The organism is Microbacterium sp. LBN7 (assembly GCF_045690345.1).
GTDB lineage: Bacteria > Actinomycetota > Actinomycetes > Actinomycetales > Microbacteriaceae > Microbacterium.
Map to the genome: position 1 here is coordinate 3,663,347 of NZ_CP147856.1, position 56,605 is coordinate 3,719,951.

Sequence of the window (56,605 nt, forward strand, 5' to 3'; positions counted from 1 at the left end):
TGTGGCACATCGCGCAGTTCACGCGGAAGAGTTCGGCGCCGTTGGCGACGTCACCCTTGCCGTCGAGCGTGTGCTCGCTGGGGTAGGTGGGGCCGGGGGCGACCGACTGGATGTACGACGCCATCGCGAGGATCTGGTCCTCGGTGAACTGCGGCTCCTTCTGCGGCGCCTGCGGTCCCTGCATCTGCAGTGGCATGCGGCCGGTGGAGAGCTGGAACTCTGCCGCGAGCTCGCCGACGCCGTAGAGGCTCGGTCCGTTCGCGGTGCCCTGGAGGTCGAGTCCGTGGCAGGTGGCGCAGTTCGCCGTGAACAGCTTCTCGCCGTCCTCGACGGTCAGCTGCGTCGCCGCCGTCGGCGTATCGGTCGCCGCGAACGCGGCTGACGCGCCGGCGTACACGGCGCCGGTGATCATGAGGCCTGCTCCGATGAGCGCGGCCGCCGCCAAAGGGCTGCGACGACCGCCAGAACGGCGCTTCTTCTCTCGTGCCATCTCGGGGATCAGCTCCGCTCTTATTTCAGGAAGTAGATAACGAGGAACAGCACGATCCAGACGACGTCGACGAAGTGCCAGTAGTAGGACACCACGATCGAGGAGGTCGCCTCCTTGTGCCGGAAGTTCTTGACGGCGTACGCACGGCCGATCACGAGCAGGAACGCGACGAGTCCGCCGGTGACGTGCAGGGCGTGGAAGCCGGTCGTCAGGTAGAACGCGGAAGCGTACGAGTCGGCGTTGATCGGCATGCCTTCAGCGACGAGCTGCGCGTACTCCCACACCTGGCCCGAGACGAAGATCGCGCCGAGAGCGAAGGTGAGGAAGAACCACTCGACCATGCCCCAGCCGAACAGTCGACGACGACCGGCGCCGTTCTTCTGTCCCTTGTCGAGCTTGTAGGGCTGCAGGTCCTCGGCCGCGAACACACCCATCTGGCAGGTGAACGAGGAGAGCACGAGGATCGCGGTGTTCACTGCGGCGAAGGGGACGTTCAGCAGGTCGCTGCGCTCGGCCCAGAGCTCGGGGGAGGTGCTGCGGAGAGTGAAGTAGATCGCGAAGAGTCCCGCGAAGAACATCACCTCGCTGCCGAGCCACACAATGGTGCCGACAGCTACCGGGTTGGGCCGCTTGATCGTTCTCGCCGCCGGGGCATACGTCGCTGAGGTCGTCACCCTTCCATTATGGCCGATCCTCGGGGGTGATTCTCGCACCGGAGGGCCTCGTTTTGCCCTTCAGGGACTTAGGGGACCCTAAGAAAACACTGCGAATACCCGGTGAATACGCGGGAAACGGCGGATACCCACGCGATGGGTGCGCGCCCGGAACCGTCTGCACGTTTTCTCGGCGCCGATAGGATCGCACACATGGCTGATTCCCTGACCTGGTCCGATGTGCTCACCTCTCTGTTGGAGCGCCGCGACCTCACGGTCTGGGAGTCCACGTGGGCGATGCGGCAGATCATGCAGGGGAGCGTGACGGAGGCTCAGCTCGCCGGGTTCCTCATCGCGCTGCGCGCGAAGGGCGAGACGATCGATGAGATCGTCGGCTTCCGCGATGCGATCCTCGAGGCCGCGGTTCCGCTCCCCGTCTCACCGAACGTGCTCGACATCGTCGGCACGGGCGGCGACCGCGTCGGCACCGTGAACGTGTCGACGACGGCCGCGATCGTCATCGGCGCCACGGGTGTCCCCGTCGTCAAGCATGGCAATCGGGCCGCGAGCTCGGCATCCGGTTCCTCCGACGTCCTCGGGGCGCTCGGGCTGGAGCTCTCGCTCGACCCTGCGGCCGTGGCATCCATCCTCGACCGCACCGGCATCACGTTCGCGTGGGCGGGAGCGTTCCACCCCGGCTTCAAGCACGCGGGTCCGGTGCGCGCCGAACTCGGCGTGCCGACCGTGTTCAACATGCTCGGCCCGCTCTGCAACCCCGCGCGCGCCGAGGCGAACGCGGTCGGCGTCGCGCAGATCGAACGCGTCCCCCTGATCACCGGCGTCTTCCGTACCCGTGGCGCGACCGCGCTCGTGTTCCGGGGCGACGACGGGCTCGACGAGCTCACCACCACCGGGCACAGCCGGATCTGGGAGGTCACGCGCGGAGATATCCACGAGCACGACCTCGATCCCCGTGATCTCGGCATCCCGCTGGCCGATCTCGCAGATCTGATCGGCGGGTCGCCGCAGCACAATGCCGAGGTGCTCCGCCGCACGCTCGCGGGCGAGACCGGGGCGGTGCGGGACATCGTCCTGCTCAACGCGGCGGCCGGCATCGTGGCGTTCGAGCTCTCGCAGGACGCGACGCAGGTGCAGCGCCCGATCCTCGAGCGGCTCCGCGAAGGGTACGAGCGGGCGACCGCGGCCGTGGACGATGGCCGCGCCCTGGCGAAGCTCGATCAGTGGATCGGCGTGAGCCGCGAACTGGCTGCCGCCGAGAGCTGACATGGATCCCGTCGACGCACTGCTCGAGATCGCCTCTCTGCTGGAGCGCGAGCGGGCGTCGCGGTATCGGGCCAAGGCGTTCCGCCAGGCGGCGCAGACCCTGCAGGACCTGCCGGACGACGTCCAGGCGGATCCGACCCGGCTCCGAGCAGCTCGCGGTATCGGCGAATCCACCTTCGCGGTCATCCGACAGGCGCAGTCGGGCCAGGTGCCGGACTATCTCGTGGAGCTGCGCGGCGATGTCGAGCCGGAGATCGTCTCCGAGCTGCGCGCGAAGCTGCGAGGAGATCTGCACGCCCACACGGACTGGTCCGACGGCACGACCTCGATCCCGGTGATGGCGGCGGCCGCGCGGGCGCAGGGGCACGAGTATCAGGCGATCACCGATCATTCGCCGCGGTTGCGCGTGGCGCGTGGGCTGTCTGCCGAGCGACTTCGTGAGCAGATGCCGCTGGTGAGAGCGGAGTCCGGAGACGGCTTCACGCTGCTCGCCGGGATCGAGGTCGACATCCTCGAGGACGGTGGGCTGGACCAGGAGGACTCGCTTCTCGCGGAGCTCGACATCGTCGTGGCCTCGGTGCATTCCAAACTGCGCATGGATCGGCGGCCGATGACGGCGCGGATGATCGCGGCGGTGTCGCACCCGAGGGTCAACGTGCTCGGGCACTGCACGGGCCGCCTGGTGCAGGGCGACCGGGGGACGCGTCCGCAGTCGGAGTTCGACGCCGCCGCGGTGTTCGCCGCCTGTGCGGAGAACGGCGTCGCGGTGGAGATCAACTCCCGGCCCGAGCGGCAGGATCCGCCGGACGAGCTGATCGCGATCGCACTGGAAGCCGGATGCCTGTTCTCGATCGACTCCGATGCCCACGCGCCGGGGCAGCTGTCGCTTCTCGATCACGGTGCCGAGAGGGCCGAGCGCGCCGGGGTCCCCGCGTCGCGCATCGTCACGACGTGGGGCCTCGAGAGACTGCTGTCCTGGGCCGAGTGACGCGAGCCGATGATCAGCCGGCCGCGAGGGCCGCGTTCGAGACGGCTGCCACGGCGCGAGTCATCGACCCACCGAGGTTCCACTTGTCGGCGAGGGCTGTCGCAGCGTCGGCCTCGGCGGGATCCAGCGCGTGCAGCGGGATGCTCGGATCGTTGATGGGCAGAGATCTGGCGACGGCGACGACGGTCGGCGCGACGTCGAGGTAGGCGGTCGAGGCGAGGATCTTCGCCCGCACGCCGGCGCTCATCCCTTCGCCGGCTTCGGCGGCGGCTCGGATGCCTTCGAGGTCGGCATGATTCTGCAGCAGGGTGGCGGCGGTCTTGTCGCCGACGCCGGCGACGCCGGGCAGTCCGTCGGAGGCATCGCCGCGCATCGTGGCGAAGTCCGCGTACTGCGAGGGCAGCACGCCGTACTTCGCCACGACGGTCGCGTCGGTGACGATCTCGAGATTGCTCATGCCCTTGGCCGTATAGATGACCCGCACGTCGCGCGCGTCGTCGACCAGCTGGAAGAGGTCGCGGTCACCGGTGACGATGTCGACCGGGATGGCGGAGTTCGAGGCGAGTGTTCCGATGACGTCATCGGCTTCGTGTTCTGCGACGCCGATGATCGGGATGCCGATGGCTCCGAGCGTCTCGCGGATGAGCGGGATCTGCGCCTCGAGCGGATCGGGGACCTCTTCGACGTCGGGGCCGGCCGGCACGACCTCGACGACGCGGTGCGCCTTATAGCTCGGGATCAGGTCGACGCGCCACTGCGGACGCCAGTCGTCGTCCCAGCAGGCGATCACGTGCGTGGGCTCGTACAGGGTGACGAGCTTCGCGACGATGTCGAGCAGACCGCGGGCCGCGTTGATGGGGGAGCCGTCGGGTGCCTTCACCTTGTCGGGGACGCCGTAGAAGGCGCGGAAGTAGAGGCTGGCGGTGTCGAGCAGCATGAGGCGGTCGGCGCGGGGCATGGACTCAGAGTAACGACGACCGTCGACGTTCAGCACCCGGGTGCTGCGGGTTGCTCGGCGCAGGTGGGGGTAACGGGGTCGTCGGACCGGTGTCTGTGCCACCATGAGGCGTGGAAGAGCTGAAGAAGACGCTGCAATCGTCTTTCCGGTGGATCGGTGATCGTACCGACCCTGACTATCGTGCGGATGTCACGGGTTGGTGGCGAAGCGCCGAGGTCGTGAGTCGCATCGGGGCGGGTCTCGCTGACTTGTTCGACGTGGAGTCGCCGAGCGTGGTGATGGGCACTCAGTCTCGTGGAAGTCTCCTCGGTGTGCTGACGGCCCACAGCCTCGGCGTCGGTTTCGCCGAGGTGAGGAAGGACCCTGGCCGCGCGGCAGACAGCGATGCGTGGTGGGAAGCCTCTACGGCTCCCGACTACCGGAACAAGCAGCTCAGGTTGGGACTTCGCCGGTCGCTCCTTCGCGCGGGAGATCGTGTGCTCTTCGTGGACGATTGGATCGCGACCGGAGCGCAGGCGGAAGCCTGCAGGCGATTGGTGGAGCTCAGCGGTGCCCAGTGGATCGCCGCGGCCGTCATGGTCGACGGACTGACGCGAGCGGATCTTCGTCGCTCTCTCGGGGTGCGCTCGTTGCTGCACATTCGGGAACTGGGCTGACGCCTCCGGATTCGCCGAACGTTCAGCACCCGGGTGCTGCCGGTTGCTCGGCGCAGGTGCGGGCGACGAGGGCGGTGTGCGCCTCGAAGATGCGGATCTGCTGCGTCGGGCCGTCTATCGTGAGCTGGCCCGCGACGGGGAACCATCCGACACCCAGATCGACCTCGGCCGTGTAGCGGACCGTGACACCGGCCTCGTAGGTGCCACGCTCGCGGTAAGTGTGGCTGGTCGCAGTCGGGGTGAACGACGCCTGACCCAGCGCCGCCCAGGTCTGACCGCCGGTGGCTGAGGAGGCGGCGTCGCCGTCTCCGTACCGGAAGTCGAAGCCGACCGGCGTGAAGCGCACGGTCAGCGGGAGCCCGAAGAGCGCGCCGGTCCGCGTGTGGACGGATGCCGCGGCCACGAAGTTCGTCGGCATTCCGGCGACGCCGAGGTTGTCGGGCTCGCCCACCGTCACGACGGGTTCCGGTGCGAACTGTGCGAGATCCGTGAGCGTGATCGAGGGGGTGCCGACGGACGACGCCTGTGGCGATGGTCGACAGAGCTGAAGGTGTTGAGCAGCTACGTCGCACCTGCCCAACGGGTCTGCGAGACCACGGCGGTCGTGGTCGAAGGCGTCGTCTGCGAAATCGACGGGCGAGGTGCCGGTGAGGACGCGCGAGTCGGTGAAGACGATTTCCGTCCCTGTGTTTGTGACGCCACAACCTCCTGCGAGCAATGCGGAGTCCGAGCACGAAACGTTTGTGGCCTCTGCCCCCGGCGTGACCAAAATAAGTGTCGCCAGTGCGAAAGCCGTCAGCATGGCACATCCGTCGCGACCTTCAGTGAGGCAATCAGTAGGCGATCTGACGTTCCGGTGAGAGACATATCCACTGCATAGATGTCGCTGCGGCCTTCTGCTGTTACGTCTTGACCCGAAGCGTCGATCGCGCGGGCCATCGAAATGTCCAAGCACGCTCGCACCACCAGAGCGGCGACGGGCGCTTCGAACTCGCCCGTGACTTTGACGACATTCAGGACCCTGCTCACGCCCTCGATCCGCACGCCGGCAGCCTCAAGATCGCGCATGGACGCGATCTCAGCCTCTAGGGCTTCACCAGTGAGGAATTCGAGGGACGAAGCCGACTCTTGTCTGCTTCTATCTGTGTTTGATGCGTCTATGTATGCCCGATACGTCTCCTCCGCCGCGGCGAAGGCCTCCTCCTCCGTCGCGAACGCGGCGGTCGGGGTCGGCGTGGGCGTAGGCGAGGGGGAGCAACCCGCGACCAGCGCCGACAGCAGAGCGAGCGCGATGACCGGGGTGAGAACATGGCGGTGGTGATTCACCCGCACACGGTAGCCCGAGGGGGCAGAACGCCGCTCGAGTTTTCCACAGGCCACGAGGGCGAAACCGAATCCCACCGGCATCCGGACTTCTGATAACCTGAGATGTCACTCGTGGCGTGCCTACGCATGCCCTCGTGTCATGCACACCAAAATCCAACCGCTGGGAAGCATGCAGTCGGCCGTGCGCGGCCTTTGCCTCTCAGCCTGAGTCTCCATCCAACAAGGACAACCCACTACATGACTACCGCAACGACCGCCCCGGCCACCAAGCAGGTCGCCATCAACGACATCGGATCTGCTGAGGACTTCCTGGCCGCGGTCGAGAAGACCCTGAAGTTCTTCAACGACGGCGACATCATCGAAGGCACGATCGTCAAGATCGACCGCGATGAGGTTCTGCTCGACGTCGGATACAAGACCGAGGGCGTCATCCCCTCGCGCGAGCTCTCCATCAAGCACGACGTCGACCCCAACGAGGTCGTCAAGGTCGGCGACGAGGTCGAGGCACTCGTTCTCCAGAAGGAGGACAAGGAAGGCCGCCTGATCCTCTCCAAGAAGCGCGCTCAGTACGAGCGTGCCTGGGGAGACGTCGAGAAGATCAAGGAGAACGACGGCGTCGTCACCGGTACGGTCATCGAGGTCGTCAAGGGTGGACTCATCGTCGACATCGGCCTCCGCGGCTTCCTGCCGGCTTCGCTCATCGAGCTGCGCCGCGTCCGCGACCTCACGCCGTACCTCGGCCAGGAGATCGAGGCCAAGATCCTCGAGCTCGACAAGAACCGCAACAACGTCGTCCTCAGCCGCCGTGCGCTGCTCGAGCAGACGCAGTCGGAGTCGCGCACCACGTTCCTGAACAACCTGCACAAGGGTCAGGTCCGCAAGGGTGTCGTCTCGTCGATCGTCAACTTCGGTGCGTTCGTCGACCTGGGTGGCGTGGACGGCCTCGTGCACGTCTCCGAGCTGTCCTGGAAGCACATCGAGCACGCCTCCGAGGTCGTCGAGGTGGGCCAGGAGGTCACCGTCGAGATCCTCGAGGTCGACCTCGACCGCGAGCGCGTCTCCCTGTCGCTGAAGGCGACGCAGGAGGACCCGTGGCAGGTCTTCGCCCGCACCCACGCGATCGGTCAGGTCACGCCGGGTAAGGTCACCAAGCTCGTTCCGTTCGGTGCGTTCGTGCGCGTCGCAGACGGCATCGAGGGCCTCGTCCACATCTCCGAGCTCTCCAGCAAGCACGTCGAGCTGGCCGAGCAGGTCGTGTCGGTCGGCGAAGAGGTCTTCGTCAAGGTCATCGACATCGACCTCGAGCGTCGCCGCATCTCGCTGTCGCTGAAGCAGGCCAACGAGTCGGTCGACCCCAACGGCACCGAGTTCGACCCGGCCCTGTACGGCATGCTCGCCGAGTACGACGAGAACGGCGAGTACAAGTACCCGGAGGGCTTCGACGCCGAGACCGGTGCGTGGAAGGAAGGCTTCGACACGCAGCGCGAGGCATGGGAGCAGGAGTACGCAGCGGCTCAGGCTCGCTGGGAGGCTCACAAGGCTCAGGTCACCAAGGCGGCCGAGGCAGAGGCCGGCGCCGACTTCGGCGGCCAGGTCTTCTCCAGCGAGGCGACCGGTGCAGGCACCCTCGCCGACGACGAGGCACTCGCGGCTCTCCGCGAGAAGCTGTCGGGCGGCAACGCGTAAGCATCACGCTCTGAGACGGGCCGTCACCTCTCCTTCGGGAGGGCGTGGCGGCCCGTTTCGCATGCCCGGGGCCCGGGATTCCCTGCGTGACGGAACATTACGACGGCATTCGTAACAATCGCCGGGCTCGGCCAGCATGGGGATCATGACTGCCCTCCTGCCTGCGTCGCGCGCTGCCGACGCCCCGCGATCGGCGGGGCTGGCACAGGCCGTGCGGCTCGATGGCATCGAGCGCGCGTTCCCGCTTCCGCAGGGACGGCGCGAGGTCCTCCGCGGGGTCGACCTCGATGTCGCCCCGGGTGAGATCGTCGCGGTCGTCGGCCCGTCCGGATGCGGCAAGTCGACGCTCCTCCGTCTGGTCGGCGGACTGGACACCCCCACGCGCGGGAGCATCCGCCTCGACGGCACCGGCGTCGCCGACGTCGACGAGCGCACCGCGATCGCCTTCCAGGAGCCGCGCCTGCTGCCGTGGCGCACGCTCGCGCAGAACGTCGAACTCGGTCTTCCCCGCGGCACCGCTCGCCGCCCAGGGCGCGAGCGTGTGCGTGAGCTGCTGCACCTCGTCGGGCTCGAGCACGCGGCCGATCAGCGTCCGCGCGAGGTCTCCGGCGGCATGGCGCAGCGCGCCTCCCTCGCCAGGGCCCTGGCGCGCAACCCCGGTGTGCTCCTCCTCGACGAGCCGTTCGGTGCTCTCGACGCGCTCACCCGTCTGCGCATGCACGACCTGCTGTTGAAGATCCACGCGGCGGAGCCCACCACCATCCTCCTCGTCACGCATGACGTCGAAGAGGCCCTCTACCTCGCCGATCGCGTGCTCCTGCTGCGCACGCTGACCGGAGACACCGGCGATGCCGAGCCGTCGATCGCCCGAACGGTCGCCGTGCCCGGCATCCGCCCCCGAGACCGCGCGGATCGCGGCCTCGCCGACCTGCGCGCCGAGCTCCTCGAAGGACTCGGCGTCGACACCCATCACCGCATCACCGAGGAGACCCGATGAGCACCATCACCCGCCGAATCATCCCCGCGATCGCGATCGCCGGGACGATGATGCTCGTCGCGACCGGCTGCGTCGCCGGCGAGAACGCCACGGCCGATGCTCCCGAGAGCGAGAGCACCGCGGAAGCAGGCGAGTGGTCGGCGGACACGCTGTCCATCGACTTCGCCACCTACAACCCGCTCAGCCTCGTCATCAAGGACCAGGGCATCCTCGAGGAGATCCTCGGCGACGACGTCGCGGTCGAGTGGATCCAGTCCGCCGGCTCCAACAAGGCGAACGAGCTGCTGCGCTCCGGCTCAGTCGATGTCGGTTCCACCGCCGGCTCCGCCGCGCTGCTCGCCCGGGCCAACGGCTCGCCGATCCAGGTGATCGACATCTTCTCGCAGCCCGAGTGGTCGGCCATCGTCGTCGGACCCGACAGCGACATCACCTCCGTCGAAGACCTCAAGGGCAAGTCGGTCGCCGCGACGAAGGGCACCGACCCGTACTTCTTCCTGCTCCAGGCGCTCGAGGAGGGCGGCCTCTCCCTCTCCGACGTCGAGGTGCAGAACCTGCAGCACGCCGACGGCCGGGCCGCGCTCGACGGCGGATCCGTCGCCGCGTGGGCGGGACTCGACCCGATCATGGCCGCGGCCGAGTCGGAGTCGGGCGACAAGCTCATCTACCGCAACGTCGACTTCAACACCTACGGCTTCCTCAACGCCACCGAGGACTTCATCACGAACCACCCCGACCTGGCGCAGGCCGTCGTCGACGCCTACGAGAAGGCACGCGAGTGGGCTCTCGAGAACCCGGAGGAGACCGCGGCGCTGCTCGCCGAGGTCGCCGGCATCGACATCGCCGTCGCGACGACCGTCATCGAGGAGCGCTCGAACCTCGACGTGAGCGGCGTCCCGGGTGACGACCAGATCGCGGTGCTCGAGAAGATCGCCCCGGTGCTCGTCGAGTCCGGCGACGTCCAGGGCGGCAAGGACTCCGTCGACAAGGCGCTCTCGTCCATCGTGAACGCGACCTTCGCCGAGAAGGCGGTCGGCGGCGAGTGACCGTTCCCGACCAGCAGGTCAACGTCCCGGCGGATTCGAGAGAGGCTCTCGATTTCGCGAAGGGGGTGCGGCGGCGCCCGGATGCCGGTGCGCGTCGCGCATGGGATCGACCGGTCGTGCGGATTCTCGCGGGGCTCATCCTGCCCGCCGTCATCCTGATCGCCTGGCAGGCCGTCACATCGGCGGGCCTCATCGAGCCGTACCGCCTTCCCGCACCGGCATCCGTCTTCCTCGCCGGGGTCGAGCTCGCGGAGACCGGTCAGCTCTGGACCCACATCGCGATCTCGGTGCAGCGCGTCGTGCTCGGTTTCGCGATCGGATCCGTGATCGGCCTCGCCGTCGCGGGCCTGGTGGGGCTGTCCCGGGTCGGCGACGTGCTCCTCAGCCCGACGCTCGCCGCCGTGCGTGCCGTGCCCTCCCTCGCCTGGGTGCCGCTGCTGATCCTGTGGATGCAGATCGGTGAGGAGTCGAAGGTCACGCTCATCGCGATCGGCGCGTTCTTCCCGGTGTACACGACGGTCGCGTCGGCGCTGCGCCACGTCGACCCGCACCTCGTCGAAGCAGGACGCTCGTTCAGCCTGCACGGCTGGTCGTTGTTCCGCACCGTGCAGCTGCCCGCCGTGGTGCCCTCGGTCGTCTCCGGGCTGCGTCTCGCTCTCGCCCAGGCGTGGCTGTTCCTCGTCGCGGCGGAGCTCATCGCGTCGTCGATGGGTCTGGGCTTCCTGCTGACCGACTCCCAGAGCACCGGCCGCGTCGACCGCATCCTGCTCTCCATCGTGCTGCTGGCTCTGCTCGGCACCATCACCAACGGCATCCTCGCGCTGCTGGAGAAGTACCTGCTCAGAAGATGGACGTGACTGTGACCGAGGCCCGACTCCAGGAGTCGCGCGTCTTCGCGCCGCCGGCCGGCTTCGCCGATCAGGCGAACATCGGCGCCGAGGCGTACGAGCGCGCGGCATCCGATCCGACCGCCTTCTGGGAGGATGCCGCGCGCCGCCTCGACTGGTTCGAGCCCTGGTACACGGCGCACGAGTGGGAGCCGCCCACCGACGGCGCGATCCCCGTGGCGCGATGGTTCCTCGGCGGCACGCTCAACGTGGCGTACAACTGCGTCGACCGGCACGTGGCCGCCGGCCGCGGTGACAAGGTCGCCCTGCACTTCGAGGGCGAGCCAGGGGATCGTGTGTCGGTCACCTACGCGGATCTGCAGCGTCGGGTGTCCCAGGCGGCGAATGCGCTCGTCGCTCTCGGCATCCGTCCCGGTGATCGCGTGGTGATCTACCTTCCCGTGCTCGTCGAGACCGTGGTGATCACGCTCGCCTGCGCCCGGATCGGCGCCGTGCACTCGCTCGTGTTCGGCGGATTCTCGGCCGAGGCTGTGCGGTTCCGCCTGGAGGACACGGGCGCGAAGCTGCTCGTCACGAGCGACGGACAGTTCCGCAGGGGCACGGCCACCGAGGTCAAGTCCACCGCCGACATCGCCGCCGCCGACCTGCCGGAGCTCGAGCACGTCCTCGTGCTGCGCCGCACCGGCCAGGACGTGCCGTGGACCGAGGACCGCGACGTCTGGTGGCACGATGTCGTCGACACGGCCGCCACCGTGCACGAGGCCCAGCCGTTCGACGCGGAGCATCCGCTCTTCATCATCTACACCTCCGGCACGACCGGGAAGCCCAAGGGACTCGTCCACACCTCCGGCGGGTACCTGACGCACGCGAGCTGGGCGCACTGGGCGCACTTCGACGCGAAGCCCGACGACGTGCACTGGTGCACGGCCGACCTCGCCTGGGTGACCGCACACACGTACGAGATCTACGGTCCGCTCTCGAACGGGCTCACCCAGGTCATCTACGAGGGAACGCCCGACGCCCCGCACCGTGAGCGCCACCTCGAGATCATCGAGCGCTACGGCGTCACGGTGTACTACACCGCGCCGACGCTGATCCGCACGTTCATGACCTGGTTCGGCGCCGACCTGCCGACCGGACACGATCTCTCCACGCTCCGCCTGCTCGGGACCGTCGGCGAGGCCATCAACCCCGAGGCGTGGGTGTGGTTCCGCCGGAACTTCGGTCGCGACGAGCTGCCGATCGTCGACACATGGTGGCAGTCCGAGACAGGAGCGGCGATGATCGCGCCGCTGCCCGGCGTCACGAGCCTCAAGCCCGGGTCGGCCACCGTCCCGCTGCCCGGCATCGATGTCGCCGTCGTCGACGAACAGGGGCGGGAGGTCGCTCCCGGGCGATCGGGCACGCTGGTCGTGCGGCGACCCTGGCCGGGCATGGCGCGCACCGTCTGGGGAGACCCGCAGCGGTACCGCGACGCCTACTGGTCGGCATACGCCGGACATGGCGAGGCCGGCGGCTACTACGTCGCAGGCGACGGAGCCACCCGCGACGTCGACGGGTACATCTGGATCCTCGGGCGCCTCGACGACGTGGTCAACGTCTCCGGACACCGGCTCTCGACCATCGAGATCGAATCCGCCCTCGTCGCTCACGACACCGTCGGCGAGGCAGGCTCCGCCGGCGTGGCCGATCCGGTCACCGGTCAGGCCGTCGTCGCCTTCGTGACGCCGTCGGGTCGAGCCGAGGTGACGCCCGCGGATCTCCGCGCCCAGGTCGCACTCGCCATCGGCCCCGTCGCCAAGCCGAAGCACGTCGTGATCGTTCCCGACCTCCCCAAGACACGTTCGGGCAAGATCATGCGCCGACTGCTGGCACAGTTGTGGGAGGCCGAGCAGGATCGCCGTGCCGGACGCGAACCGCACCCGCTCGGCGACACCACCTCGCTGCAGAACCCCTGGGCCGTCGACGACATCGCCGACGTGCTCGCTGCCGCCGAACTCACACCACGGTCTCACTGACCACTCCGAACGGAGGACAGCATGACGGAAGAACACCGCTTCGGATTCCGAACCAGGGCCCTGCACGCGGGCGGGACCCCCGACGCGTCGACCGGCGCCCGCGCCGTGCCGATCTACCAGACGACCTCGTTCGTCTTCGACGACGCCGCGGATGCCGGGAACCTGTTCGCCCTGCAGAAGTACGGCAACATCTACTCCCGCATCGGCAACCCGACGGTCGCCGCGCTCGAGGAGCGCCTGGCCTCTCTCGAGGGCGGTATCGGCGCCGTGGCCACGGCATCCGGGATGAGCGCCGAGTTCATCACGTTCGCAGCCCTCGTCGGAGCCGGAGACCACGTGGTCGCGGCTGCGCAGCTCTACGGCGGCACGGTGACGCAGCTCGACGTGACGCTCCGGCGCTTCGGCGTCGAGACCACGTTCGTCGCATCGACCGACCCCGCCGACTACGCCGCCGCGATCCGCCCGGAGACCAAGGTCGTGTACGTGGAGATGATCGGCAACCCCTCGGGCGAGATCGCCGACATCGAGGGGCTGGCCGCCGTCGCGCACGAGGCCGGGGTGCCTCTCGTCGTCGATGCGACGCTGGCGACGCCCTACCTCGCCCGCCCGCTCGAGCACGGTGCCGACATCGTCATCCATTCGGTCACGAAGTTCCTCGGCGGCCACGGCACGACGCTCGGAGGCGTCGTGATCGAGAAGGGCACGTTCGACTGGGGCAACGGCAAGTTCCCGCAGATGACCGAGCCCGTCGAGTCCTACGGCGGCATCAAGTGGTGGGACAACTTCGGCGAGTACGGCTTCCTGACCAAGCTGCGCTCCGAGCAGCTGCGCGACATCGGTCCGGCGCTCAGCCCGCAGTCCGCCTTCAACCTGCTGCAGGGCATCGAGACCCTGCCGCAGCGGATCGACGCGCACCTCGCGAACGCACGGATCGTGGCCGACTGGCTCGCGTCCGATCCGCGGGTCGCCTACGTCACGTGGGCGGGGCTCGACGGGCACCCGCACCGCGAGCGCGCCGCCAAGTACCTCCCGCTCGGGCCGGGCTCGGTCTTCGCGTTCGGCGTCGCGGCCGACGACGGGCGTGCGGCGGGGGAGACGCTGATCGAGAACCTGCAGCTCGCCTCGCACCTCGCGAACATCGGCGATGCGCGGACCCTGGTGATCCATCCCGCATCCACGACCCACCGTCAGCTCACCGACGAGCAGCTCGTGGCCGCGGGCGTGCGATCGGATCTGATCCGTATCTCCGTCGGTCTCGAAGACGCCGACGACATCATCTGGGACCTCGATCAGGCCCTGACCACGGCGACGGGAGCGAACCGATGAGCGCGACGAATCCAGCGACGGCGGACGCCTGCGCCGTCCCGGCTGTGGCGGACGCCGTGGCATGCGCGCTTCCCGGCGTCGCCCCGGCCGTATCGGGACGGACATGGGTCGGCCCGAATCAGCAGGAGCGGTTCGCGCTGCTCCGCCGGGCGAAGTCCGTGGCGATCGTCGGCGCGTCGAACAACCCGGCGCGCGCGTCGTTCTTCGTCGCGACGTACCTGTTGTCGAGCACCCCCTACGACGTGTACCTGGTGAACCCGCGCGAGACGGAGATCCTCGGCCAGCCCGTGTACGCCTCCCTCGCCGACCTCCCCGTGGTGCCCGACGTCGTCGACGTGTTCCGTCGCCACGACGATCTCCCCGGTGTCGCGCAGGAGGCGATCGACGTCGGTGCCAAGGCGCTCTGGCTGCAGCTCGGCTCGTGGAACGAGGAGGCCGCCGCCCTTGCAGAAGAGGCAGGGCTCTCGGTCGTCATGGATCGCTGCATCAAGATCGAGCATGCGCGATTCCACGGCGGACTCCATCTGGCGGGCTTCGACACCGGGGTGATCAGCTCCCGTCGCCAGCTCCTGTCGCGGTGAGGCCGACGGTCTCCGAACTCTAGACTGGCCGCATGCCCCTCATCGCACTCACCGGCGGTATCGCGTCCGGGAAGTCGACCATCGCGCGACGCCTGGCGGAGCGCGGAGCGATCATCGTCGACGCCGATCAGATCGTGCGCGACGTGCAGTCGCCCGGTTCGCCCGTACTGGCGCGGATCGCGGAGACCTTCGGCGCCGAGGTCGTCGCATCCGACGGCACCCTCGACCGGGCGGCGCTCGGCGGCAAGGTGTTCGGTGACGCCGAGCTGCTGACGCAGCTGAACGCCATCGTCCATCCGGCCGTGCGGGCGGAGTCGCAGCGCCGGTTCGAGGAGGCCTTCGCCGCCGATCCCCGGGCCGTCGTCGTGTACGACGTTCCCCTTCTCGTCGAAGCCAGGGTCGACGACCCCTGGGACATGATCGTCGTCGCGCACGCCCCGGCATCCGTGCGCCTGCGTCGTCTTGTCGAGCTGCGGGGAATGGACGAGACGGCCGCGCAGGAGCGGATCGCCGCGCAGGTGTCCGATGAGAAGCGCCTGGCGATCGCCGACGTCGTGATCGACACGGCCGGCGACATCGCGGAGACGCACGCGCAGACCGACGCCCTCTGGGAGCGGATCCGCGGGCAGTGACCTTCTCCGGCCACGCGCCAGGTTCCCGCGAGTACCGGCGCCTGATCATCGGTCTGTTCTTCGCCGGGATCGCGACCTTCGCGCAGCTGTACTCCGCGCAGGCCGTTCTGCCGCAGATCTCGGTGGACCTCGCGGTCAGCCCGGCGACGGCGGCGCTCAGCGTGTCGGCCGCGACGCTCGGGCTGGCCCTCGCCGTCATCCCGTGGTCGACGGTCGCTGATCGCATCGGTCGGGTGCCGGCCATGGCGACGGGCGTGCTCACCGCCACTCTCTTCGGCCTCGTCGCCCCGCTCAGCGGCGACATCGTCATGCTCCTCGCCCTGCGGTTCGCGGAGGGAGTCGCGCTGGGGGCGGTCCCGGCCGTCGCCCTCGCCTACCTCAGCGAGGAGGTCGAGGGGCGCCACGCCGCCACGGCCGCAGGGAGCTACATCGCCGGCACCACGGTGGGCGGACTGCTCGGACGCATCGTCTCCGGGATCGTGGGAGAGTTCGGCGGGTGGCAGGCCGGGGTCCTGAGCGTCGCGGTGCTCTGCGCGGCGGCCGCCGTGCTGTTCCTCTGGCTCACGCCGCGCGCGAGGGGCTTCGTGCCCGGCCGTCTGCGAGCGGTCCGTGGGCCCGGCATCCTGGAACGTCTGCGCGCGCCGCTGCGCTCCGCCCTGCAGTGGGCGCTCTACGCGCAGGGCTTCCTGCTGATGGGCGCCTTCGTGGCGGTCTACAACTACCTGGGGTTCCACCTCTCCGCACCGCCGTTCGACCTTCCGTCGTGGCTGGTGACCCTGCTCTTCCTCGCCTATCTCGCCGGCACCGTGTCGTCGCCGTGGGCGGGCGCCCTCGCCTCCCGCGTCGGACGCTTCCCGGTGCTCCTCGGGTCGATCGGCATCATGGCCACCGGAGCGGGTCTGCTGCTCGTCCCCGCCGCCACCGTCGTGCTCGTGGGCCTGCTCCTGTTCACGGCCGGCTTCTTCGGCGCGCACGCCGTCGCCTCGGGGTGGACGCCGGTCGCCGCAGGCCCGGCGAGCAGAGCGCAGGCCTCGTCCCTCTACTACTTCGCGTATTACGCGGGCTCCAGTCTCTTCGGCTGGCTGCTCGGCCTCGTCTTCGGTGCGGCGAGCTGGAGCTGGTTCGTGGCGGCCGTCGTGGCGATGTGCGCGGCCGCCGCCCTCGCCGCCTGGTCGGCTCTGCGCGCAGTGCCGACCGGTCGAGGATGAGCTTCCCGCTCTGAGAGGATCGTCACATGCGGCAGGAGTATCTCGAGGCCTACGACAGTCAGCTGCGCACCGGCGCGGAGATCGCGAACGCCGTGGAGGTGACGGAGCACGGTCCGCTGCGTCTCGCGACGATGCCGGGCGGTCAGGGCTTCATCACATACGCAGATCTCGGGGGAGCGGATGCCGACGGCATCGCCGCTCTCGTCGACGCGGCCGCCGAGCATTTCCGCGGGCTCGGCGGCATCTCCTCGGTGGAGTGGAAGACCCGTGGTCACGACCGTGCCCCTGGGCTGCACGACAGCCTCGTCCGCCGCGGCTTCGTGCCGGAGGAGCCGGAATCGATCATGATCGGCGAGGCCCGGCTGCTCGCGCAGACGATCGAGATCCCCGCGGGTGTGGACATCCGGCGCGCGCGGACCGATGCGGAGGTGCTCGCCGCCGGCGAGATGCAGGGCGAGGTGTTCGCCGACGCGGAGTGGCGCTCGCGCGCAGAAGCACTCGTCGCACGTCTGCGCGCGGATGACGCCGTCGAACTGTGGATCGCGGTGGCGGAGGGCGCCGTGGTGAGCGCCGGCCGGTTGGAGCCCGTCGCGCGGACGGATTTCGCCGGGCTCTGGGGCGGGGCCACCCGGCCGGAGTGGCGTGGTCGCGGCATCTACCGGGCGCTCACCGCCGAGCGCGCGCGGTCCGCCCTGAGCCGTGGCCTGCGCTACCTGCAGTCCGATTCGACCGAGTTCTCCCGTCCGATCCTCGAGCGATCGGGGCTCATCAGGGTCTCGACGACGACGCCCTACGTCTGGACGCCGCCCTCGCGCTGACGGGCGGCTCTCTCCCTGCGTCGTCGCGCCGCGCGGCGCAGCACTACGATCGCCGTCACGACGAGCCCGATGAGCAGGATGCCGGCCACGACCGGCACGATGATCGCGGCGGCTGCGAGGGCGAAAGACGTGCCGTCCTCGACCGTGCTCAGCACGGGGGCGGCGAGACCTCCGGTCGTGGCGTTCGCGGCGAGGCGCGCCGTCGCCTTGAGCACGTGCACGGCGAGAGCGATCACGATCCCCGCCGCGACGGGCACCCAGGTGTTGTCCGCGAAGAACGACGCCGGATCGTCGACGGCGATCGTCTGCGCGCCGGCACCCGCCCCGAAAGCGATGCCGCCGGCCGCCGGTCGGATGATGCTCTGCACGACGTCGTTGATCGAATCGAGAGCCGGGATCTTGTCGGCCACGATCTCGAGCACGAGGAGCGCTCCGATCACCCAGAGCGCCACGTCGCCGGACAGCCACGACCAGCCCGCGGGGAGGGCCATCGCGGGGAGCAGTCGATCCGCGAGCCCGAGCAGGAACAGCGGCATCCACGCGTTCAGCCCCGCAGCGGCGGCGAGGCTGGAGCCGATGATGAACTCGATCACGCGCCCCACTCTACGGCCGGGGCGCCGCGCTCCCATCCAGCTCGGAGGGTTGCATCGATATTCTGATATGAGGCGTGGGGACGCCCAGGGGAGCGTCTGCTGGGGACGATTCTTCTGCGCCGGAAAGCAGAACATGACTGACGACAAGCCGGGGATCTCTCGTCGCACGATGGTCAAGGGCGCAGCGTGGTCGCTGCCGGTGATCGCGGTCGCCACCGCGGTGCCGCTCGCGGCGGCGAGCACGGGCGGCACGATCAACAGCGAGGCGAACTACTACTGGGATGCCGAGGCGCAGGGCGACTTCACGACGCTGGTCGCGGCCCAGGACGGCCTGCGGGCGACCTTCAGCACCCAGATCAGCTATCGCGCCGACCCCTGGGTGAACCCGCCGGCGGATGCATCGCTCGTCGTCGTGGTGGTCTTCGACTCGCCGGTCACCATCGACGCCGGTTCATCGATCGGCGGCTGGAGCGCCACGCCGGGTCTCGGCAGCACGGCGAGCTCGTTCACGTTCGTCTCCACACCCTCCGGGTTCGGCAGGGCGCTCACGTTCAACGTGATCGGATCCGCGCCAGGACCGCTCACATCGACGGCGACGATGAGCCTCCTCAACGGCGGGACGACGACCTGGGCGCAGGAATCCTCTGCGGAGACGGCCACCCTCAACGCCTGACGGCCTCGATGTCGGAGGGGCGGCATACGCTGGAGACATGCAAACCACGCGCAGCGTCCGCCCCTTCGAGGTCATCAGCGAGTACGCGCCCGCCGGTGACCAGCCGCAGGCCATCGCCGAGCTCGCTGGACGCATCAACGCGGGCGAGACCGACGTCGTGCTGCTGGGCGCCACCGGTACCGGAAAATCCGCGACGACGGCGTGGCTGGTCGAGCAGGTGCAGCGCCCCACGCTGGTGCTCGCGCACAACAAGACCCTCGCGGCACAGCTCGCGAATGAGTTCCGCGAGCTCATGCCGAACAATGCGGTCGAGTACTTCGTCTCGTACTACGACTACTACCAGCCTGAGGCCTACGTTCCCCAGACAGACACCTTCATCGAGAAGGACTCGTCGATCAACGCCGAGGTCGAGCGGCTGCGGCACTCCACGACGAATTCGCTGCTCAGCCGGCGCGACGTCGTCGTGGTGTCGACCGTCTCGTGCATCTACGGTCTCGGTGCGCCGGAGGAGTATCTGCGCGCCATGGTCGCTCTGCAGGTGGGGGAGCGGTACGACCGCGACGCCCTCATCCGCCAGTTCATCGCCATGCAGTACAACCGCAACGACGTCGACTTCTCGCGCGGCAACTTCCGCGTGCGCGGCGACACGATCGAGATCATCCCGGTCTACGAGGAGCACGCGATCCGCATCGAGCTGTTCGGCGACGAGATCGAGGGGCTGTACTCGCTGCATCCGCTGACCGGCGAGGTCATCGAGAAGCTCGACTCGGTGCCGATCTTCCCGGCATCGCACTATGTCGCCGGCACCGACGTCATCCAGCGCTCGATCGGCACCATCGAGCACGAGCTCGAAGAGCGGCTGGCCGAGTTCGAGCGCCAGGGCAAGCTGCTCGAGGCGCAGCGTCTGCGCATGCGCACGACGTTCGACCTCGAGATGCTGCAGCAGCTCGGCTTCTGCTCGGGCATCGAGAACTACTCGCGGCACATGGACGGGCGCATGCCCGGCGAGCCGCCGCACACGCTGCTCGACTTCTTCCCCGACGACTTCCTCCTGGTCATCGACGAGTCGCACGTGACCGTGCCGCAGATCGGCGCGATGTACGAAGGAGACGCGTCGCGCAAGCGCACTCTCGTGGACCACGGGTTCCGTCTGCCGAGCGCGATGGACAACCGACCGCTGCGGTGGGACGAGTTCAAGAACCGCATCGGTCAGACCGTCTATCTGTCGGCGACCCCCGGCAAGTACGAGATGGGCATCGCCGACGGCATCGTGGAGCAGATCATCCGTCCGACGGGTCTGGTCGACCCGCACATCGTCGTGAAGCCGTCGAAGGGCCAGATCGACGATCTGCTCGAGGAGATCCGCCTGCGGGTCGAGCGTGACGAGCGTGTTCTCGTCACGACCCTCACCAAGAAGATGTCGGAAGAGCTCACCGACTTCCTCGGCGAGCACGGCGTCCGCGTGCGCTACCTGCACTCCGACGTCGACACGCTCCGACGGGTCGAACTGCTCAGCGAGCTGCGGGCGGGCGTCTACGACGTGCTGGTCGGCATCAACCTGCTGCGAGAAGGGCTCGATCTCCCCGAGGTCTCACTCGTCGCGATCCTCGACGCCGACAAGGAAGGCTTCCTGCGATCGGGAACCTCGCTGATCCAGACGATCGGCCGTGCCGCCCGAAACGTCTCCGGTGAGGTCCACATGTACGCCGACAAGATCACCGACTCGATGGCGAAGGCGATCGAGGAGACCGATCGCCGTCGCGAGAAGCAGGTCGCCTACAACCTCGAACACGGCATCGACCCGACACCGCTGCGCAAGCGCATCGCCGACATCACCGAGGTGCTGGCGCGCGAGGGCGCCGACACAGCCGACATGCTCTCCGGCCGCGGACGTCAGTCCGGGAAGGGCAAGTCGCCGACACCGAACCTCCGACGCACCGGCATCGCCGCCGAGGGCGCTCAGCAGCTCGAGGCGACGATTCAGGACCTGTCGAACCAGATGCTGGCCGCCGCTGCAGAGCTCAAGTTCGAGCTCGCCGGACGCTTGCGTGACGAGGTGCAGGACCTCAAGAAAGAGCTCCGCGCCATGGAGCGCGCCGGGCACGCGTGAGCAGTGGCTGACCGGTGGATGCCGCAGCGGAAGAGCTCGCCGACCGCGTGAGAGCGCTGCTCCACGTCGGCGGCGACGTCGAGGAGAAGCGGATGTTCGGCACCCGGGCCTTCCTGCTCGACGGTCGCATCCTCGTGGGAGCGCGGAAGAACGGCGTCCTTCTGGTGCGGGTGGACGAGGAGAGCGGAGCAGCGCTCGTCACACAGTCCGGCGTCGCCGTCGCCGTGATGGGCGCGAAGACGATGGGGAACAGCTGGCTCGATGTGTCACCGGGTGTGCTGGGCGACGACGACGCCCTCATGTTCTGGCTCGACGCCGCTCGCGAGGCGAACGAGGCCTCACGACGGGAGTGATCAGAGCTCCGCGCCGCGAGTCGAGGCGACGCGTGGGTCTAGGGGCAGTGCACCAGGGTCTTCGGACCGCTGCGGTCGATCTCGTGCTCGGTCATCGGCGCGCCGCACAAGGGGCAGGCGCGCTCGGCGCGCTCCGCGGCACTGGGCGGAGGAGTCTTCTCGTACGGGCCGACCGAGGCGGGTCCGGCGAACCGGATCAGGTTGCTGTTCACCCAGGCGTAGAGCCCACCGGCTTCGCGGATGCGGGTGCGAAGGGGAGTGCGGTCCGGGTCGTGTGCCATGTTCATTAGTGTACTAACGATTAGGGTCGATGTATAGTCGCGGTGTGACGGCATCCGACGACCTTCTCCGACTCGAGAACCAGCTCTGCTTCGCGCTGGTGACCGCGGCGCGCAACGTCGTCGCGATCTACCGACCGATCCTCGAACCGCTCGGGCTCACGCATCCGCAGTACCTGGTGATGCTCGCTCTCTGGGAGCGCGCGCCGCGCACGCTCAACGATCTCGCCACCGACCTCGCGCTCGAACCGGCCACCGCCTCGCCCCTCGTGAAGCGCCTCGAAGCCGAGGGCCTGGTCATCCGGCAGCGCAGCAGCGAGGACGAACGACGCCTGGAGATCACGCTGACCGCCGCCGGCGCAGCGCTGCGGGATCGGGCGATCGACGTCCCTCGCCAGGTCATGGCCGCGGTCGGCATGGACGTGTCCGAGGTCTCGGCGCTGCGCGACGGTCTCGGCCCCTTCGCCGGGCGCCGTCCTGACCTCGGCTGAGCGTACTCACAGGGTGCGCGGAGCCGATGTCCGTGGCCCCTCGTAGACTTGACCGGTGCCTATCGTCCCCGTTGCCACCCCAGGAAAACTCAGCGTTCGCGGCGCCCGAGTCCACAATCTCAAGAACGTCGACATCGACATCCCGCGCGACTCGCTCGTCGTGTTCACAGGTCTGTCCGGTTCCGGGAAATCCAGCCTCGCGTTCGACACGATCTTCGCCGAGGGGCAGCGTCGCTACGTCGAATCGCTGAGCGCCTACGCGCGCCAGTTCCTCGGTCAGGTCGACCGTCCCGACGTCGATTTCATCGAGGGTCTGAGCCCTGCCGTCTCGATCGATCAGAAGTCCACGAACCGCAACCCGCGGTCGACCGTCGGCACGATCACCGAGATCTACGACTACATGCGTCTGCTGTGGGCGCGCATCGGTGTTCCGCACTGCCCCGAGTGCGGGGAGAAGATCCAGCGCCAGACCGTGCAGCAGATCGCCGATCAGCTCATGGAGCTGCCCGAGCGCACGCGGTACCAGATCGTCGCTCCGATCGTCTCGCAGAAGAAGGGCGAGTTCGTCGACCTCTTCCGGGAGCTCGGCGCGAAGGGCTATTCGCGCGCGATCGTCGACGGAGACCTCATCCAGCTCGCCGAGCCGCCGACGCTCAAGAAGAGCTACAAGCACGACATCGCCGTGGTCGTCGACCGGCTCGTGGCGTCCGACGAGATCCTCAGCCGGGTCACCGACTCGGTCGAGACCGCGCTGGGCCTCGCCGGCGGCGTCGTGCAGGTCAACTACGTCGACGGCGAGGGCGACGACGCCTGGCAGACCTTCTCCGAGAAGCTGGCCTGCCCGAACGGGCATGCGCTGACCCTCACCGAGATCGAGCCGCGCACGTTCTCGTTCAACGCGCCGTTCGGTGCGTGCCCCGCGTGCTCCGGCCTCGGCACGCGCATGTCGGTCGACGTCGATCTGATGCTCGGCGACACCGACCTCTCGATCCGCGAGGGCGTCATCATCCCCTGGACCACGCAGGGCAAGGGGCTGTTCCAGTACTACGAGCGCCTGCTCGAAGGCCTCTCCCGCGACCTCGACTTCTCCCTCGACACGCCCTGGCACAAGCTCCACTCCGATGTGCAGGACGCGGTCCTCCGTGGCGAGAACTACAAGGTGACCGTCAAGTGGAAGAACCGGTACGGGCGCGAGATGAGGTACGCGTCGGGCTTCGAGGGCGTCGTCCCCTACATCGAGCGGCAGTACCTGCAGGCCGAGTCGGACACGCAGCGCAGCCGCTGGGGCGAGTACCTCCGCGAGGTGCCGTGCCCCGTCTGCGACGGCAACCGCCTCAAGCCGGAGGTGCTGGCGGTGCAGGTGCACGGCCACTCGATCGCCGAGGTCTCGCACCTCAGCCTCGCGGATGCGCGCGCCTTCATGGAGACCCTCACGCTGACCGACCGCGAGGCGAAGATCGCCGCCCAGGTCCTCCGCGAGATCCGTCTCCGCCTCGACTTCCTGCTGCAGGTCGGGCTCTCGTACCTCAACCTCAGCCGCTCGGCAGGTTCGCTCTCGGGTGGCGAGGCGCAGCGCATCCGTCTCGCGACGCAGATCGGCTCCGGGCTCACCGGTGTCCTCTACGTTCTCGACGAGCCGTCCATCGGGCTGCACCAGCGTGACAACCGCCGCCTCATCAACACGCTCATCAAGCTCCGCGACCTCGGCAACACGCTCATCGTCGTCGAGCACGACGAGGAGACCATCGAGGCGGCCGACTGGGTCGTCGACATCGGTCCGGGAGCCGGCGTCAACGGCGGCGCGGTCGTGCATTCCGGACCGTACTCGGCCCTGCTCGACGACAGCGAGTCGATGACCGGGCAGTACCTCTCGGGCCGCCGCGAGATCCCGATGCCGAAGAAGCGCCGGAAGATCGACAAGAAGCGCATGCTCAGCGTCGTCGGCGCCCGGGCCAACAACCTGCGCAACGTCACGGCCGACTTCCCGCTCGGCGTCCTGACCGCCGTCACGGGCGTCAGCGGCTCGGGCAAGTCGTCGCTCGTGAACGACATCCTCTACCAGGTGCTCGCGTCGCGCCTGAACGGTGCGCGCACGGTTCCGGGCAAGCACACCCGCGTGACGGGGCTCGACAACCTCGACAAGGTCGTCCACGTCGACCAGGCGCCGATCGGTCGCACGCCGCGATCGAACCCGGCCACCTACACGGGTGTCTTCGACCGCATCCGCACCCTCTTCAGCGAGACGCCCGAAGCGAAGGTCCGCGGCTACCTTCCCGGACGCTTCAGCTTCAACGTCAAGGGCGGGCGCTGCGAGGCGTGCTCGGGTGACGGCACGATCAAGATCGAGATGAACTTCCTGCCCGACGTCTACGTGGACTGCGAGGTGTGCCACGGCAAGCGATACAACCGCGACACGCTCTCGGTGCACTACAAGGGCAAGAACATCGCCGAGGTGCTCGAGATGCCGATCGAGGAGGCCGCGGACTTCTTCGAGCCGATCCAGGCCATCCACCGGTACATGAAGACGCTGGTGGACGTGGGGCTGGGCTACGTCCGGCTCGGCCAGTCCGCGACGACGCTCTCCGGCGGCGAGGCGCAGCGCGTCAAGCTGGCGACCGAGCTCCAGCGGCGCAGCAACGGGCGCAGCATCTACGTGCTCGACGAGCCGACGACGGGACTGCACTTCGAAGACGTCCGCAAGCTGCTCGAGGTGCTGAACGGCCTCGTCGACAAGGGCAACACGGTCATCGTCATCGAGCACAACCTCGACGTGATCAAGTCGGCCGACTGGGTGATCGACCTGGGACCCGAGGGTGGTTCGGGCGGTGGGCAGATCATCGCCACCGGCACCCCGGAGCAGATCGCGCGCGTGGAGGAGAGCCACACCGGGCTGTTCCTCGGCGAGATCCTGGGTGAGGGGCGCGCAGCGCGGAAGGCCAGCTGATGGCAGACGTCCTGCCGTACAAGCCGCGGACAGGCGAGATCCCGACGGACCCGGGCGTGTACCGGTTCCGTGACGCCGACGGACGCGTTCTGTACGTGGGCAAGGCGAAGAACCTCCGGCAGCGGCTGTCGAACTACTTCGCTCCGCTGCGAACGCTGCACGAGCGCACCCGCCGCATGGTCACCACGGCGTCCTCGGTGGAGTGGACGGTCGTGCCGACCGACGTCGACTCCCTGCAGCTGGAGTACATGTGGATCAAGGAGTTCGATCCGCCCTTCAACGTGCGGTACAAGGACGACAAGTCCTACCCGTTCATGGCGGTGACGCTGGGCGACGAGGCGCCGCGGGTGATCGTCACGCGCAACCGCAAGATCCCCGGCGCGCGGTACTTCGGTCCGTTCCCCAAGGTCTGGGCCGTGCACGAGACCATCGACCTCATGATCAAGGCCTTCCCGATCCGCACCTGCAGCGACGCGAGCTACAAGCGCGCCATGCAGACCGGGAGGCCGTGCTTCCCCGGGCAGATCGGCAAGTGCGGCGGTCCGTGTTCGATGACCGTGACGATCGAGGAGCACCGCGCCATGGTCGACGATTTCGTCGCCTTCATGGCCGGCGGAGACGAGCGGTTCACGAAAGAGCTCACCACGCGGATGCTGGCCGCCTCTGCGGCGATGGACTACGAGGCGGCGGCGAAGTACCGCGACAAGCTCGGGGCGATCGAAGCCGTGCTCGGCAAGAGCGCTCTCGTTCTCCAGCCCGATGAGGATGCCGATCTCTTCGGCATCGCCGAGGACGAGCTGGCGGCGGCGGTGCAGCACTTCGTGATCCGCGGCGGCCGCGTGCGCGGTGTCCGGGCGATGACGATCGAGAAGGAGATCGACATCACGACCGCGGAACTCGTCGACCAGGTCCTGCAACGCGCCTACGGCGACGCGCAGGACGTGCCGCGGCGCATCCTCGTGCCGACCCTTCCGGACGACGCCGCGGAGCTCGAGGTGTGGCTGCGCGAGCGTCGGGGGAAGAAGACCGAGATCGCCGTGGCGCAGCGGGGTCAGCGTGCCGATCTGATGCGCACCGCGACCCTGAACGCGCAGCAGGCGCTCATCCGCTACAAGACGCGGCGCACCAGTGACTACGTCGCACGCACCCAGGCGCTGACCGACCTGCAGAGCGCGCTCGGCATGAGCGAAGCCCCTCTGCGCATCGAGTGCTTCGACATCTCGCACCTCGGCGGAACGAACGTCGTCGCATCGATGGTGGTGTTCGAGGACGGGCTTCCCCGCAAGGATCAGTACCGATCGTTCGGCATCCCCGAGACCACCGACGACACCGACTCGATGTACCAGGTGCTGCGCCGTCGTCTGGCCTATCTCGACCGTCCGGAGGAACCGGAGGAGGAGGCCGGGGAAGAGGGCGTCGTCCGTCGCAAGCCGCGGTTCGCCTACCCGCCGCAGCTCCTGCTCGTGGACGGCGGCCAGCCGCAGGTCGAGGCGGCAGCGCGTGCCCTTCGAGACGCCGGACACACCGAGATCGCGGTCTGCGGCATCGCGAAGCGTCTCGAGGAGGTGTGGCTGCCCGGCGACGACTTCCCCGTGATCCTGCCCCGCACGAGCGAGGCCCTCTACCTGCTGCAGCGCCTGCGTGACGAGGCGCACCGTTTCGCGATCACCCACCAGCGCAAGAAGCGCCGAGGCGACATCACGACGGTGCTGGCCGAAGTGCCGGGCCTCGGCGCCTCCCGGATCAAAGTGCTGCTCAAGCACTTCGGGTCCGTCACGGCGTTGCGTGCGGCTCAGCCGGGGGAGATCCAGGAAGTCCAGGGAATCGGTCCGGTGCTCGCACAGAATATCCACACGCACCTCTCCACTCGCTAGGCTGGAACGCACGGGGGAGAGGGAGCGCAGAGCAATGACTGGGGACAAGGGCGAGTTTCTCATCGTCACGGGGATGTCGGGCGCCGGCCGGACCACGGTGGCGAACGCCCTCGAGGATCTCGGCTGGTACGTGGTCGACAACCTGCCCCCGCAGATCCTCCGCCCGCTGCTCGACCTCACCGACATGGGCGGCAATGCGCTGCCCAAGGTGGCGGCGGTGGTCGACGTGCGCGGTCGAAACCTCTTCGACGACTTCCCGGGCGTCGCGCGCGCGCTCCGCTCCCGTGGCTCGGTACGGGTCCTCTTCCTCGACGCCTCCGACGACGTGCTGGTCCGGCGGTTCGAATCGGTGCGGCGACCGCACCCGCTGCAGGGCGACGGAACCCTGCTCGACGGCATCCGCATCGAGCGCACGCGGCTGGCGCCGATCCGCGAGGCCGCCGATCTCGTGATCGACACCTCCGCGCTCAACATCCACCAGCTGGCGACGCAGGTGTCCGACATCTTCTCCGAAGAGGGCGAGGCCCGGCACCGCGTCACGCTCCTCAGCTTCGGATTCAAGTACGGGCTCCCGACCGACGTCGACATCGTCGCCGACATGCGGTTCCTCCCCAACCCGTTCTGGAACGAGGAGCTGCGCGGCCTCACGGGTCAAGACGAGACGGTCCGCGAGTACGTCCTCTCCCGCGAGGGCGCCACGGAGTTCCTCGAGTCCTACTCCGCGGCCCTGGTTCCCGTGTTGGAGGGCTATCAACGCGAGAACAAGAGCCACTCCACGATCGCGATCGGCTGCACCGGCGGCAAGCACCGCTCCGTCGCGATGTCGGAGGAGCTCGCGCGCAGGCTCGCCGCCGTCCCCGGTGTGGCCGTCAATGTCCGTCATCGGGACCTCGGCAGAGAGTAGCGGGTCGCCCGGCCGAGTAGGCTGGACGTTTGCGTCGCGATCCGGCGCGTGAACGTGAAGGAGTGTCGTGGCACTAACCACCGACGTCAAGGCTGAGCTGGTCAGCATCCGCAACGCACCTCCGACGGTGCGCGTCGCCGAGGTGACCGCGATCCTCCGGTTCGCCGGTGGACTGCATTCGATCGCCGGCCGTGTGGCTGTGGAAGCCGAAGTCGATGCCGAGACGCTCGCGCGTCGCGTCGCCAGGGACCTCGCCGAGATCTACGGCGTCCGTCCCGAGATCGCCCAGGTGCAGTCGAGCACGGCAAACGACGGTGCCCGGTGGGCCGTGCGCGTGATCACGCAGGGGGAGACGCTCGCCCGCCAGACGGGTCTGCTCGACCAGCGTCGTCGTCCCGTGCGCGGGCTTCCCAACCGCCTGACCACCGGCTCTCGGGCCGAGGTCGCCGGTCTCTGGCGTGGTGCCTTCCTGGCCGCGGGGACGCTCAGCGAGCCGGGACGCTCCGCGATGCTCGAGGTGGTGTGCCCCTCGAGCGAGGCGGCCATGGCTCTCGTCGGCGCCGCCCACCGTCTCGGCGTGGCCGCGAAGGCCCGTGAGGTGCGCGGCATGCCGCGCGTCGTCGTGCGCGAGGGCGAGGCGATCCGGACGATCCTCAACGAGATGGGTGCGCAGAAGACCGCCATCACGTGGGAGGAGCTGCGTCAGCGCCGCGAAGTCCGCGCGGGCGTCAACCGCCTGGTGAACTTCGACGACGCGAACCTGCGTCGCTCCGCACAGGCGGCCGTCGCCGCGTGCGCGCGCGTGGAGCGGGCTCTCGAGATCCTCGCGGACGAAGTGCCCGATCACCTCAAGGTCGCCGGAGAGCTGCGTCTCGCGCATCGTGATGCGAGCCTCGACGAGCTCGGTCACCACGCGGATCCGCCCCTGACGAAGGATGCTGTCGCCGGGCGCATCCGTCGCCTGCTCGCCATGGCCGACAAGCGCGCCCAGCAGGAGGGCATCCCCGGCACCGAGGCTGCGGTGCCCGTCGGACTCGACGTCTGACCCTGACACGAGAAGACCCGCCCCCGGTGCTGCCGGAGGCGGGTCTTTCGTCATATGGCGGAAGGAACTGGTCCCGGCTCGTGTTGTCGTCAGTAGGATGAGTTACGTCCGCTCTACGCCGCACATCGGTGGCGCGGAGGATCGGCAAGCGCCGCGGCGCGGCGCGGATTGGATGAATGCGATATGGCGATTTACACGCTCCCCGACCTTCCCTACGACTTCGCAGCCCTCGAGCCGCACATCAGCGGCAAGATCATGGAACTCCACCATGACAAGCACCACGCGACCTACGTCGCAGGAGCGAACACCGCACTCGAGCAGCTCGCCGAGGCCCGTGAGAGCGGCAATCTCGCGAACGTCAACAAGCTCGAGAAGGACCTCGCCTTCAACCTGGGCGGTCACGTCAACCACTCGATCTTCTGGACCAACCTGTCGCCGAACGGCGGAGGACAGCCCGAGGGCGAGCTGAAGGCCGCGATCGACGAGTACTTCGGCTCGTTCGAGAAGTTCCAGGCCCACTTCACGGCTGCGGCCACCGGCATCCAGGGCTCCGGCTGGGCCGTGCTCAGCTGGGACTCGATCGGCTCGCGCCTGATCATCCAGCAGCTCTTCGACCAGCAGTCGAACACGGCGCAGGGCACCATCCCGCTGTTCCAGCTGGACATGTGGGAGCACGCCTTCTACCTGGACTACCTCAACGTCAAGGCGGATTACGTCAAGGCGGCGTGGAACATCGCCAACTGGGAGAACGTCGCCCAGCGTCTCGAGGTCGCCCGCAAGCAGACGAACGGCCTGCTGGTACTGTCGTAATCAAGACGGGTGTCCCGACGGACATCTCGCCCGTCGGGACGCCGTTGTCCATGCTTGTCTAGTTGAAACCGCGCGTATGCGCACGAGAAATCAGGAGACCTTAGTGTCTGTCAAGATCGGTATCAACGGCTTCGGCCGCATCGGACGCAACTACTTCCGCGCGGCTCTCGCGCAGGGAGCAGACCTCGAGATCGTCGCGGTCAACGACCTCACCGACAACAAGACCCTCGCGCACCTGCTGAAGTACGACTCGGTCGGCGGCGTCCTCGATGCCGAGATCAGCTACGACGACGACAGCATCACCGTCAACGGCAAGGCGATCAAGGCGTTCGCCGAGCGCGACCCCGCCAACCTCCCGTGGGGCGAGCTGGGCGTCGACATCGTCATCGAGTCGACCGGCTTCTTCACCAAGGCCGAGGCCGCCAAGAAGCACATCGACGCCGGCGCGAAGAAGGTCCTCATCTCGGCTCCTGGCACGGGCGTCGACGGCACGTTCGTGATGGGCGTGAACGAGGACACGTACAACCCGGAGACGGACCACATCATCTCCAACGCCTCGTGCACCACCAACTGCCTCGCGCCGCTCGCGCAGGTCTTCAACGACGCGTTCGGCATCGACCGCGGCTTCATGATGACCGCGCACGCGTACACGGCCGACCAGAACCTGCAGGACGGCCCGCACAGCGACCTCCGTCGTGCACGTGCCGCCGCGATCAACATCACCCCGGCCTCGACCGGCGCCGCCAAGGCCATCGGCGAGGTGCTCCCCGAGCTCCAGGGCAAGCTCAGCGGCTCGTCCTACCGCGTGCCGGTTCCCACCGGCTCGATCGTCGACCTCACGCTGATCACCGACCGCGAGGACCTGACGGTCGACGAGGTCAACGAGGCCTACAAGAAGGCAGCCGCAGACGGTCGTCTCGCCGGCTACCTCCAGTACAACGCCGACCAGATCGTGTCGAGCGACATCGTGCACAACCCGCACTCGTCGATCTTCGACTCGACCCTCACCAACGTGAGTGGCAACCTCGTCAAGGTCTCGAGCTGGTACGACAACGAGTGGGGCTACTCCAACCGTCTCGTCGACCTGACCGAGTACGTCGCCGAGCGTCTCTGAGCTCTGACACATGACTCTGCGCACCCTGGACACACTGGGTTCGCTCGAGGGCAAGCGCGTCATCGTCCGTTGTGATCTGAACGTCCCCCTGCGGGACGGGGTCATAACGGACGATGGCCGTGTACGCGCCTCGCTGCCGACTCTCAACGCACTGATCAACGCGGGAGCCCGCGTCGTCGTGTGCTCCCACCTCGGACGCCCCGACGGCGCGCCCGACCCCCAGTACAGCCTCGAGCCGGTGGCTCAGCGGCTGTCGGAGCTGCTCGGCGCCCCGGTCGCGTTCGCGCGCGACACCGTGGGCGAGTCCGCTCAGGATGCCGTGGCCTCGCTCGAGGACGGCGGGGTCGTCGTCATCGAGAACCTGCGCTTCAACGCGGGGGAGACGGCGAAGGACGACGCGACGCGCGCTGCTTTCGCCGCCGAGCTCGCGAAGCTCGGCGATGTGCTCGTGTCCGACGGCTTCGGCGTCGTGCACCGCAAGCAGGCGAGCGTGTACGAGCTCGCCGAGCTGCTGCCCTCGGCCGCCGGTCTGCTGATCGAGACCGAGCTCGACGTGCTCGACCGTCTCACCGAGAACCCCGAGCGCCCGTACGCGGTCGTGCTCGGCGGCTCGAAGGTCAGCGACAAGCTCGGGGTCATCTCGCACCTGCTGCCGCGCGTCGACCGCATCCTGGTCGGCGGCGGCATGCTGTTCACGTTCCTCAAGGCGCAGGGTCACGACGTGGCCTCCAGCCTTCTGGAAGAGGACCAGCTCGAGACGGTCCGCGGCTACATCGCGGAGGCCGCGGAGCGGGGCGTGGAGTTCGTGCTCCCGACCGACGTCGTGGTCGCCGCCTCGTTCAGCGCGGATGCCGCGCACGAGACCGTCTCCGCCGACGCGATCGAGTCGACGGCGTTCGGCACGTCCGGCATCGGCCTCGACATCGGTCCGGAGACGGCTGCCCGGTTCGCAGAGGTCATCCGCGGGTCGAAGACGGTGTTCTGGAACGGCCCGATGGGCGTGTTCGAGTTCCCGGCGTTCGCCGCCGGAACCAAGACCGTCGCGCAGGCTCTGACCGAAGTCGACGGCCTCAGCGTCGTCGGCGGCGGAGACTCCGCGGCTGCCGTGCGTCAGCTCGGCTTCACCGACGACCGGTTCGGGCACATCTCGACCGGCGGCGGCGCAAGCCTCGAGTTCCTCGAGGGAAAGAAACTACCCGGCCTGGAGGTGCTCGGATGGGCATAGCGACCCGTACCCCGCTGATCGCGGGCAACTGGAAGATGAACCTGGACCACCTGCAGGCGGTCGCGTTCGTGCAGAAGCTGCACTGGACGCTCAAGGACGCGAAGCACGAGGACGGATCCGTCGAGGTGGCGGTCTTCCCGCCTTTCACCGATATCCGCAGTGTGCAGACGCTGATCGACGCGGACAAGATCCCGTTCGCCCTCGGCGCGCAGGATGTCTCGGCGCACGACTCCGGTGCCTACACCGGCGAGGTCTCGGGCGCCTTCCTGGCGAAGCTCGACGCGAAGTACGTCATCATCGGCCACTCGGAGCGTCGTGAGTACCACGCCGAGTCCGACGAGGTCGTCTCCGCCAAGGTGCAGGCATCGCTCAAGCACGGACTGGTTCCGGTCATCTGCGTCGGCGAGACCGCGGAGGACCTGGAGAAGTTCGGCGCCAGTGCGGTCCCCGCCGGTCAGCTCGAGGCAGCGCTCCAGGGCGTCTCGCCGAAGGCTGACATCGTGGTCGCGTACGAGCCCGTCTGGGCCATCGGCTCCGGTCAGGCCGCGACGCCGCAGCAGGCGCAGGACGTCTGCGCGGCGCTCCGCACCGTGATCGCGAAGGTCCTCGGGGATGACGCGGCCGCGCGCACGCGCATCCTCTACGGCGGCTCGGTGAAGTCGGCGAACATCGCCAGCTTCATGCGGGAGCCCGATGTGGACGGCGCTCTGGTCGGCGGCGCGAGCCTCGTCGTCGACGAGTTCGCCGCGATCATCCGCTTCGAGAAGCACGTCGGCGTGTGAGTGCGGCGGGGCTCCGGCCCCGCTGCACCGTATACTTGACCGTTACGGGGGCGCACCTGCCCCAGCGAAAGGCTCTTTCTCGTGGCAATTCTCGAGTTCGTTCTGCAGGTCGTGCTGGGTATCACCAGCGTCCTGCTGACCCTCCTCATCCTCTTGCACAAGGGTCGCGGTGGCGGCCTTTCCGACATGTTCGGCGGAGGCATGACCTCGGCGGTCGGCTCTTCCGGTCTCGCGGAGCGGAACCTGAACCGCTTCACCGTCGTCCTCGCGCTGACCTGGTTCGTCGCCATCGTCGCGCTCGGACTCATCACGAAGTTCGAGGTGATCTGATGGCTACCGGTGGAAACGCGATCCGCGGCACCCGCGTCGGCTCCGGCCCGATGGGGGAGCAGGACCACGGCTACCATGCCGACCGCATCGCGGTGTCGTACTGGGACGGACTCGGCAACGAGACGGTCCGCTACTTCGCCGCGGGTCTCCCCGAAGAGGAGATCCCGGAGACGATCGATCACCCGCAGTCGGGCCTGCCGGCCGGACGCGACAAGGAGAATCCTCCTGCCCTCGCGAAGGCCGAGCCGTACAAGACGCACCTCGCCTACGTGAAGGAGCGCCGCACCGACGAGGAAGCGGTCCAGCTCCTCGAGGATGCGCTCACGCAGCTGCGCGAGCGTCGGGGCCAGTGATCTCCTGATCTGACGATGAAGAAGCCGCCGCGAGTGATCGCGGCGGCTTCTTCCGTCTCAGCGGCGGCCGTTCAGCGGCACCCCGCTGCGGCATCGATGTAGCTCTGCGGCGGGTAGCCGTAGGCCCACACTCCGTTGGCGTCGTCGGTGTAGCCCATGCTGATGGCCCAGGCGGTCGCCCACTTCTCGATGCTGTCCTGTGTCGACGAGTCGTACATGTCCTCGCACTTGACGCTGATCGCGTGACCGACCTCGTGCGCGACGAGCGCCCTGCTGCGATCCGCCGGCCACTGCTCGGCGACGGAGTCGGACAGCTGGATGACGGATCGGCCGGGCTCGTCCCACCACCAGGTGGTGTATCCGCCCATGCTGCCGTTGAATCCTGCGCCGTTGACGATCGGGGCCCAGTCGAACTCGAGCAGCACGCCGGGGGCGAGCGCGCGGGCGAACGCCTCGATCTCGAGCCGGGCGTCCATCAGCGGGCCGGACTTCTCGGCCAGCTCCTCGTTCTCGGTCGCGACGACCTGCGCCGCGGCACTCTGGAGGCTCGCGTACGCGTTCACGGCCGCGTCGTCGATCGTGGTCGTGGCGATCGCCGCGGCTGCGGCGTCCCGCAGCTCGATCACCGCATCATTCCGGGCGGAGATGTGGGCGGCCTCGAAGGCGACGGCCGCTTCGCCCGCAGAGGTCAGGAGCGCGACGCCGCTCTCGGTGACCGCATCGGAGGCGGTGAGCACGTCGGCAGCTTCGGCGAGGAGCTCGTCGGCGAGATCTGCGGCCTCGTCGCGCTTCTCCTCGAGCGTCGTGGTGGCGCCGAACAGCGCCCAGAACCACACGGGCTTCTCTCCCGCGACGGGGACCTCGGTGGCGATCAGCTGGTCGGCCTCCGCTGCGGCGCTCTCGGCTTCGGCGACCGCACCGGCGAGGGCCGCTTCGGTCTCCGCCGGGGCGACGATGGCCTCGTTCTCGCCGGCGACGATCAGTCCCGCGGAATCCGCGAGGGCCTGGAGGTCGGCGGTCTCGGCACGGAGCTGCGTCTTCTCGCTGTTCGCCGAGGCCACGGCATCCGCATGGCTCTCCGCGGCGGTGTCGTAGCCCATGCTGGCCGAGACCTGGGTGATCGCGATCGCGGCGATCACGGCTGCACCGCCGATCAGGCCGAGGACGAGGCCCGTGCGCTTGCGCTTCGGCTTCCGCGGGGGAGCGGTCGAGGCGCCGCCCGTGAAGCGTGCGGACAGCTCGTGCCCGCCCAGGGGCGCGGATGCCGGCGCATCCGCGCCATACGGGGGGAGAGCGGTCACGTCGTCCTCATTCGATCAGCCTCACGTTCGGAGCTGCATGCAGCGGCACTGCCAGGGTATGCGAGAAGGCCCCCACCGTGCGGTGGGGGCCTTCTGGAAGCGAGGGGCTGACGGGAATCGAACCCGCATCATTAGTTTGGAAGACTAAGGCTTTACCACTAAGCTACAGCCCCGAATCCCGGTGCACTTCGACAGGCTCAGTGACCCGGGGATCGGACCGGAATCGCAACTCCGGCGTGATCGATCATACCGGACCGTGAGGGGTGCTCCCGTCCGTTAGACTCGATGGGGCTGAATCTGCGCGCGGATTCCCCGGGGCGTAGCTCAGCTTGGTAGAGCGCCCGCTTTGGGAGCGGGAGGTCGCAGGTTCAACTCCTGTCGCCCCGACACGGCATCTTCAGCCTGACAGCCGCGTTCACTCGCGGAGACAACAAGGAGAACACACCAGCATGGCGAACAGCACCGTCGAGAAGCTGACCCCGACCCGGGTCAAGCTCAGCATCACGGTCACCCCGGACGACCTCAAGCCGAGCATCGCTCACGCCTACGAGCACATCGCTCAGGACGTCCAGATCCCCGGCTTCCGCAAGGGCAAGGTGCCCGCCCCGATCATCGACCAGCGCATCGGTCGCGGCGCGGTCATCGAGCACGCCGTCAACGAGGGCCTCGACAAGTTCTTCCGCGAGGCGAGCGCCGAGCACAAGCTGCGCGTCGTCGGACGCCCGGCGGCGGACATCACGCAGTGGCCGAACGAGAAGGACTTCTCCGGCGACCTGCTCGTCGACGTCGAGGTGGACGTCCGTCCCGACATCGAGATCCCCTCCTACGAGGGCATCACCGTGACCGTCGACGCCGTCGAGGCCGATGAGGCCGCGCTCGACGCCGAGCTCGAGAACATGCGCGCCCGGTTCGGCACGCTCGTCCCTGTCGACCGTCCGGCCGCGAAGGGCGACTTCGTCGACCTCGACCTCGTCGCCACGATCGACGGCGCCGAGATCGACCGCGCCGAGGGCGTGTCGTACGAGATCGGCTCCGGCGAGCTGCTCGAGGGCATCGACGACGCGATCGAGTCGCTCACGGCAGGCGAGGACACCACGTTCCGCTCCGCTCTCGTCGGCGGCGACCACGCCGGTTCCGAGGCCGAGGTCTCCGTGACGGTCAAGGCCGTCAAGGAGCGCGAGCTCCCCGAGGCCGACGACGACTTCGCGCAGATCGCGAGCGAGTTCGACACGATCGCCGAGCTCCGTGCGAGCCTCGCCGAGCGCGTCGCTCAGCAGGGCGTCTTCACGCAGGGCTCCGCCGCACGCGACAAGCTCGTCGAGACGCTGCTCGAGCAGATCGACATCCCCGTGCCGCCGCAGCTCATCGAGGACGAGGTGCACAACCACCTCGAGGGCGAGAACCGCCTCGAGGACGACGTGCACCGGGCCGAGGTCACCGAGGCGAGCGAGAAGCAGTTCCGCACGCAGGTGCTGCTCGACACGATCGCCGAGCAGGCCGACGTGCAGGTCTCGCAGGAGGAGCTGAGCCAGTACCTCATCCAGTCCGCTTCGCAGTACGGCATGGCGCCGCAGGAGTTCGTCGAGGCGCTGCAGTCGTCGAACCAGCTGCCCGCGCTCGTCGGTGAGGTCGCCCGCAACAAGGCCCTCGCGATCGCGCTCGGCAAGGTGAAGGTCGTCGACACCAACGGCAAGCCCGTCGACCTGTCCGACTTCATCGTCACCGACGACGAGGCTGAAGCGGCTGACGAGGCTCCGGCGGAGGAGAAGCCCGCGAAGAAGGCTCCTGCGAAGAAGCCTGCTGCCAAGAAGGCTCCGGCGAAGAAGGCCGAAGACGCCGAGGCTGCGGAGAAGCCCGCCGCGAAGAAGCCTGCCGCCAAGAAGGCTCCGGCCAAGAAGGCGGCCGACAAGGCCGAGTGATCGGACACGATCCACAGAAGAGGGCGGATGCTGCGGCATCCGCCCTCTTTCGCATCACAGGGAGAGGCGAGCATGAAGAGCTGGAACGAGCGGATCGACGACGTCTGGGCGGATGCCAGCGGCGAAGAGGTCGGCGACGACACGATCGCGCGGATCGACGCCCTCGCGGCGGAGCGCGGAGCGGATGACGCGCGTGCGGAGTTCGAGCGGGCCGGAGCTCGGGATTCGGCGGGCCGCCCGGCCGACGCCGTCGTCCTGTACCGACGCGCCCTCGAGCTCGGCCTCGACGAGGAGCACCGTCCGCAGTGCGTGATCCAGCTCGCCAGCTCGTTGCGGAACCTGGGTGCGTTCGACGACGCCCTCGCCGTGATACGCGCAGAGGAGGAGCTGTCGGCCGACGGTCCGTACCGCGACGCGGTCGCTGCGGTTCACGCCCTCATCCTCGCCAGCGCCGGCCGGCCCGCGCAGGGACTCTCGGTCGCGCTTCTCGCGCTGGTGCCGCACCTCCCGCGCTACCACCGCTCGATGACCGCCTACGCGCGGGAGATCGCGGAATCCGACACCTGATATGCCGACGGCGAACACGGCCTGGGTGCCGCGCCGACGCCGGTAGATTCGAAGCACGAACACGGAAACAGGAGCTGAAATGGCTGCAGAACCCCTTGTCGCGACGAGCGTCTTCGACAGGCTGCTGAAGGATCGCATCATCTGGCTTGGTTCAGAGGTGCGTGACCAGAACGCCAACGAGATCTGCGCGAAGATCCTTCTTCTCGCCGCGGAAGACTCAGAGAAGGACATCTACCTCTACATCAACTCGCCCGGTGGCTCGATCACCGCGGGCATGGCGATCTACGACACCATGCAGTTCGTGCCGAACGACATCGTCACCGTCGGCATCGGCATGGCCGCGTCGATGGGTCAGCTCCTGCTGACGAGCGGCACCAAGGGCAAGCGCTACATCACCCCCAACGCGCGGGTCCTGCTGCACCAGCCCCACGGCGGGTTCGGCGGCACGTCGAGTGACATCCAGACCCAGGCCCAGCTCATCCTCTCGATGAAGAAGCGCCTCGCGGAGATCACGGCGGGACAGACCGGCAAGTCGGTCGAGCAGATCAACGCCGACGGTGACCGCGACCGCTGGTTCACCGCCGAGGAGGCCCTCGAGTACGGCTTCGTCGACCACATCCGCGAGCACGCCAGCGATGTGACCGGCGGCGGCGGCACCGCGGACGACGCAGAGTAATCCGGATTCGAGAGGACACCATGTACACCCCCACTTTCCAATCCGCAGGCAACCTGCCGTCCAGCCGCTACGTGCTCCCGCAGTTCGAGGAGCGCACGGCCTACGGCTTCAAGCGCCAGGACCCGTACAACAAGCTCTTCGAAGATCGCGTGATCTTCCTGGGTGTGCAGGTCGACGACGCGTCCGCCGACGATGTGATGGCGCAGCTGCTCGTCCTGGAGAGCCAGGATGCCGAGCGCGACATCACGATGTACATCAACTCGCCCGGAGGCTCCTTCACGGCCATGACGGCGATCTACGACACGATGCAGTACGTCGCGCCGCAGATCCAGACCGTCGTGCTCGGACAGGCGGCTTCCGCCGCGGCCGTGCTGCTCGCCGCCGGCGCGCCGGGCAAGCGCCTCGCGCTCCCGAACGCCCGTGTGCTGATCCACCAGCCCGCGATGGGCGAGGCCGGTCAGGGCCAGGCATCCGACATCGAGATCCAGGCGGCGGAGATCCTCCGCATGCGCACCTGGCTCGAGGAGACCATGGCCGCGCACACGGGCAAGCCCGTCGAGCAGGTGAACCGCGACATCGATCGCGACAACATCCTCTCGGCGACGCAGGCCCTCGAGTACGGCATCGTCGACCAGGTCCTCACCACGCGCAAGCGCGCCTGAGCACCTCGACTCCGAAGGGGCGTCCGTCACCACGACGGGCGCCCCTTCGTCGTCTCCGGCGGATGTGCAGGCTGTGGGTGGGCAGCTGCGCATATGAGCACGCGGATGCGCGAACGCAGATCAGGGCTTACTCTGGAAGAGGAAGGAGGATGCCGTGGAAGAAGATCTGCTCATGGTCCGCGTCGCCGAGCTGTACTACGACGAGGACAAGACACAGGACGAGATCGGCGGACTCCTCAAGGTCTCCCGCTGGAAGGTCGGCCGGCTCCTGACGCAGGCCCGCGAGCGCGGCATCGTCCGCATCGAGATCGTGCACCCGCGCGCACGACGCCTGGGCCTCGAGCGCCTGCTCGTCGAGCGCTTCGGTCTGGCCGACGCGGTCGTCGTGCCCGCGCCCGACGGCGACGACGGCACACTGGAACGTGTCGCGCAGGCCGCTGCCGACTTCCTCTCCGCGCTCCGGCCGGCTCCGCGCACGCTGGGCGTGAGCTGGGGCCGCACGCTCCGGGCTGTCGCCGAGGCGCTCCCGGACGGATGGGCCAACGGCGTCACCGTCGTGCAGCTCAACGGCGGGGTGAGTCTGAACAGGCGCTCCGGCGGTGCCGCCGGCCTCGCCGTGACGATCGCGCAGCGCGCCTCCGGTCAGGTGTCGCTGCTGCCGAGCCCCGCGATCCTCGAGCGCGTCGAGACCAAGCAGGCCATCGAGTCCGACCGCACCGTCGCTGCCGTCCTCGAGGAGGCCGCAGAGGCGCAGGCATTCCTCTTCACCGCCGGTCCCTGTGACGCGACGTCCGCCCATGTCGAGAACGGCTACCTCACCGCTGAGGACGTCGAAGAGCTCGCGCGAAGGGGCGCGGTCGGCGATGTCCTGGGCCGCTACGTCGATGCCGAGGGCAACATCGTCGACTCGCAGCTCGACGCCCGCACGGTCGGCGTCTCGCTCGACCGTCTGCGCGGCGCCAAGCGGGCGATCTTCGTCACGGCGGGCCCCGCCAAGCACGACATCGCGCGTACAGTCGTGACCAGCGGCCTGTGCGGCGTTCTGGTGACCGATGAGACCACAGCACGAGCATTGTTGGAGGAACAGTGACGACCAAAGAACTCAGCCGCAGAGCGGCGGTGGACGTTCTCGGCGGTGAGCCGGACGACGCCACTCTCCGACGCTTCCTGCACGGCCTTCCGGGCGTCGACGCGGTGGGACTCGAGCAGCGTGCTGCCGGGCTCGGCACCCGCTCGATCAAGACCACGTCGAAGGCGTGGGCGCTCGACACCATCATCAAGCTGATCGACCTCACGACCCTCGAGGGCGCAGACACCCCGGGCAAGGTCCGCTCGCTCGTCGCGAAGGCGAAGAACCCGGATGCCGCCGACCCGACGACTCCGCGGGTCGCGGCCGTCTGCGTGTACGGCGACATGGTCGGTGACGCGGTCACCGCACTCGGCAGCCTGCACGGCGACCCCGACGACGGACTGATCTCGGTGGCCGCCGTCGCCACGGCGTTCCCGAGCGGGCGCTCGTCGCTCGCGATCAAGCTCGCCGACACCGCTGAAGCCGTCGCCGCCGGAGCCGACGAGATCGACATGGTCATCGACCGCGGCGCGTTCCTCTCGGGACGCTACGGTCTGGTGTTCGACCAGATCGCCCAGGTGAAGGAGGCCTGCCGTCGCGAGGACGGGACCTACGCCTCGCTCAAAGTGATCCTCGAGACCGGCGAGCTCAACACCTACGACAACATCAAGCGCGCCTCGTGGCTCGGCATCCTGGCAGGCGGCGACTTCATCAAGACGTCGACCGGTAAGGTGCAGCCCGCGGCCACGCTGCCGACTACGCTCCTGATGCTCGAGACCGTGCGCGACTGGTATCGAGGCACGGGCGAGAAGATCGGCGTGAAGCCCGCCGGCGGCATCCGTGCGTCGAAGGACGCCGTGAAGTACCTCGTCACGGTCGCCGAGACGGTGGGGGAGGAGTGGCTCCAGCCGCACCTGTTCCGCTTCGGCGCGTCGAGCCTGCTCAACGATGTGCTCCTGCAGCGTCAGAAGCTCAGCTCCGGCCACTACTCCGGCCCCGACTACGTCACGATCGACTAGGGATTCTCATGTCATTTCTGGAATACGCTCCGGCACCGGAGTCGAAGGCGATCCTGAATCTGAAGGACAGCTACGGACTGTTCATCGACGGCGAGTTCGTCGACGGATCAGGAAAGAGCTTCAGCACCATCTCGCCCTCCGACGAGACGCGCATCGCCGAGATCGCCACGGCGGATGACGGCGACATCGACCGGGCCGTCGCCGCCGCTCGACGCGCCTACGAGAAGACCTGGTCGCGGATGAGCGGGCGCGACCGCGGGAAGTACCTCTTCCGCATCGCCCGTCTCGTGCAGGAGCGGGCTCGCGAGCTCGCCGTCGCCGAGAGCCTCGACAACGGCAAGCCGATCAAGGAGAGCCGCGACGTCGACGTCCCGCTCGTCGCCTCCTGGTTCTTCTATTACGCCGGCTGGGCCGACAAGCTCGACCATGCGGGTCTCGGTGCGAACCCGCGAGCGCTCGGCGTCGCTGCCCAGGTGATCCCGTGGAACTTCCCGCTGCTGATGCTCGCGTGGAAGCTCGCGCCCGCTCTGGCCGCGGGCAACACGGTCGTGCTGAAGCCGGCCGAGACCACGCCGCTCACGGCGCTGATCTTCGCCGAGATCCTCCAGCAGGCGGATCTGCCTGCGGGTGTCGTGAACATCGTGACCGGCGCCGGCGCGACCGGCGCGACACTCGTGCGGCACCCCGATGTCGACAAGGTGGCCTTCACCGGATCCACCGGCGTGGGCCGCGACATCGCCAAGGCCGTCGCCGGCACGAAGAAGAAGCTGACGCTCGAGCTCGGCGGCAAGGCGGCCAACATCGTCTTCGACGACGCGCCCATCGACCAGGCCGTCGAGGGCATCGTGAACGGCATCTTCTTCAACCAGGGGCATGTCTGCTGCGCAGGCAGCAGGCTGCTGGTGCAGGAGTCGATCCACGACGAGGTCATCGATCGGCTCAAGAACCGCTTGTCGACGTTGCGCCTCGGCGACCCGCTCGACAAGAACACCGACATCGGTGCGATCAACTCGGCGGCCCAGCTCGCGCGCATCCGGGAGCTCAGCGACATCGGCGAGGCCGAGGGCGCGGAGCGCTGGACCGCGGACTGTGTCATTCCGGAGAAGGGGTTCTGGTTCGCGCCGACGATCTTCACCGGTGTCGAGGCGTCGCATCGCATCGCCAGGGACGAGGTGTTCGGCCCGGTTCTCTCGGTGCTGACCTTCCGCACCCCGGCCGAGGCGATCGCCAAGGCGAACAACACGCCGTACGGTCTCTCCGCCGGCATCTGGTCGGACAAGGGATCCCGCATCCTCGCGGTCGCCGACCGTCTGCGCGCCGGAGTCATCTGGGCGAACACGTTCAACCGTTTCGATCCGTCGAGCCCGTTCGGCGGCTACAAGGAGTCCGGATACGGCCGCGAGGGCGGACGTCAGGGTCTCACCGCCTACCTCAAGGGAGCCGCAGCATGAGCAAGCGACTGACCGTGCCGAAGACGTACAAGCTCGCCATCGGCGGGGCGTTCCCGCGGAGCGAGTCGGGCCGGACCTACGAGGTGCTGTCGCCGAAGGGCGCGTTCCTGGCCAACGCCGCGCAGGGCTCCCGCAAGGACGCCCGTGACGCCGTGGTCGCCGCGCGCGCCGCGGTCAAGGGCTGGTCGGGCGCGACCGCGTACAACCGCGGCCAGGTTCTCTACCGTGTCGCCGAGGTGCTCGAGGGTCGCCGTGCCCAGTTCATCGACGAGATCGTCGCCCAGGAGGGCGGGTCCGCGTCAGCGGCCGCCGCACAGGTCGACGAGGCGATCGACCTCTGGGTCTGGTACGCAGGCTGGTGCGACAAGTACGCGCAGGTCGCCGGCAACGCGAACCCCGTGTCTGGTCCGTACTTCAACATCTCCGTGCCGGAGCCGACCGGTGTCGTCGCGATCGTCGCGCCGCAGGACTCCGCGCTGCTCGGCCTCGTCTCGGTCGTCGCCCCGGCTCTCGTCGCGGGCAACACCGTGGTGGTGATCGCGAGCGAGCGGCATCCGCTCTCCGCCATCAGCCTCGCCGAGGTCCTCGCCACCAGCGATGTGCCCGGAGGAGTCGTCAACGTGCTCACCGGCTCGCCGGCGGAGATCGCGCCGTGGCTCGCCTCGCACCAGGACGTCAACGCGCTCGATCTCGCCGGTGCGGGCGACCTGGACTGGGTCGACATGCAGATCGCCGCGGCCGAGACCCTGAAGCGCGTCCTCGCGCCGGGAGAGGTCGTGGCCTCGCCCGAGCGCATCGGCGCCTTCACCGAGGTCAAGACGGTGTGGCACACGAAGAGCATGGTCTGATCCGAGACGCCTCGGAGGCCGGGCCCGCAGGCGACTGCGGGCCCGGCCTCTCTGCGTCGCGGTCGTGTCGGAACCGGTACGCGCCAATGCGGCCCTGTGTCGCACGCAGAGGTTAGGCTCGAAGGACGATCTCTGGATCCCCCATAGGAGGACGCGCATGGCCCGTATCGGTGAAAGCGCTGACCTGTTCAAGTGCTCGTTCTGCGGAAAGAGCCAGAAGCAGGTGCAGCAGCTCATCGCTGGCCCCGGTGTGTACATCTGCGACGAGTGCGTCGAGCTGTGCAACGAGATCATCGAGGAGCGGATGGCGGAGTCCTCCGCTGACGGCGTCGCGGAGTTCGATCTGCCGAAGCCGCGCGAGATCTTCTCCTTCCTCGAGGAATACGTGGTCGGTCAGGAGCCCGCGAAGCGCGCACTGGCGGTCGCCGTGTACAACCACTACAAGCGCGTGCGTGCCCACGGGACCCTCCAGACGGCCGAGCAGAAGGCCGAAGAGGTCGAGATCGCGAAGAGCAACATCCTCCTGATCGGACCGACCGGCTGCGGCAAGACCTATCTCGCCCAGACACTCGCCAAGCGTCTCAACGTGCCGTTCGCCGTGGCGGACGCCACCGCTCTGACCGAGGCGGGCTATGTCGGCGAGGATGTCGAGAACATCCTCCTCAAGCTCATCCAGGCCGCGGACTACGACGTGAAGCGCGCCGAGCAGGGCATCATCTACATCGACGAGGTCGACAAGATCGCCCGCAAGGCCGAGAACCCGTCGATCACGCGCGATGTGTCCGGCGAGGGCGTGCAGCAGGCGCTGCTCAAGATCATCGAGGGCACGGTCGCCTCGGTTCCGCCGCAGGGCGGCCGCAAGCATCCGCACCAGGAGTTCCTGCAGATCGACACGACGAACGTCCTCTTCATCGTCGCCGGCGCGTTCGCGGGCCTCGAGGACATCGTGTCGGCGCGCGTCGGCAAGCACGGCATCGGCTTCGGTGCTCCGCTGCACGACAAGACCAAGGACCTCGATCTCTTCAGCGAAGTGCTGCCGGAAGACCTCCACAAGTTCGGTCTCATCCCGGAGTTCATCGGGCGCCTGCCCGTGGTGACGAACGTCTCACCGCTCGATCAGGACGCGCTGATGGAGATCCTCACCGGTCCCCGCAACGCACTGGTCAAGCAGTACCAGCGCATGTTCGAGCTCGACGGCGTCCAGCTGGAGTTCGACGAAGAGGCGCTGCGGTCGATCGCCGACCTGGCGGTCGAGCGCAAGACGGGAGCCCGCGGTCTCCGCGCCATCCTCGAAGACGTGCTCGGCCCGATCATGTTCGAGATCCCCTCGGCCGAAGACGTCGCCAAGGTCATCGTGACCCGCGCCGCCGTCGACGAGGGTGCGCCTCCCACCATCGTGATGGAGCGCAAGCGCAAGAGCGCGTGAGTCCGTCCCGCGGAGAGTGATTCCGGGATGTCGGTGGTCGCGCGTAGCGTCGCGCCATGCGCAGCTTCCAGATAGCGATCCCGGATGACGTCATCGACGACCTTCGTGCGCGGCTCTCGCGAACGCGACTGCTGCCGGATTCGCCGCGTCGCCCAGAGGTCGGCATGTCCGCCGAGTACCTCCGTGTGCTCGTCGACAGCTGGGCGGACTTCGACTGGCGGGCTCGCGAGCGATCGCTGAACGAGAGTCCGCAGTACCTCGCCGACGTCGGCGGCACCGAGATCCACTTCGTCCACCTGCCGTCCGATCGTCCCGATGCGCCCGCACTGCTCGTCATGCACGGCTGGCCGCACACGTTCGCCCTCCAGCTCGCGCTCGCCCGGATGCTGCCGGACTTCCACGTCGTGGTTCCGAGCCTGCCGGGTTTCGCCTTCTCCGCGCCGTTCGACGGAACGCTGACCGAGAGCGTCATGGCCGACCTGATGCACGCGCTCATGACGGACGTGCTGGGGTATCCGCACTACCTGACCTACGGCGAAGACGTCTCCGCGAACGTGAGCGACCTCATCGCCGCGCGCCACCCCGAGGCGGTGCAGGGGATCCTCGCGACCCATGCGCACTTCGGCACCGCGGAGGAGCGCGACGCTCTGGACGACCCGGAGGCGCGAGCGTTCTTCGACGCACTCGCCGCCCGTGGCGGGCCGGACGGCGCCTACGCGCACATCCAGGCGACACGGCCCGACACCCTGGCCGTCGGTCTCAACGACTCTCCGGCCGGGCTGCTCGCCTGGCTCACCGAGAAGCTCGTCGAGTGGAGCGACACGCCCACCGCGCAGCCGGAGCTGGTCGAGCGGCGGATCTCGCGCGATCGGATCCTCACCGAGGCGACGATCTACTGGGCGACCCAGAGCATCGCGACATCGTTCCGTCCGTATTTCGACGGTGGCGCCGATGAGCGGATCCCTCCGGTGGAGGTGCCGGCGGCCGTCGCGATCCAGACGCATGAGCACGACTACCCGGAGAGCGTCGCTCGTTCCTTCTACCGTGATCTTCGCTCCTTCGATCGGATGCCGGAGGGCGGGCACTTCGCGGCCGCCGAGGTTCCGGAAGCGGTCGCCGAGCGGATGCGTGGCTTCGCGCGCGGCCTCGGGCTGCTCGCGGGCTGAGGTCGCGCCTCAGGATCAGCTCGACGTGCCGTCCACGACGAACTCCGCGAGGAGCAGATCGTCGGTCCCGTCGCTCCAGTCGCGGTGGCGCCGCAACGCGAACCCATGGTGCTCGAACGTCGCGGCGATGCGCGTCGGCTCGAATAGGGCTCGTGGTGTCGAGGGTAGGGTCGGTCGACGGTCCCGACCTCGGGGGCGCCGTGCCCGGATGCGTCGATCTTCCGGAACGTCGCGGTGACGAGACGCCCACCGGGCCGGAGAAGCCGTCGCCACTCTGCAGCCGCTCCGCCGACGTCGGGGATGATGTGCAGCGCGGTCACGCAGGTGATCACATCGACGGATGCCGAGGCGAGAGGGATCGCGGAGGCCTCTGCCTCGATCCATCGGGCCTGCGGCAGGTGCGACTGTGCGACGTCCAGCATCCCCGCGGATATGTCGACGCCGATGAGATCCGCCTCGACATCTCGTGACGCGATCTCCCGGAGGACGAGACCGGTGCCGGTGGCGACGTCCAGAACGACCCGTGCCTCGGACAGGTCGGTGAACGCGGCCGTGGCGGCGGCGACCGAACGATGCATCGCGCTCTCGTCGTACCGGGCGGCTCGCGCGTCGAACGCCTCGCTGATCAGGCGCAGCGGATCCTTCATGCGCGACTCAGGCCTCGAGACCGCGGCGCGTGAGAAGCGGCCCGATCTCGGCATCGCGGCCGCGGAAGTCGCGGTACGCCTCGAGCGGATCCTTCGACCCTCCGACGCCCAGGAGGCGGTCCCGGAACCGGTCGCCGTTCTCGCGCGTCAGGCCGCCGTTCTCGCGGAACCACTCCACGGTGTCGGCGTCGAGCACCTCGCTCCAGATGTACGAGTAGTAGCCCGCGCTGTACCCGCCGGAGAAGACGTGCGCGAAGTAGGTGGACGAGTAGCGGGTGGGGACCACCGGGTCGTCGAGCCCGATGTCGGCGAGGGCCGCCGCTTCGAAGGCCGCGACGTCGTCGATCTCGGTCGCGGTGCCGATCCGGTGCCACGCCTGATCGAGCCAGGCGGCGGCGAGGTACTCGCTGGTCGCGTGTCCCTGGTCGAACGTCTCCGTGGCCCGCAGGCGCTCGACGATCGCGGGGTCGAGAGGCTCTCCGGTCTCATAGTGGCGCGCGTAGTTGTCGAGGACCTCGGGCCAGAGGATCCACATCTCGTTCACCTGGCTCGGGAACTCGACGAAGTCACGGAACACGTTCGTCCCGGCGAAGTGCGGGTATGTGACGGTGGCGAACAGGCCGTGCAGCGCGTGACCGAATTCGTGGAACAGCGTCGTCACCTCGTCGAGGGTCAGCAGCGTGGGCTCGCCGTCACCGGGCAGAGGCACGTTCAGGTTGTTGACGACCACGGGCGCCGTGCCGCGCAGCCGCGACTGGCTGACGATCGGATTCATCCACGCGCCGCCGCGCTTGGCGTCTCGGGTGTAGAGATCGAGGATGTAGAGTCCGAGGGCGCTTCCATCGGCGTTGCTCACCTCGAACACCCGCGCGCCGGGGTGGTAGGCCACGAGATCGCGGCGTTCGGCGAACGTGACGCCGAACAGGCGCTCCGCCGCGAAGAAGACGCCGTCCTGCAGGACTCGCTCGGCCTCGAACCAGGGTCGGAGCGCGCCGGAGTCGATGTCGTAGCGGGCGCTGCGCACCTTCTCGGTGTAGAAGGCCCAGTCGTGCGCCTCGACGGGGAAGGGCGCCGCCTCGGTCTCGTCGACGATCGCCTGCAGCGCCTCGCGCTCCGCGGTGGCGTCCTCGCGGACGGGGCCGCGAGTCTGCGCAGCATCCGCTCGACGGCGTCCGGGGTGCCAGCGGTCTCGTCGGCGGTGACGTAGGCCGCGTGCGACTCGTACCCGAGGAGCTGCGCGCGCTCGGCGCGCAGGCGCACGATCTCGGCGAGCACCGGTCGATTGTCGTTCGCATTGCTGCGCGATGCGCGTGCTCGTGACGCTGCCATGATCCGCCGGCGCGACTCCCTGTCGCGCAGCTGCGCGAGGTACGGGTGACCGGTGAAGAGCGGGAGGGCGATCAGGAAACCGCCGTCCAGCTCGCGCTCCTGTGCCGCGCGGGCCGCCGCGGAGAGCTCGCCCGCGGTCAGCCCGTCGAGCTCCTCGGCGGAGTCGAACACCACGGCGAGGTCGTTCGTGTCATTGAGGAGGTTACGTTCGAACGTGTTGCTCAGGGTCGACAGGTGCTGATTGAGCAGGGTCAGCCGTGCCTTCGCCTCGTCGTCGAGCCCCGCACCCGCGTGCGACATCTCGCGGTGGTGGCGTTCGACGAGGTATCGCTGCTCGGCGTCGAGATCGAGGTCGTCGAGCTGATCGTGCACCTGCTGCACGCGCCAGAAGAGCGCACTGTCGAGCGAGACCGCGTCCTGATGGGCGGCCATCAGGGGAGCGAGCTGCTCGTCCACGGCCTGGATCGCGGGCGTCGCGTCGGCCGAGCTCACGGTGTAGAAGGCGTGCGACACGCGGTCCAGAAGCTCGCCGGAGCGCTCCAGCGCCTCGATGGTGTTCTCGAACGTCGGCATGGATCGCACCATCGTGATCCGGGAGACCTCGCGAAGGTGCTCTTCGAAGGCGGCGCGGAATGCGGGGAGGTAGTGCTCGGGGCGGATCGCGCGGTAGTCGGGGAGACCGTAGGCGAGTGCGGACGGCTGGAGCAGCGGGTTCGAGGCGTCGGTCATCCTCCGAGCCTAGCCATCGGCACGGCTCGCGCTCAGGAGGCGGTCTCGCTCAGCATGGTCATCACCCGCTGCAGCGCGTCGACGGTGAGCCGCACCGAGCGGCGCCGCAGGTTCTCCGGTCGAGCGAGCAGATCGATCATGCGGTGGGTGCTCACACCGCGCAGCGGCACGCGGACGATGTCGCGGTCGTCCACGCCGCGCGAGGTGAAGCGGGGCAGCATGCCCAGCACGCCGCCCGCCGCGACGACCGCCGACACCGCGCCGTAGTCGTTGATGCGATGCTGCACCTCGATCGGCCGCTTCGCGACCGCGGATACGGCGCGGAGCACGTCATCGGGGGAGTATCCGACGCGGCTCGTCACCCATCGCTCACCCGCGACGTCCTGCGGCGTGACACTGCGGCGTGACGCGAGCGGATGCGAGGCTGGTACGGCCACGTCGAGGGGTTCGCGGATGAGCGTCAGACTGCGCACTCCCTGGGGCGGCCACGGATCGGAGTGCTCCATGCGATGTGCCAGCACGAGGTCGTAGCGGGCCGTGAGCCCGGGGAATTCGCTCTGCGCGACGTCTTCGTCGGTGAGCTGCACGGTGGGTGCGTCGGGGACATCGGAGAGCTCGCGCAGCAGGGGGCCGAACAGTGCCTGGCCCACGCTGTGGAAGCCGCTGACGCTCACCACGCCGGTGGCCGTGCCCTCGAAGTCGTCGAGGGCGTTCCGCGCCGCCGCCATCGCATCGATCGCGTCGGCACCGGCCGCCGCGAGGACCTCACCGGCGGGAGTGAGGACGAGGGTCCTGCCCTCTCGGCGGGTGAGGGGGCTGCGGAAGCCGCGCTGCAGAGCCGCGAGATGCTGCGAGACCGCCGAGGGGGTCACACGCAGGGCCTCGGCCACGGCGGTGACGCTGCCGAGCGCATGCAGTTCCCGCAGGATCTGCAGCTGATGGAGTTCCATCCCGAGAGTTTAGTTCGAGCTACAACGATGGTGCAGACAATGAGGATTGCTCTACAGGGTTCGATGAGGTGGGATCGAGACCATGAAGGCACTGTTCAAAGGCGCACGCGGTGCAGGTCTCGAACTCGTCGACCGGCCCGATCCGGTGGCCACCGCGGATGAGGTGATCATCCGGGTGCTCCGCACCGGGATCTGCGGCACCGACCTGCACATCCGCCGCTGGGACGACTGGGCCGCTTCGGCGATCGCCGCGCCCCTCATCCCCGGCCACGAGTTCTACGGCGAGGTCGTCGAGGTCGGACCCCTCGTGCATGACATCGCCGTCGGGGATCGCGTGTCCGGCGAGGGGCACATCGTGTGCGGCACGTGCCGCAACTGCCGCGCCGGGCGACGCCAGATGTGCATCCGGACGATCGGCCTCGGACTCCAGCGCGACGGCGCGTTCGCCGAGTACCTGTCGCTGCCCGCTACGAACGTGTGGGTGCATCACGCCGAGGTGAGCCCCGAGCTGGGCGCGATCTTCGATCCCCTCGGCAACGCCGTTCACACCGCGCTCACCTTCCCGCTCGTCGGGGAGGACGTGCTGGTCACCGGGTGCGGTCCGATCGGCCTCATGGCGATCGCGGTCGCGCGGCACGCCGGCGCACGTTTCATCACAGCGACCGACGTCAGCGCCCCGCGGCTGGAGATGGCACGCCGGATGGGAGCCGACGAGGTCGTCGACGTCTCGAAGCGCGACATCCGCGACGCGCAGCGCGTGCTCGGCCTGCGCGAGGGCTTCGACGTCGGATTCGAGATGAGTGGCTCGGCATCCGCTCTTCCGGCGATGATCGACAACATGAACCACGGCGGGCGCATCGCGATGCTCGGCCTGCCGAGCGCGGGCTTCGAGATCGACTGGGGCAAGCTCGTGACCCACATGCTCACCATCAAGGGCATCTACGGACGGGAGATGTTCGAGACCTGGAACGCGATGGGGGCGATGCTGCAGACCAGTGCGACGCTCCGGGACTCGATCGGCCGCGTCATCGCCGATGTCATCCCTGCGCGGGACTGGGAGTCGGGTTTCGCCGCGGCGGAGTCCGCGGGCACGGGCAAGATCATCCTCGATTGGACGGAGCTGTGATGTACGGGACATTCCAGAAGCATGTGGAGTCGGAGCTGGCGGGGATCGAGGAGGCGGGGCTCACGAAGCACGAGCGCGGCATCCGCGGTGCGCAGAGCGCCGAGATCACCGCCGACGGCGCCGAGGTGCTGAACTTCTGCGCCAACAACTACCTGGGTCTCGCGGACGACCCGCGGATCCTGGACGCGGCGACGACAGCGCTGCAGGAGTGGGGCTACGGTCTTGCCAGCGTGCGCTTCATCTGCGGCACCCAGGAGCAGCACCTGGAGCTGGAGGGTCGCCTCGCGGGCTTCCTCGGCACCGAGGCCGCGATCCTGTACTCGTCGTGCTTCGACGCGAACGGCGGCGTCTTCGAGACGCTGTTCGGCGCCGAGGACGCGATCATCTCGGACGAGCTCAACCATGCCTCGATCATCGACGGCATCCGTCTGTCGAAGGCGCGGCGGCTGCGCTACCGCAACCGCGACATGGCGGATCTCGAGGAGCAGCTGCGTGCGGCATCCGATGCGCGGTTCCGTGTGGTCGTGACGGACGGCGTCTTCTCGATGGACGGGTACATCGCCCCGCTCGCAGAGATCTGCGACCTCGCCGAGCGCTACGACGCACTCGTGTTCGTCGATGACTCGCACGCCGTGGGCTTCGTCGGCGAGAACGGTCGTGGCACCCCGGAGCTCTGCGGCGTCGCGGATCGCGTCGACATCTACACCGGGACCTTCGGGAAGGCCCTCGGCGGAGCATCCGGGGGATATGTCGCCTCGCATGCCGACATCGTCGCCCTGCTGCGCCAGCGCTCGCGCCCGTATCTGTTCTCGAACACCCTCGCTCCGGCGATCGTCGCCGGCACGCTGACGGCGCTCGATCTGGTGGAGGGTTCCGCCGACCTGCGCGCCCGGCTCCGCGAGAACGCCGCGCACTTCCGTGAGCGGATGACGGCTGAGGGCTTCGACCTGCTCCCGGGGGAGCACCCCATCGTGCCGGTGATGTTCGGCGACGCCGCGAAGACCGCGCTGATCGCGAAGGAGATGCAGGCGCAGGGGATCTTCGTCACCGCGTTCAGCTTCCCGGTCGTCCCGCGCGGGCTCGCCCGCATCCGCGTGCAGCTCTCGGCCGCGCACACCGCCGAGCAGATCGACCGGTGCGTCGCGGCCTTCGTCACGGCACGGGAGTCGGTGGGCTGACTCCTTCCTGTGCAGCGAATCTGTTGCAAAGGAATACTTGCAAAGAAGTCTTTGCAAGAGTATCTTTGCATGCATGACGGATGACACGCAGATCAGGACCCTCGACTCGGGGGCGCTCAAGGCTCTCGCGCACCCGCTGCGGGTGCGGATCTTCGACATCCTCGCGTCCCAGGGGCCGCAGACCGCGAGCTCGCTCGCCGCGCTGGTCGGCGAGACGTCGGGGTCGACGAGCTATCACCTTCGTGCCCTCGCCGCGCACGACCTGATCCGCGAGGTCGAAGGCCGCGGCACCGCGCGGGAGCGGTGGTGGGAGCGCCCCAAGGGACGCATCGACATGCCCGGTCCGGACGAGACCATGTCGCCGGCGAACCGCGCAGCCGCCCAGATCGTGACGTCGGAGTTCTTCCGCCTGCGCCACGAGACGTTGATGACCTACCTCAACCGTCCGCAGTCCGAGGTGCCCGAGGAGTGGCGCGACGTCGGACTGACGATGACGACGCACCTCGACATGACGGCCGCGCAGGTGATGGAGCTCCGCGGTGAGCTCGAAGCGATCGTCGAGAGCGCGATCGAGCGCTTCCGCGGGCAGACCGGGCCCGACGTGCGGCGCGTGTCCCTGCGTGCCGAGATCTTCGACCTGCCCCAGGCGGACAGCCGCCGGAACAGCCCTGAGGAGGGATCATGACCACCGCGACGCTCCGCCTCGCCACCCCCACACCCTTCGAGCGGATGCTCCAGCGCACCGCGCTCGGGATCGTCCGTCACGTCGAGTGGCGCATCGCCGCGCGCGCCGAGCGCCGCGAGATCGCCCTCGACATGCTCCGCGAACAGCAGGCCCGCAAGCAGGACCCGCGTGCCGTCGACCTCGCTCTCGCGCAGCTGGGGCTCCCGCTGCGCTGATCGGGCTGCGGGTGCGGGGTCAGTCCTGGAACGGACGGGCCACGACATCGCCTGCGGCGGTCTGGAAGACCTCCCAGCCGGCATCGAGCTCGGCGATCGCCCTGCCCTCCAGCCAGGTGAGGGTCCAATGGCCCTTCGACCCGCTCGACGACCGGGACAGATCCGATTCGACCGCGGCGATCGCCGGACGCAGGGCGGCGGGCACGGAGGCCGGTGGCTCCGATCCCGCTGCCCAGCGCGTGCCCAGCTGCATCAGGCGTCCTCGACCGGGGCGAGCTCGATCGCGGTGACCGCGAACTCCTCGGCCTCCACGAACTCGAGCTCCGCGATGCGGCCGACGGCACGGAGGTCATCGGCGGCCGCACGCAGCGCGGTGAGCTTCGCGGCGGGAGCGGCGATGACGGCGCGGGAGACCGGGGTCTTCTGCGAGGCCTTGGCCTCGGTCTTCGCGCGCCGGATGCCGATGAGCGCCTCGCTCGCCACGGACAGCACGGCGGGGTCGCCCTCGCCCTCCGCCGAGCTCAGGGACCCGGCCACCGGCCACGCAGCCGTGTGCACGGAACCCTCCTCGAACCAGGACCAGGCCTCTTCCGTGGCGAACGACAGCACCGGGGCGAGCAGACGCAGCAGGGTCGACAGGGCCAGGCGCAGCGAGAGTGCGGCGGATGCCTGCCCCACGTCGGCCTGGTTGTAGGCGCGCTCCTTCACGAGCTCCAGGTAGTCGTCGCAGAACGTCCAGAAGAACGCCTCGGTGAGCTCGAGCGCGCGGGCCGCGTCGTAGCGGTCGAAGGCCTTCGTCGCCTCGACGACCACGCTGTCGAGGGCAGAGAGCATCGACGCGTCGAGTGCGTGCGTGATCTGCGCGCCCTCGGGCACGGGGAAGGACAGTACGAACTTCGCCGCGTTGAGCACCTTGATCGCCAGGCGTCGGCCGATCTTCACCTGCGTCGGGTTCTGCGGGTCGAACGCCGCGTCCATGCCCAGACGGCTCGATGCCGCCCAGTAGCGCACGGCATCCGATCCGTGGTTGTCCAGCACGTCGGCGGGCGTGACGACGTTGCCCTTCGACTTCGACATCTTCTTGCGGTCGGGGTCGACGATGAAGCCGGAGATCGCGGCGTTGCGCCACGGCGTCCTGCCGTCTTCGAGCGTGGAACGGAGCATCGTCGAGAACAGCCAGGTGCGGATGATGTCCTGGCCCTGCGGGCGCAGATCGAAGGGCGCGGTGAGCTGCCACAGCTCCTCGTCCCGCTGCCAGCCGCCGGCCAGCTGCGGGGTGAGCGACGACGTCGCCCAGGTGTCGAGGATGTCGGCCTCGGCGTCGAATCCGCCGGCCACGCCACGCTGATCCTCGGTGTACCCGGCGGGGACGTCGGTCGTCGGGTCGATCGGGAGGGACTCGGCGTCGGGCGCGAGCACGCGGTCGTAGTCGCGCTCCCCGTTCTCGTCGAGGCCGTACCAGAGGGGGATGGGCACGCCGAAGAAGCGCTGCCGCGACACGAGCCAGTCGCCGGTCAGGCCTCCGACCCAGTTCTCGTAGCGCACGCGCATGAACTCGGGGTGCCAGGCGAGCTCGGTGCCGTGTGCGATGAGCTGGTCGCGCAGTTCGCCGTCGCGGGCGCCGTTGCGGATGTACCACTGGCGGGTCGACACGATCTCGAGCGGACGATCGCCCTTCTCGAAGAACTTCACGGCGTGGTTGAAGGGCTTGCCGACCGCGGTCATGTCGCCGGTCTCCTGCAGCTTCTCCACGAGCGCCTTGCGCGCGCTGAACACGGTCTTGCCGCCCATGTTCTCGGCGTACCAGGCGGTGGCCTCGTCCGCGCCCACGGATGCGGGCGCCTCGGGCAGGAAGCGCCCGTCCAGGCCGATCGTGGTCATGTTCGGGAGAGACTCTCCGGCGGTGGTGCGCAGCTCGCGCCACCAGATGATGTCGGTCACGTCACCGAACGTGCAGACCATCGCCGCACCGGTGCCCTTGTCGGGCTGGGCGAGGTGGTGGCCGTGGATCTCGATCTCGGCGTCGAAGAAGGGCGTGCGCACCTTCGTGCCGATGAGGTGCTTGTGCGGACCCTCCGGGTGCGTCACGATCGCGATGCACGCCGGGAGCAGCTCCGGGCGGGTGGTGTCGACGGCGATGGAGCCGGAGCCGGAGCCGTCCGCGAAGGGGAATTCGATGGTGTGGTACGCGGCCTGCTGGTCGCGGTCCTCGAGCTCGGCCTGCGCGATGGCCGAGCGGAAGTCGATGTCCCAGAGCGTGGGGGCCAGCGCCTGGTAGGCCTCGCCGCGCTCGATGTTGCGCAGGAACGCCAGCTGGCTCTGACGGATCGTGTCATCCGAGATGGTGCGGTACGTCTGGGTCCAGTCGACGCTGAGCCCGAGCTGGCGGAACAGCGCCTCGAACTGCTTCTCGTCCTCGATCGTGAGGCGCTCGCAGAGCTCGATGAAGTTGCGGCGGCTGATCGGCTGCTGGTCGGCCGCACGGCTCGACTTGTTGTCGCCGCCCTCGAACGGGGGAGTGAAGTCCGCGTCGTAGGGGAGGGACGGGTCGCAGCGCACGCCGTAGTAGTTCTGCACGCGTCGCTCGGTGGGCAGGCCGTTGTCGTCCCAGCCCATCGGGTAGAACACCGTCTTGCCGCGCATGCGCTCGTATCGTGCCTTGACATCGGTGTGCGTGTACGAGAACACGTGGCCGATGTGCAGGCTTCCGGATGCCGTGGGCGGCGGGGTGTCGATCGAGTAGACGCCCTCGCGACCGGCCTGTGCCGCGCGGAGGCGGTCGAACAGGTAGGTCCCCTGCTCCGCCCAGGCGGCGTCCCACTTCGCTTCGAGACCTTCGAGTGCGGGCTTGTCGGGAATAGACATGACGGTCTCCTTGCGCGATGTATGCGGCACTGTGTGAGCGTGCCTGAGTGTGGGGTGTGTCGACCAGTCTAGCGAGCCGCGGATGTGCTCCCGTCGGAGGGGGCCGGGTCGATCGGAGCGACGCAGATCGACCCGGTCCAACAATTCGGCCATAGACTTGAGGCATCCCGACCCGTTCGTCCTGAGGAATCGTCATGCCCGCACATCCCGCGCGTCGTCTCCTGCCCTTCGCAGCGCTCGCCGCCGCCACCGCACTCGTGCTGACAGCCTGCGCCGGGCCCTCCGGTGGGAGCGACGGCGAGCTCGTCTGGTCGATCGAAGGAGCGAACCTCTCGGCCGGGCACATGGACCCGCAGGTCAGCCAGCTCGACGTCTCCGGCATGGTGCAGCGCGCGGTCCTCGACTCGCTGGTCTTCCAGGAGGAGGACGGCTCCTTCACGCCGTGGCTGGCGACGGAGTGGGAGGTGTCGGACGACAGCACCGAGTACACCTTCACGCTCCGCGACGACGTGACGTTCACCGATGGCGAGCCGTTCGACGCCGCCGCGGTGAAGGCGAACTTCGACCGGATCGTCGATCCCGAGACCGCGTCGGCTCAGGCCGCCAGCATGCTCGGTGCGGACTTCTACGCCGGCACCGAGGTCGTCGACGACCACACGGTGAAGGTGACGTTCACGCAGCCCTATGCGCCGTTCCTGCAGGCGGCGAGCACGCCGCAGCTCGGGTTCTACTCGCCGGCGGTCCTCGAGGAGTCCGCTGACCAGCTGAAGGCGGGCGGCCCCGGCATCACCGTCGGCACCGGCCCGTTCGAGCTCACCGAGTACACGCCCGACCAGGAGATCGTCTACACGCGCAACGACGACTACGCCTGGGGCCCGCACGGCGAGAAGGCACCGAAGGTCGAGACGCTCCGGGTCGAGATCCAGCCCGAGGCGTCGGTGCGTGCCGGCGTCGTGGAGAGCGGCGAGGCCGACCTCGCCAGCAACATCCCGCCGAACCTGGCGAAGGACCTCGGTGACGGCCTCACGGTCGACTCGGTCGAGTACCCCGGACTGCCGTACTCGCTGTACCTCAACGAGAAGTACGGCGTCTTCGCCGACGAGAAGGTACGGCAGGCGTTCGCCCGCGGGATCGACATCGATCCGGCCGTGAAGGAGATCTTCTTCGGCCAGTTCCCGCGCGCCTGGAGCGTGCTGGGATCGACCACCCCCGGGTACGACGCCTCTCTCGAAGGAACATGGGAGTTCGACCAGGACGCCGCCAACGCGCTCCTCGACGAAGCCGGATGGACGGAACGCGATGCCGACGGCATCCGCACCAAGGGCGGGCAGCCGCTCTCCGTGCGCTGGATCGCCTGGACGCCGGTCCCCGACGACCGCGCCGCTC

Annotated in this window: 53 protein-coding genes, 2 tRNA genes and 2 pseudogenes (2 of these 57 cut by a window edge); 43 read left to right on the top strand and 14 right to left on the bottom strand. The window is 68.6% G+C overall.

The genetic code is table 11. The features are described from left to right. Together LBN7_RS17730 and LBN7_RS17735 are read right to left on the bottom strand one after the other, a co-directional pair. On the bottom strand, window positions 1-490 hold the 5' portion of the coding sequence (locus LBN7_RS17730; RefSeq protein WP_116636847.1) for a c-type cytochrome. The gene continues 311 nt to the left of window position 1, outside the view; 490 of the gene's 801 nt are visible here — the first part of the coding sequence; its start codon is at window positions 488-490; its stop codon lies beyond the left edge, outside the window. Between the two features lie 20 nt (window positions 491-510). After that, a complete protein-coding gene (locus LBN7_RS17735) occupies window positions 511-1,068 on the bottom strand; it encodes a heme-copper oxidase subunit III (RefSeq protein ID WP_341947829.1) in 558 nt (185 codons plus the stop codon). Between the two features lie 288 nt (window positions 1,069-1,356). On the opposite strand from LBN7_RS17735, the gene trpD reads away from it, so the two are divergent. Both trpD and LBN7_RS17745 read left to right on the top strand, forming a co-directional pair. Then, complete coding sequence (trpD, locus tag LBN7_RS17740; RefSeq protein ID WP_407360399.1) at window positions 1,357-2,427, top strand: anthranilate phosphoribosyltransferase; 1,071 nt, start codon at window positions 1,357-1,359, stop codon at window positions 2,425-2,427. Between the two features lies 1 nt (window position 2,428). Beyond that, window positions 2,429-3,415 (top strand): PHP domain-containing protein, encoded by a 987-nt coding sequence (locus LBN7_RS17745; RefSeq protein WP_341945184.1) that lies wholly within the window; start codon window positions 2,429-2,431, stop codon window positions 3,413-3,415. Between the two features lie 13 nt (window positions 3,416-3,428). Here LBN7_RS17745 and LBN7_RS17750 read toward each other — a convergent pair whose 3' ends face one another. Then, complete coding sequence (locus tag LBN7_RS17750; RefSeq protein WP_341945185.1) at window positions 3,429-4,373, bottom strand: 5'-3' exonuclease; 945 nt, start codon at window positions 4,371-4,373, stop codon at window positions 3,429-3,431. Between the two features lie 110 nt (window positions 4,374-4,483). On the opposite strand from LBN7_RS17750, the gene LBN7_RS17755 reads away from it, so the two are divergent. Then, window positions 4,484-5,029 (top strand): phosphoribosyltransferase family protein, encoded by a 546-nt coding sequence (locus tag LBN7_RS17755; protein ID WP_407360400.1) that lies wholly within the window; start codon window positions 4,484-4,486, stop codon window positions 5,027-5,029. A gap of 22 nt (window positions 5,030-5,051) precedes the next feature. Here LBN7_RS17755 and LBN7_RS17760 read toward each other — a convergent pair whose 3' ends face one another. Next, a complete protein-coding gene (locus LBN7_RS17760) occupies window positions 5,052-5,486 on the bottom strand; it encodes a hypothetical protein (RefSeq protein WP_407360401.1) in 435 nt (144 codons plus the stop codon). Window positions 5,487-5,824: 338 nt separating this feature from the next. After that, window positions 5,825-6,355, bottom strand: a complete 531-nt coding sequence (locus LBN7_RS17765) for a hypothetical protein (protein ID WP_407360402.1) — start codon at window positions 6,353-6,355, stop codon at window positions 5,825-5,827. Window positions 6,356-6,592: 237 nt separating this feature from the next. On the opposite strand from LBN7_RS17765, the gene rpsA reads away from it, so the two are divergent. The 10 genes from rpsA (at window position 6,593) to LBN7_RS17815 (ending at window position 17,512) form a co-directional block, all read left to right on the top strand. Next, a complete protein-coding gene (gene rpsA, locus LBN7_RS17770; protein ID WP_407360403.1) occupies window positions 6,593-8,041 on the top strand; it encodes a 30S ribosomal protein S1 in 1,449 nt (482 codons plus the stop codon). Window positions 8,042-8,186: 145 nt separating this feature from the next. Continuing rightward, complete coding sequence (locus tag LBN7_RS17775; protein WP_407360404.1) at window positions 8,187-9,038, top strand: ABC transporter ATP-binding protein; 852 nt, start codon at window positions 8,187-8,189, stop codon at window positions 9,036-9,038. Next, entirely contained in the window at window positions 9,035-10,081 is a 1,047-nt protein-coding gene (locus tag LBN7_RS17780) for an aliphatic sulfonate ABC transporter substrate-binding protein (RefSeq protein WP_407360405.1), read from the top strand. The genes LBN7_RS17775 and LBN7_RS17780 overlap by 4 nt, the downstream gene beginning before the upstream one ends. Further along, the gene (locus tag LBN7_RS17785; RefSeq protein ID WP_407360406.1) at window positions 10,078-10,938 is read left to right on the top strand and encodes an ABC transporter permease; all 861 of its coding nucleotides are present in this window, start codon (window positions 10,078-10,080) and stop codon (window positions 10,936-10,938) included. Before LBN7_RS17780 ends, LBN7_RS17785 begins: the two co-directional genes overlap by 4 nt. Next, window positions 10,929-12,947 carry an acetate--CoA ligase gene (gene acs / locus LBN7_RS17790; RefSeq protein ID WP_407360407.1) on the top strand — a complete coding sequence of 673 codons (2,019 nt, stop codon included), beginning with the start codon at window positions 10,929-10,931 and terminating at the stop codon, window positions 12,945-12,947. The genes LBN7_RS17785 and acs overlap by 10 nt, the downstream gene beginning before the upstream one ends. A 21-nt stretch (window positions 12,948-12,968) precedes the next feature. Continuing rightward, entirely contained in the window at window positions 12,969-14,273 is a 1,305-nt protein-coding gene (locus LBN7_RS17795) for an O-acetylhomoserine aminocarboxypropyltransferase/cysteine synthase family protein (protein ID WP_341945190.1), read from the top strand. Further along, window positions 14,270-14,854: a CoA-binding protein gene (locus LBN7_RS17800; protein WP_407360408.1), complete on the top strand. Its 585-nt coding sequence runs from the start codon at window positions 14,270-14,272 to the stop codon at window positions 14,852-14,854. Before LBN7_RS17795 ends, LBN7_RS17800 begins: the two co-directional genes overlap by 4 nt. A gap of 32 nt (window positions 14,855-14,886) precedes the next feature. Next, window positions 14,887-15,486, top strand: a complete 600-nt coding sequence (coaE, locus tag LBN7_RS17805) for a dephospho-CoA kinase (RefSeq protein ID WP_116636860.1) — start codon at window positions 14,887-14,889, stop codon at window positions 15,484-15,486. Further along, window positions 15,483-16,694 (top strand): MFS transporter, encoded by a 1,212-nt coding sequence (locus LBN7_RS17810; RefSeq protein WP_407360409.1) that lies wholly within the window; start codon window positions 15,483-15,485, stop codon window positions 16,692-16,694. The genes coaE and LBN7_RS17810 overlap by 4 nt, the downstream gene beginning before the upstream one ends. A 26-nt stretch (window positions 16,695-16,720) precedes the next feature. After that, entirely contained in the window at window positions 16,721-17,512 is a 792-nt protein-coding gene (locus tag LBN7_RS17815; RefSeq protein WP_407360410.1) for a GNAT family N-acetyltransferase, read from the top strand. Here LBN7_RS17815 and LBN7_RS17820 read toward each other — a convergent pair. Beyond that, the gene (locus LBN7_RS17820; RefSeq protein WP_407360411.1) at window positions 17,485-18,105 is read right to left on the bottom strand and encodes a DUF4126 domain-containing protein; all 621 of its coding nucleotides are present in this window, start codon (window positions 18,103-18,105) and stop codon (window positions 17,485-17,487) included. The genes LBN7_RS17815 and LBN7_RS17820 overlap by 28 nt on opposite strands. A gap of 133 nt (window positions 18,106-18,238) precedes the next feature. Between LBN7_RS17820 and LBN7_RS17825 the strand changes: the two genes are divergently transcribed. From LBN7_RS17825 to LBN7_RS17835, 3 genes are read left to right on the top strand one after another with little or no spacing between them, the layout of a single operon-like run. Continuing rightward, a complete protein-coding gene (locus tag LBN7_RS17825; RefSeq protein WP_407360412.1) occupies window positions 18,239-18,778 on the top strand; it encodes a hypothetical protein in 540 nt (179 codons plus the stop codon). Window positions 18,779-18,815: 37 nt separating this feature from the next. Next, on the top strand, window positions 18,816-20,888 hold the full coding sequence (gene uvrB / locus LBN7_RS17830) for an excinuclease ABC subunit UvrB (RefSeq protein ID WP_341945196.1): 2,073 nt from the start codon (window positions 18,816-18,818) through the stop codon (window positions 20,886-20,888). Window positions 20,889-20,902: 14 nt separating this feature from the next. Then, window positions 20,903-21,241 (top strand): TfoX/Sxy family protein, encoded by a 339-nt coding sequence (locus tag LBN7_RS17835; protein ID WP_407360413.1) that lies wholly within the window; start codon window positions 20,903-20,905, stop codon window positions 21,239-21,241. Between the two features lie 38 nt (window positions 21,242-21,279). Here LBN7_RS17835 and LBN7_RS17840 read toward each other — a convergent pair whose 3' ends face one another. Next, window positions 21,280-21,522, bottom strand: coding sequence for a hypothetical protein (locus LBN7_RS17840; RefSeq protein WP_207769999.1), 243 nt, complete (start codon window positions 21,520-21,522; stop codon window positions 21,280-21,282). 44 nt (window positions 21,523-21,566) lie between these two features. Between LBN7_RS17840 and LBN7_RS17845 the strand changes: the two genes are divergently transcribed. The 11 genes from LBN7_RS17845 (at window position 21,567) to LBN7_RS17895 (ending at window position 33,391) form a co-directional block, all read left to right on the top strand. After that, window positions 21,567-22,010: a MarR family winged helix-turn-helix transcriptional regulator gene (locus LBN7_RS17845; protein WP_243409006.1), complete on the top strand. Its 444-nt coding sequence runs from the start codon at window positions 21,567-21,569 to the stop codon at window positions 22,008-22,010. A gap of 55 nt (window positions 22,011-22,065) precedes the next feature. Further along, window positions 22,066-24,954: an excinuclease ABC subunit UvrA gene (gene uvrA, locus LBN7_RS17850; protein ID WP_116636746.1), complete on the top strand. Its 2,889-nt coding sequence runs from the start codon at window positions 22,066-22,068 to the stop codon at window positions 24,952-24,954. Beyond that, entirely contained in the window at window positions 24,954-26,828 is a 1,875-nt protein-coding gene (uvrC, locus tag LBN7_RS17855) for an excinuclease ABC subunit UvrC (RefSeq protein WP_116636745.1), read from the top strand. The genes uvrA and uvrC overlap by 1 nt, the downstream gene beginning before the upstream one ends. Before the next feature lie 34 nt (window positions 26,829-26,862). Continuing rightward, a complete protein-coding gene (gene rapZ, locus LBN7_RS17860) occupies window positions 26,863-27,732 on the top strand; it encodes an RNase adapter RapZ (protein ID WP_116636744.1) in 870 nt (289 codons plus the stop codon). 67 nt (window positions 27,733-27,799) lie between these two features. After that, complete coding sequence (gene whiA, locus LBN7_RS17865; protein WP_116636743.1) at window positions 27,800-28,777, top strand: DNA-binding protein WhiA; 978 nt, start codon at window positions 27,800-27,802, stop codon at window positions 28,775-28,777. Between the two features lie 183 nt (window positions 28,778-28,960). After that, a complete protein-coding gene (locus tag LBN7_RS17870; RefSeq protein WP_116636742.1) occupies window positions 28,961-29,587 on the top strand; it encodes a superoxide dismutase in 627 nt (208 codons plus the stop codon). Window positions 29,588-29,690: 103 nt separating this feature from the next. Next, entirely contained in the window at window positions 29,691-30,701 is a 1,011-nt protein-coding gene (gene gap / locus LBN7_RS17875; protein ID WP_116636741.1) for a type I glyceraldehyde-3-phosphate dehydrogenase, read from the top strand. A 10-nt stretch (window positions 30,702-30,711) separates the two neighbouring features. Continuing rightward, window positions 30,712-31,926, top strand: a complete 1,215-nt coding sequence (locus tag LBN7_RS17880) for a phosphoglycerate kinase (protein WP_341945200.1) — start codon at window positions 30,712-30,714, stop codon at window positions 31,924-31,926. Next, complete coding sequence (gene tpiA, locus LBN7_RS17885) at window positions 31,917-32,708, top strand: triose-phosphate isomerase (protein WP_116636739.1); 792 nt, start codon at window positions 31,917-31,919, stop codon at window positions 32,706-32,708. Before LBN7_RS17880 ends, tpiA begins: the two co-directional genes overlap by 10 nt. A gap of 81 nt (window positions 32,709-32,789) precedes the next feature. Beyond that, entirely contained in the window at window positions 32,790-33,038 is a 249-nt protein-coding gene (gene secG, locus LBN7_RS17890) for a preprotein translocase subunit SecG (protein ID WP_029261623.1), read from the top strand. Further along, the gene (locus LBN7_RS17895) at window positions 33,038-33,391 is read left to right on the top strand and encodes an RNA polymerase-binding protein RbpA (protein WP_116636738.1); all 354 of its coding nucleotides are present in this window, start codon (window positions 33,038-33,040) and stop codon (window positions 33,389-33,391) included. The genes secG and LBN7_RS17895 overlap by 1 nt, the downstream gene beginning before the upstream one ends. A 71-nt stretch (window positions 33,392-33,462) precedes the next feature. On the opposite strand, the gene LBN7_RS17900 is transcribed toward LBN7_RS17895, so the two are convergent. Continuing rightward, complete coding sequence (locus tag LBN7_RS17900; protein ID WP_407360414.1) at window positions 33,463-34,692, bottom strand: hypothetical protein; 1,230 nt, start codon at window positions 34,690-34,692, stop codon at window positions 33,463-33,465. Window positions 34,693-34,794: 102 nt separating this feature from the next. Further along, window positions 34,795-34,865: transfer RNA gene (locus tag LBN7_RS17905), tRNA-Gly, on the bottom strand. A 140-nt stretch (window positions 34,866-35,005) separates the two neighbouring features. On the opposite strand from LBN7_RS17905, the gene LBN7_RS17910 reads away from it, so the two are divergent. The 11 genes from LBN7_RS17910 to LBN7_RS17960 all read left to right on the top strand — a co-directional run bounded on the left by LBN7_RS17910 (window position 35,006) and on the right by LBN7_RS17960 (window position 45,495). Then, window positions 35,006-35,079 (top strand) — tRNA-Pro (locus tag LBN7_RS17910). A gap of 62 nt (window positions 35,080-35,141) precedes the next feature. Continuing rightward, entirely contained in the window at window positions 35,142-36,611 is a 1,470-nt protein-coding gene (gene tig / locus LBN7_RS17915; RefSeq protein WP_407360415.1) for a trigger factor, read from the top strand. A 72-nt stretch (window positions 36,612-36,683) separates the two neighbouring features. Further along, the gene (locus LBN7_RS17920) at window positions 36,684-37,178 is read left to right on the top strand and encodes a tetratricopeptide repeat protein (RefSeq protein ID WP_341945203.1); all 495 of its coding nucleotides are present in this window, start codon (window positions 36,684-36,686) and stop codon (window positions 37,176-37,178) included. 79 nt (window positions 37,179-37,257) lie between these two features. Further along, window positions 37,258-37,854: an ATP-dependent Clp protease proteolytic subunit gene (locus LBN7_RS17925; RefSeq protein ID WP_116636734.1), complete on the top strand. Its 597-nt coding sequence runs from the start codon at window positions 37,258-37,260 to the stop codon at window positions 37,852-37,854. Window positions 37,855-37,874: 20 nt separating this feature from the next. Next, window positions 37,875-38,516, top strand: coding sequence for an ATP-dependent Clp protease proteolytic subunit (locus tag LBN7_RS17930; RefSeq protein ID WP_116636733.1), 642 nt, complete (start codon window positions 37,875-37,877; stop codon window positions 38,514-38,516). A gap of 154 nt (window positions 38,517-38,670) precedes the next feature. After that, window positions 38,671-39,606 (top strand): sugar-binding transcriptional regulator, encoded by a 936-nt coding sequence (locus LBN7_RS17935; protein WP_116636732.1) that lies wholly within the window; start codon window positions 38,671-38,673, stop codon window positions 39,604-39,606. Beyond that, entirely contained in the window at window positions 39,603-40,604 is a 1,002-nt protein-coding gene (gene deoC, locus LBN7_RS17940) for a deoxyribose-phosphate aldolase (protein WP_116636731.1), read from the top strand. Before LBN7_RS17935 ends, deoC begins: the two co-directional genes overlap by 4 nt. Before the next feature lie 8 nt (window positions 40,605-40,612). After that, window positions 40,613-42,055: an aldehyde dehydrogenase family protein gene (locus LBN7_RS17945; protein WP_116636730.1), complete on the top strand. Its 1,443-nt coding sequence runs from the start codon at window positions 40,613-40,615 to the stop codon at window positions 42,053-42,055. Beyond that, on the top strand, window positions 42,052-42,903 hold the full coding sequence (locus LBN7_RS17950; protein ID WP_407360416.1) for an aldehyde dehydrogenase family protein: 852 nt from the start codon (window positions 42,052-42,054) through the stop codon (window positions 42,901-42,903). The genes LBN7_RS17945 and LBN7_RS17950 overlap by 4 nt, the downstream gene beginning before the upstream one ends. A 157-nt stretch (window positions 42,904-43,060) precedes the next feature. Further along, the gene (gene clpX / locus LBN7_RS17955) at window positions 43,061-44,329 is read left to right on the top strand and encodes an ATP-dependent Clp protease ATP-binding subunit ClpX (RefSeq protein WP_116636728.1); all 1,269 of its coding nucleotides are present in this window, start codon (window positions 43,061-43,063) and stop codon (window positions 44,327-44,329) included. A gap of 56 nt (window positions 44,330-44,385) precedes the next feature. Beyond that, entirely contained in the window at window positions 44,386-45,495 is a 1,110-nt protein-coding gene (locus LBN7_RS17960) for an alpha/beta fold hydrolase (protein ID WP_407360417.1), read from the top strand. Window positions 45,496-45,692: 197 nt separating this feature from the next. Here the strand turns inward: LBN7_RS17960 and LBN7_RS17965 are convergent. The 3 genes and pseudogenes from LBN7_RS17965 to LBN7_RS17975 all read right to left on the bottom strand — a co-directional run. After that, window positions 45,693-46,196, bottom strand: a pseudogene (locus LBN7_RS17965) (class I SAM-dependent methyltransferase); the annotation flags it as partial. Beyond that, window positions 46,150-48,200 (bottom strand): annotated as a pseudogene (locus tag LBN7_RS17970) (M3 family metallopeptidase). The pseudogenes LBN7_RS17965 and LBN7_RS17970, both read right to left, overlap by 47 nt. A gap of 32 nt (window positions 48,201-48,232) precedes the next feature. After that, entirely contained in the window at window positions 48,233-49,150 is a 918-nt protein-coding gene (locus LBN7_RS17975; protein WP_341945207.1) for a LysR family transcriptional regulator, read from the bottom strand. Window positions 49,151-49,232: 82 nt separating this feature from the next. Between LBN7_RS17975 and tdh the strand changes: the two genes are divergently transcribed. The 4 genes from tdh (at window position 49,233) to LBN7_RS17995 (ending at window position 52,354) form a co-directional block, all read left to right on the top strand. Continuing rightward, window positions 49,233-50,276: an L-threonine 3-dehydrogenase gene (tdh, locus tag LBN7_RS17980; protein ID WP_407360418.1), complete on the top strand. Its 1,044-nt coding sequence runs from the start codon at window positions 49,233-49,235 to the stop codon at window positions 50,274-50,276. Then, on the top strand, window positions 50,276-51,454 hold the full coding sequence (locus LBN7_RS17985) for a glycine C-acetyltransferase (protein WP_341945209.1): 1,179 nt from the start codon (window positions 50,276-50,278) through the stop codon (window positions 51,452-51,454). Before tdh ends, LBN7_RS17985 begins: the two co-directional genes overlap by 1 nt. A 73-nt stretch (window positions 51,455-51,527) precedes the next feature. Beyond that, complete coding sequence (locus LBN7_RS17990; protein WP_341945210.1) at window positions 51,528-52,139, top strand: helix-turn-helix domain-containing protein; 612 nt, start codon at window positions 51,528-51,530, stop codon at window positions 52,137-52,139. Beyond that, window positions 52,136-52,354 (top strand): hypothetical protein, encoded by a 219-nt coding sequence (locus tag LBN7_RS17995; RefSeq protein WP_116636721.1) that lies wholly within the window; start codon window positions 52,136-52,138, stop codon window positions 52,352-52,354. Before LBN7_RS17990 ends, LBN7_RS17995 begins: the two co-directional genes overlap by 4 nt. Before the next feature lie 19 nt (window positions 52,355-52,373). Here the strand turns inward: LBN7_RS17995 and LBN7_RS18000 are convergent, their stop codons facing one another. Together LBN7_RS18000 and valS are read right to left on the bottom strand one after the other, a co-directional pair. Further along, complete coding sequence (locus LBN7_RS18000) at window positions 52,374-52,607, bottom strand: hypothetical protein (RefSeq protein ID WP_407360419.1); 234 nt, start codon at window positions 52,605-52,607, stop codon at window positions 52,374-52,376. Further along, entirely contained in the window at window positions 52,607-55,219 is a 2,613-nt protein-coding gene (gene valS / locus LBN7_RS18005) for a valine--tRNA ligase (RefSeq protein WP_407360420.1), read from the bottom strand. Before valS ends, LBN7_RS18000 begins: the two co-directional genes overlap by 1 nt. Before the next feature lie 194 nt (window positions 55,220-55,413). Here valS and LBN7_RS18010 point away from each other — a divergent pair, with 194 nt between their 5' ends. Continuing rightward, window positions 55,414-56,605: the 5' portion of an ABC transporter substrate-binding protein gene (locus LBN7_RS18010; protein WP_407360421.1), read on the top strand. The gene runs 416 nt beyond the window's last position; only the first 1,192 of its 1,608 coding nucleotides appear in the window; it begins with the start codon at window positions 55,414-55,416; its stop codon lies off the right edge, out of view.

Excerpts from the sequence above, each read along its gene's own strand:
- LBN7_RS17925 (WP_116636734.1), top strand. The coding sequence starts at position 37,258 with ATGGCTGCAGAACCCCTTGTCGCGACGAGCGTCTTCGACAGGCTGCTG.
- LBN7_RS17780 (WP_407360405.1), top strand. The coding sequence starts at position 9,035 with ATGAGCACCATCACCCGCCGAATCATCCCCGCGATCGCGATCGCCGGG.
- trpD (WP_407360399.1), top strand. The coding sequence starts at position 1,357 with ATGGCTGATTCCCTGACCTGGTCCGATGTGCTCACCTCTCTGTTGGAG.
- LBN7_RS17825 (WP_407360412.1), top strand. The coding sequence starts at position 18,239 with ATGACTGACGACAAGCCGGGGATCTCTCGTCGCACGATGGTCAAGGGC.
- uvrC (WP_116636745.1), top strand. The coding sequence starts at position 24,954 with ATGGCAGACGTCCTGCCGTACAAGCCGCGGACAGGCGAGATCCCGACG.
- LBN7_RS17950 (WP_407360416.1), top strand. The coding sequence starts at position 42,052 with ATGAGCAAGCGACTGACCGTGCCGAAGACGTACAAGCTCGCCATCGGC.
- LBN7_RS18000 (WP_407360419.1), bottom strand. The coding sequence starts at position 52,607 with ATGCAGCTGGGCACGCGCTGGGCAGCGGGATCGGAGCCACCGGCCTCC.
- acs (WP_407360407.1), top strand. The coding sequence starts at position 10,929 with ATGGACGTGACTGTGACCGAGGCCCGACTCCAGGAGTCGCGCGTCTTC.
- LBN7_RS17815 (WP_407360410.1), top strand. The coding sequence starts at position 16,721 with ATGCGGCAGGAGTATCTCGAGGCCTACGACAGTCAGCTGCGCACCGGC.
- LBN7_RS17840 (WP_207769999.1), bottom strand. The coding sequence starts at position 21,522 with ATGGCACACGACCCGGACCGCACTCCCCTTCGCACCCGCATCCGCGAA.
- LBN7_RS17995 (WP_116636721.1), top strand. The coding sequence starts at position 52,136 with ATGACCACCGCGACGCTCCGCCTCGCCACCCCCACACCCTTCGAGCGG.
- clpX (WP_116636728.1), top strand. The coding sequence starts at position 43,061 with ATGGCCCGTATCGGTGAAAGCGCTGACCTGTTCAAGTGCTCGTTCTGC.
- LBN7_RS17795 (WP_341945190.1), top strand. The coding sequence starts at position 12,969 with ATGACGGAAGAACACCGCTTCGGATTCCGAACCAGGGCCCTGCACGCG.
- LBN7_RS17895 (WP_116636738.1), top strand. The coding sequence starts at position 33,038 with ATGGCTACCGGTGGAAACGCGATCCGCGGCACCCGCGTCGGCTCCGGC.
- tdh (WP_407360418.1), top strand. The coding sequence starts at position 49,233 with ATGAAGGCACTGTTCAAAGGCGCACGCGGTGCAGGTCTCGAACTCGTC.
- LBN7_RS17985 (WP_341945209.1), top strand. The coding sequence starts at position 50,276 with ATGTACGGGACATTCCAGAAGCATGTGGAGTCGGAGCTGGCGGGGATC.
- LBN7_RS17880 (WP_341945200.1), top strand. The coding sequence starts at position 30,712 with ATGACTCTGCGCACCCTGGACACACTGGGTTCGCTCGAGGGCAAGCGC.
- LBN7_RS17745 (WP_341945184.1), top strand. The coding sequence starts at position 2,429 with ATGGATCCCGTCGACGCACTGCTCGAGATCGCCTCTCTGCTGGAGCGC.
- rpsA (WP_407360403.1), top strand. The coding sequence starts at position 6,593 with ATGACTACCGCAACGACCGCCCCGGCCACCAAGCAGGTCGCCATCAAC.
- coaE (WP_116636860.1), top strand. The coding sequence starts at position 14,887 with ATGCCCCTCATCGCACTCACCGGCGGTATCGCGTCCGGGAAGTCGACC.
- LBN7_RS17990 (WP_341945210.1), top strand. The coding sequence starts at position 51,528 with ATGACGGATGACACGCAGATCAGGACCCTCGACTCGGGGGCGCTCAAG.
- tpiA (WP_116636739.1), top strand. The coding sequence starts at position 31,917 with ATGGGCATAGCGACCCGTACCCCGCTGATCGCGGGCAACTGGAAGATG.
- valS (WP_407360420.1), bottom strand. The coding sequence starts at position 55,219 with ATGTCTATTCCCGACAAGCCCGCACTCGAAGGTCTCGAAGCGAAGTGG.
- tig (WP_407360415.1), top strand. The coding sequence starts at position 35,142 with ATGGCGAACAGCACCGTCGAGAAGCTGACCCCGACCCGGGTCAAGCTC.
- LBN7_RS17800 (WP_407360408.1), top strand. The coding sequence starts at position 14,270 with ATGAGCGCGACGAATCCAGCGACGGCGGACGCCTGCGCCGTCCCGGCT.
- uvrB (WP_341945196.1), top strand. The coding sequence starts at position 18,816 with ATGCAAACCACGCGCAGCGTCCGCCCCTTCGAGGTCATCAGCGAGTAC.
- rapZ (WP_116636744.1), top strand. The coding sequence starts at position 26,863 with ATGACTGGGGACAAGGGCGAGTTTCTCATCGTCACGGGGATGTCGGGC.
- LBN7_RS17960 (WP_407360417.1), top strand. The coding sequence starts at position 44,386 with ATGCGCAGCTTCCAGATAGCGATCCCGGATGACGTCATCGACGACCTT.
- LBN7_RS17930 (WP_116636733.1), top strand. The coding sequence starts at position 37,875 with ATGTACACCCCCACTTTCCAATCCGCAGGCAACCTGCCGTCCAGCCGC.
- LBN7_RS17975 (WP_341945207.1), bottom strand. The coding sequence starts at position 49,150 with ATGGAACTCCATCAGCTGCAGATCCTGCGGGAACTGCATGCGCTCGGC.
- LBN7_RS17870 (WP_116636742.1), top strand. The coding sequence starts at position 28,961 with ATGGCGATTTACACGCTCCCCGACCTTCCCTACGACTTCGCAGCCCTC.
- LBN7_RS17775 (WP_407360404.1), top strand. The coding sequence starts at position 8,187 with ATGACTGCCCTCCTGCCTGCGTCGCGCGCTGCCGACGCCCCGCGATCG.
- LBN7_RS17945 (WP_116636730.1), top strand. The coding sequence starts at position 40,613 with ATGTCATTTCTGGAATACGCTCCGGCACCGGAGTCGAAGGCGATCCTG.
- LBN7_RS17920 (WP_341945203.1), top strand. The coding sequence starts at position 36,684 with ATGAAGAGCTGGAACGAGCGGATCGACGACGTCTGGGCGGATGCCAGC.
- LBN7_RS17735 (WP_341947829.1), bottom strand. The coding sequence starts at position 1,068 with ATGTTCTTCGCGGGACTCTTCGCGATCTACTTCACTCTCCGCAGCACC.
- LBN7_RS17750 (WP_341945185.1), bottom strand. The coding sequence starts at position 4,373 with ATGCCCCGCGCCGACCGCCTCATGCTGCTCGACACCGCCAGCCTCTAC.